38 protein-coding genes and 2 pseudogenes (1 of these 40 running past the window's edge) are annotated in these 57671 nt (G+C 72.6%); 17 read left to right on the top strand and 23 right to left on the bottom strand.

Features of this window, described 5'->3' with window-relative positions:
- Positions 1–849, top strand: an 849-nt coding sequence (locus ACIQUQ_RS33205) for a hypothetical protein (RefSeq protein WP_403983529.1), incomplete at its 5' end; no start/stop codon positions are given.
- Positions 850–1073: 224 nt separating this feature from the next.
- Here ACIQUQ_RS33205 and ACIQUQ_RS33210 read toward each other — a convergent pair.
- From ACIQUQ_RS33210 to ACIQUQ_RS33255, 10 genes and pseudogenes are all read right to left on the bottom strand, one after another.
- Positions 1074–1700: a DUF6247 family protein gene (locus ACIQUQ_RS33210; RefSeq protein ID WP_403983531.1), complete on the bottom strand. Its 627-nt coding sequence runs from the start codon at positions 1698–1700 to the stop codon at positions 1074–1076.
- A gap of 112 nt (positions 1701–1812) precedes the next feature.
- Positions 1813–2208, bottom strand: coding sequence for a DUF3592 domain-containing protein (locus ACIQUQ_RS33215; RefSeq protein ID WP_403983533.1), 396 nt, complete (start codon positions 2206–2208; stop codon positions 1813–1815).
- A 108-nt stretch (positions 2209–2316) separates the two neighbouring features.
- Positions 2317–2535, bottom strand: a complete 219-nt coding sequence (locus ACIQUQ_RS33220) for a hypothetical protein (protein WP_403983535.1) — start codon at positions 2533–2535, stop codon at positions 2317–2319.
- A 161-nt stretch (positions 2536–2696) separates the two neighbouring features.
- Positions 2697–2987: pseudogene (locus ACIQUQ_RS33225) on the bottom strand (transposase); the annotation flags it as partial.
- Between the two features lie 492 nt (positions 2988–3479).
- Complete coding sequence (locus tag ACIQUQ_RS33230) at positions 3480–3830, bottom strand: hypothetical protein (protein WP_403983537.1); 351 nt, start codon at positions 3828–3830, stop codon at positions 3480–3482.
- A gap of 29 nt (positions 3831–3859) precedes the next feature.
- Positions 3860–4111, bottom strand: coding sequence for a type II toxin-antitoxin system RelE/ParE family toxin (locus tag ACIQUQ_RS33235; protein ID WP_403983539.1), 252 nt, complete (start codon positions 4109–4111; stop codon positions 3860–3862).
- Entirely contained in the window at positions 4108–4323 is a 216-nt protein-coding gene (locus tag ACIQUQ_RS33240) for a type II toxin-antitoxin system prevent-host-death family antitoxin (protein WP_403983541.1), read from the bottom strand. Before ACIQUQ_RS33240 ends, ACIQUQ_RS33235 begins: the two co-directional genes overlap by 4 nt.
- 45 nt (positions 4324–4368) lie before the next feature.
- On the bottom strand, positions 4369–4908 hold the full coding sequence (locus tag ACIQUQ_RS33245; RefSeq protein ID WP_403983543.1) for a hypothetical protein: 540 nt from the start codon (positions 4906–4908) through the stop codon (positions 4369–4371).
- Between the two features lie 50 nt (positions 4909–4958).
- A complete protein-coding gene (locus ACIQUQ_RS33250) occupies positions 4959–5636 on the bottom strand; it encodes a response regulator (RefSeq protein ID WP_403983545.1) in 678 nt (225 codons plus the stop codon).
- The gene (locus tag ACIQUQ_RS33255; RefSeq protein WP_403983547.1) at positions 5633–6889 is read right to left on the bottom strand and encodes a sensor histidine kinase; all 1257 of its coding nucleotides are present in this window, start codon (positions 6887–6889) and stop codon (positions 5633–5635) included. The genes ACIQUQ_RS33250 and ACIQUQ_RS33255 overlap by 4 nt, the downstream gene beginning before the upstream one ends.
- A gap of 330 nt (positions 6890–7219) precedes the next feature.
- Between ACIQUQ_RS33255 and ACIQUQ_RS33260 the strand changes: the two genes are divergently transcribed.
- On the top strand, positions 7220–9463 hold the full coding sequence (locus ACIQUQ_RS33260) for an MMPL family transporter (protein WP_403983549.1): 2244 nt from the start codon (positions 7220–7222) through the stop codon (positions 9461–9463).
- A gap of 387 nt (positions 9464–9850) precedes the next feature.
- On the opposite strand, the gene ACIQUQ_RS33265 is transcribed toward ACIQUQ_RS33260, so the two are convergent.
- Positions 9851–10276, bottom strand: a complete 426-nt coding sequence (locus ACIQUQ_RS33265; protein WP_403983551.1) for a subtilase-type protease inhibitor — start codon at positions 10274–10276, stop codon at positions 9851–9853.
- A 466-nt stretch (positions 10277–10742) separates the two neighbouring features.
- Here ACIQUQ_RS33265 and lanKC point away from each other — a divergent pair, with 466 nt between their 5' ends.
- The 4 genes from lanKC (at position 10743) to ACIQUQ_RS33285 (ending at position 17313) form a co-directional block, all read left to right on the top strand.
- Positions 10743–13472 (top strand): class III lanthionine synthetase LanKC, encoded by a 2730-nt coding sequence (gene lanKC, locus ACIQUQ_RS33270; protein ID WP_403983553.1) that lies wholly within the window; start codon positions 10743–10745, stop codon positions 13470–13472.
- The gene (locus ACIQUQ_RS33275; RefSeq protein WP_403672069.1) at positions 13469–13606 is read left to right on the top strand and encodes a SapB/AmfS family lanthipeptide; all 138 of its coding nucleotides are present in this window, start codon (positions 13469–13471) and stop codon (positions 13604–13606) included. Before lanKC ends, ACIQUQ_RS33275 begins: the two co-directional genes overlap by 4 nt.
- Before the next feature lie 69 nt (positions 13607–13675).
- Positions 13676–15463 (top strand): ATP-binding cassette domain-containing protein, encoded by a 1788-nt coding sequence (locus ACIQUQ_RS33280; RefSeq protein WP_403983555.1) that lies wholly within the window; start codon positions 13676–13678, stop codon positions 15461–15463.
- Positions 15464–15498: 35 nt separating this feature from the next.
- Positions 15499–17313, top strand: coding sequence for an ATP-binding cassette domain-containing protein (locus ACIQUQ_RS33285; RefSeq protein WP_403983557.1), 1815 nt, complete (start codon positions 15499–15501; stop codon positions 17311–17313).
- A 28-nt stretch (positions 17314–17341) separates the two neighbouring features.
- On the opposite strand, the gene ACIQUQ_RS33290 is transcribed toward ACIQUQ_RS33285, so the two are convergent.
- Positions 17342–17968 (bottom strand): response regulator transcription factor, encoded by a 627-nt coding sequence (locus ACIQUQ_RS33290; RefSeq protein WP_403983559.1) that lies wholly within the window; start codon positions 17966–17968, stop codon positions 17342–17344.
- A 369-nt stretch (positions 17969–18337) separates the two neighbouring features.
- Here ACIQUQ_RS33290 and ACIQUQ_RS33295 point away from each other — a divergent pair, with 369 nt between their 5' ends.
- The 3 genes from ACIQUQ_RS33295 (at position 18338) to ACIQUQ_RS33305 (ending at position 30343) form a co-directional block, all read left to right on the top strand.
- The gene (locus tag ACIQUQ_RS33295) at positions 18338–18718 is read left to right on the top strand and encodes a hypothetical protein (protein WP_403983560.1); all 381 of its coding nucleotides are present in this window, start codon (positions 18338–18340) and stop codon (positions 18716–18718) included.
- 466 nt (positions 18719–19184) lie between these two features.
- On the top strand, positions 19185–29789 hold the full coding sequence (locus ACIQUQ_RS33300) for a LamG-like jellyroll fold domain-containing protein (protein WP_403983562.1): 10605 nt from the start codon (positions 19185–19187) through the stop codon (positions 29787–29789).
- Entirely contained in the window at positions 29786–30343 is a 558-nt protein-coding gene (locus ACIQUQ_RS33305; RefSeq protein WP_403983564.1) for an SMI1/KNR4 family protein, read from the top strand. The genes ACIQUQ_RS33300 and ACIQUQ_RS33305 overlap by 4 nt, the downstream gene beginning before the upstream one ends.
- Here ACIQUQ_RS33305 and ACIQUQ_RS33310 read toward each other — a convergent pair.
- The 6 genes and pseudogenes from ACIQUQ_RS33310 to ACIQUQ_RS33335 form a co-directional block, all read right to left on the bottom strand.
- Positions 30329–31333: a PQQ-binding-like beta-propeller repeat protein gene (locus ACIQUQ_RS33310; RefSeq protein ID WP_403983566.1), complete on the bottom strand. Its 1005-nt coding sequence runs from the start codon at positions 31331–31333 to the stop codon at positions 30329–30331. The two genes, ACIQUQ_RS33305 and ACIQUQ_RS33310, sit on opposite strands and share 15 nt — an antisense overlap.
- 110 nt (positions 31334–31443) lie before the next feature.
- Positions 31444–31737, bottom strand: a pseudogene (locus tag ACIQUQ_RS33315) (hypothetical protein); the annotation flags it as partial.
- 406 nt (positions 31738–32143) lie between these two features.
- Positions 32144–33724, bottom strand: coding sequence for a right-handed parallel beta-helix repeat-containing protein (locus ACIQUQ_RS33320; RefSeq protein WP_403983568.1), 1581 nt, complete (start codon positions 33722–33724; stop codon positions 32144–32146).
- A gap of 644 nt (positions 33725–34368) precedes the next feature.
- Positions 34369–34629 (bottom strand): hypothetical protein, encoded by a 261-nt coding sequence (locus ACIQUQ_RS33325; RefSeq protein ID WP_403983570.1) that lies wholly within the window; start codon positions 34627–34629, stop codon positions 34369–34371.
- Positions 34626–34937: a DUF6247 family protein gene (locus ACIQUQ_RS33330; protein ID WP_403983572.1), complete on the bottom strand. Its 312-nt coding sequence runs from the start codon at positions 34935–34937 to the stop codon at positions 34626–34628. Before ACIQUQ_RS33330 ends, ACIQUQ_RS33325 begins: the two co-directional genes overlap by 4 nt.
- Positions 34938–35090: 153 nt before the next feature.
- The gene (locus ACIQUQ_RS33335) at positions 35091–35540 is read right to left on the bottom strand and encodes an SRPBCC family protein (protein WP_403983574.1); all 450 of its coding nucleotides are present in this window, start codon (positions 35538–35540) and stop codon (positions 35091–35093) included.
- Positions 35541–35948: 408 nt separating this feature from the next.
- Between ACIQUQ_RS33335 and ACIQUQ_RS33340 the strand changes: the two genes are divergently transcribed.
- The 3 genes from ACIQUQ_RS33340 to ACIQUQ_RS33350 all read left to right on the top strand — a co-directional run bounded on the left by ACIQUQ_RS33340 (position 35949) and on the right by ACIQUQ_RS33350 (position 37888).
- The gene (locus ACIQUQ_RS33340; RefSeq protein ID WP_403983576.1) at positions 35949–36371 is read left to right on the top strand and encodes a hypothetical protein; all 423 of its coding nucleotides are present in this window, start codon (positions 35949–35951) and stop codon (positions 36369–36371) included.
- A gap of 9 nt (positions 36372–36380) precedes the next feature.
- Positions 36381–37127, top strand: coding sequence for a hypothetical protein (locus ACIQUQ_RS33345; protein ID WP_403983578.1), 747 nt, complete (start codon positions 36381–36383; stop codon positions 37125–37127).
- Between the two features lie 284 nt (positions 37128–37411).
- Entirely contained in the window at positions 37412–37888 is a 477-nt protein-coding gene (locus tag ACIQUQ_RS33350) for a hypothetical protein (RefSeq protein ID WP_403983580.1), read from the top strand.
- A gap of 278 nt (positions 37889–38166) precedes the next feature.
- Here the strand turns inward: ACIQUQ_RS33350 and ACIQUQ_RS33355 are convergent, their stop codons facing one another.
- Positions 38167–38682, bottom strand: coding sequence for a hypothetical protein (locus ACIQUQ_RS33355; protein ID WP_403983582.1), 516 nt, complete (start codon positions 38680–38682; stop codon positions 38167–38169).
- A complete protein-coding gene (locus ACIQUQ_RS33360; protein ID WP_403983584.1) occupies positions 38679–42686 on the bottom strand; it encodes a polymorphic toxin-type HINT domain-containing protein in 4008 nt (1335 codons plus the stop codon). The genes ACIQUQ_RS33355 and ACIQUQ_RS33360 overlap by 4 nt, the downstream gene beginning before the upstream one ends.
- A 507-nt stretch (positions 42687–43193) precedes the next feature.
- Between ACIQUQ_RS33360 and ACIQUQ_RS33365 the strand changes: the two genes are divergently transcribed.
- The 4 genes from ACIQUQ_RS33365 (at position 43194) to ACIQUQ_RS33380 (ending at position 50565) form a co-directional block, all read left to right on the top strand.
- Entirely contained in the window at positions 43194–45203 is a 2010-nt protein-coding gene (locus tag ACIQUQ_RS33365; protein WP_403983586.1) for an FG-GAP-like repeat-containing protein, read from the top strand.
- Positions 45204–45366: 163 nt separating this feature from the next.
- Positions 45367–46932: an FG-GAP-like repeat-containing protein gene (locus ACIQUQ_RS33370; RefSeq protein WP_403983588.1), complete on the top strand. Its 1566-nt coding sequence runs from the start codon at positions 45367–45369 to the stop codon at positions 46930–46932.
- Positions 46933–47120: 188 nt separating this feature from the next.
- The gene (locus ACIQUQ_RS33375; RefSeq protein WP_403983590.1) at positions 47121–48764 is read left to right on the top strand and encodes a phosphodiester glycosidase family protein; all 1644 of its coding nucleotides are present in this window, start codon (positions 47121–47123) and stop codon (positions 48762–48764) included.
- Positions 48765–48828: 64 nt separating this feature from the next.
- Entirely contained in the window at positions 48829–50565 is a 1737-nt protein-coding gene (locus tag ACIQUQ_RS33380; protein WP_403983592.1) for an FG-GAP-like repeat-containing protein, read from the top strand.
- A 103-nt stretch (positions 50566–50668) separates the two neighbouring features.
- Here ACIQUQ_RS33380 and ACIQUQ_RS33385 read toward each other — a convergent pair whose 3' ends face one another.
- Positions 50669–54892 carry a S8 family serine peptidase gene (locus tag ACIQUQ_RS33385; protein ID WP_403983594.1) on the bottom strand — a complete coding sequence of 1408 codons (4224 nt, stop codon included), beginning with the start codon at positions 54890–54892 and terminating at the stop codon, positions 50669–50671.
- Between the two features lie 90 nt (positions 54893–54982).
- Between ACIQUQ_RS33385 and ACIQUQ_RS33390 the strand changes: the two genes are divergently transcribed.
- Positions 54983–55936 carry a hypothetical protein gene (locus ACIQUQ_RS33390; RefSeq protein WP_403983596.1) on the top strand — a complete coding sequence of 318 codons (954 nt, stop codon included), beginning with the start codon at positions 54983–54985 and terminating at the stop codon, positions 55934–55936.
- 107 nt (positions 55937–56043) lie between these two features.
- On the opposite strand, the gene ACIQUQ_RS33395 is transcribed toward ACIQUQ_RS33390, so the two are convergent.
- Together ACIQUQ_RS33395 and ACIQUQ_RS33400 are read right to left on the bottom strand one after the other, a co-directional pair.
- Positions 56044–56604 carry an AAA family ATPase gene (locus tag ACIQUQ_RS33395; RefSeq protein ID WP_403983598.1) on the bottom strand — a complete coding sequence of 187 codons (561 nt, stop codon included), beginning with the start codon at positions 56602–56604 and terminating at the stop codon, positions 56044–56046.
- On the bottom strand, positions 56601–57671 hold the 3' portion of the coding sequence (locus tag ACIQUQ_RS33400; protein WP_403983600.1) for a diaminopimelate decarboxylase family protein. 285 nt of this gene lie beyond the right edge of the window; 1071 of the gene's 1356 nt are visible here — the last part of the coding sequence; its start codon lies beyond the right edge, outside the window; it ends in the stop codon at positions 56601–56603. The genes ACIQUQ_RS33395 and ACIQUQ_RS33400 overlap by 4 nt, the downstream gene beginning before the upstream one ends.

Here is a 57671-nt window from a genome sequence, read left to right on the forward strand (position 1 = left end):
GGCGGCCTCCCGCTGGCCCGCGTCGGCACGACGATCGCGCCGGACACCAGCGGCTGGTACGTCCGCCCCGACACCCTCGCCAGCCGTCACGGCGCCCAGCAGCTGACCGTCCGCCACGTCCACCACGGCACCTACCGCCCCGCCACCCCCACCCAGGGCAAGGCCCTCCGCGACCTCGCGGCCGAGCCCTTCACCAGCACGCGGTGGACCGTCGCGAACGGCCCCGTCACCGTCCTGACCGTCCAGGCCCCCACCGAGGACCCCCGCTTCGCCCGAACCACCGCCGAGCGGGACCAGCTCCTCGCCGAGCTGCGCGCCGCCGCGGCCGACACCCCCGCCCACGCCGCCTACCTCGACCAGCTCACCACCCACTACGAGACGACCGGCACCGACCACGGCGCCCCCGAGGGCGACACCATCGAAGGCCTGGACGGGTACTGGAGCTCGGTCCTGTGGTGCGAAGCCCGCACCATCTACACCCCCGCCCGCCGAGGGGTGACCGCCTACTCCGCGAACTACCGGCGCCTGCGGAACCTGAAGCACAACCCGGCGCTGACCGTACACACCCTCGCCGTGCCCCCGCAGATCACCGACCACATCCACGACACCGACGACCCCCACATCCGCGCCGCACTCACCACCGCCACCCGCAAGGGCCACACCACCTACCTCACCGCACCCCTGTGGCTCCACAAGGACATCCTCGACCTCACCGTGATCAAGGACGTCCACGTGCTCTGTCCAGCCCCATGGACCGCGCGGCCTCCGTCTGCGTGCTGTAGAAGCGCTGCACACGCCGAGCGGCAACGCTCCGCCGCCTGCGTAAGTCCGGCATGGTCTCCGTCTTGATGAAGTCCATGACCCGTCGCAGCCCCTCAACCTCGGCCGCCGCCACGTCCCTGGAGGCCTGCTGGTCGGCTGGGCTCTGGGAGGCCCACGCCGTCTCGGCGTAGTGGACCAGCCGTCCGAGCTGAAGAACGAGCGCGAGGTCACCCGGCAGGCCGGACTCGTCGAAGGTGTTCTCGTCCGGGTTCTTGCCGACCAGTAGAGCAGTTCGCAGGCGTCCTGCGGCGTCATGCTCTCCCACTCGGTGGGCTCGGCCGACTCGTTGCAGGCGTAGCGCCCAGCGCTCGTGCGCCACAGCCCAGCAGCGGGCTCCTGCCACGGGTAGAGGCAGGTCGCGGCCGAAAGGTCGAACGGACAGCCGGCCTGACGACGCGATGCGGACGTCCTCGCCGTCGAGGTAGACGGTGTCCCACTGGCCAAAGCCCCCCGGGTCGGCCGCCGCGGCATCGAGCAGGTCCCACACCGCCTCGACGGCGTGCTCGGGAAGTGCGGCAAGGACCTTCGCGGCCCGTGTCGAAAAGCGGACCGCGTACAGGGGCAGGCTCACCTGCGCCTGCCCCGTAGTTCGGCCACGTCCACGAAACCGGACTCGTCGCAGCCCTACGCCACGAACGCGTCGACCGCAGGGCGGAAGATAGGGGGGCCTGCCAGACCTGTACCACTTCGTAGAGGGCGGTCAGGGAGAACGACCGGCGCAACTCCTCCAGCGCTGCCGCCCACTGCTCCTCGAACGCCGGCACCCACCGCTGTGCACGCCGATCCGCCCGTAGCTGGGCGCGGAGTTCAGCTGGCGCGCCGGGTGCGGGTGCGTATGCCACGGCAGGTGCGGGCCTGTACCCGGGCTGCGCGCTCATCAGCCCCTCCTACGCCAGGGGCTCCCCCTACCGTGGAACCGGGAGGCAAGCACAGGCGCGCGCTTCTGCGGTGAATCGGGCCACCGTCGGGTCGGCCGGCGCTCCCGCGGTGTCAGTGGAGGTGCCACCACAGGCCGCCCGCGGCCGCCGGGAGGCAGAAGACCAGCAGGACGAGGCTGCCGAACACGCCGGTCCGGGGGTCCTCGCTGAAGTTCTCCGGATCGCGGGGGTCGTAGAACACGCTGATCGTGTCCGGGGGCGTGTACGCGTTGATGCGGGCATGCGACTCCCCCTGGACCGTGGCACCGCCCGGCGGCGTGAACCGGACGATCGGGTAGAAGTGCACGTCGCCGTCCCCGTCCTCGTGCTCCCGCACTCCGACGACCTCCGCGTCGATGGGGATCGCCCGCCGCTTGAAGCCGAGCTCAAACCGGGTCCACACCACCCCCGCCACACACCCGGCAACGCCGACGACGGTGACCAGCCACATCGCTATCAAATCCCCCACCGGGCCAGCGTAGAGGCAACGCCTCTACGCCTGTGAGCCGCGCAGCGGTGGAACCTTCCTCTGGTGGCCGGTCGGCCGTGCGGTCTGCGCTCAGGGACCTGCTGTGCGCTACGGGGTCGCCCGGTGGGAGGCGTAGCGGCCCCAGGCGTCGGTGAGGTTCTGCAACGTCGCCGGGGTGGCCCCGAGGTCCTCCAGCTGGCCGGTGAAGGTCTCCAGCCGGTCGGGGCCCTGGGGCCAGTGCGGATCAGCCGCCGCCGAGCGGGCGAGTTCGCCCAGTGCACCGCGCGCCGTCACGTGGCCCAGGAGCCGCGTCGTGAAGCCACCCATCGGGCCATCCCCATATCGCAAGATCAACCTCTCCGGGGCCACGGTGCGACCCCCTGGCACAACCGGTGACCGTTCCCGGCGGAAGGGGCCGGCCCGCCGGTGCCGTGGCGCACGATTCGGGACCGCGTCTTCCGCTCTGGTGTGCCATCGCGGCCGCCCCATTTGACGGCGGGCGGCGGAGCTTTCCGCACGCTGGCCGCATGCTGGTGGGCACGGATCGAGGTGGAACCAACCGAGACGTCCCAATCGATCCCACCGGCGGCATCGACTTGGGGCTACACCTGCTGGAGCAGCCGTTCCCAGGTTCCGTCGGCCGACCAGCGCCGGTCGCGCTCGTAGACGGTCTTCCATGGCCCGTAGCGTTCAGGCAGGACACGCCACGCACCCCGGTCCGCACCCGGTGCAGGATGCCGTTGATCACCTGTCCGGTGATCGCGCCACCGCCCGCAGCGGTCGTTGCCCGTCCCCGACCGGTCACGCAAGAGCCAACGAACCAGTGGGGGACATGGGTAAGGTCAGCATCTGCGATGCCACCACGCCAGCCCCGGGTCTTCCGTCGGCTCGTGATGCGTTCGCCCGAGGAGCACCGCGTCCAGGCGCTCGACCTGCACCCGAAGTTCGCCGGCGGCCCTTGGCGGAAGCATGAACAGAGCGTCTTGCAGCTTGTCCCGGGCCCAACCCTCGCCGCAGCAGGGGCAGGTGAACTCCGCCTCCCATTGCCTCCACCGGCGCCTCGTGCCGTGGACGCGCACGGACCACACGCGCAGCGCCACCGCCACGATGCCCGGAGACAATCGCTCCCGTTCGAGCACACGGACAGCGGCATTCGCCGCTCCAGACAGACCTGGGACATCGCGATACCGCACCCACGGTCTACCCCAGCCGCGGTCCCGCGGCCGAATCGAAGCTGGTGTTCTACGAGGCACGGCCCCTTCGGATGCAAGTCATGGACGGCATCCTCCCACAGCCCAAGATCGGCCGGACAGAACCCAAGTGGAGGGGGTGGCGGAAGACGCCGCCGTGGTCGACCGCGCGCTGATCTCGGCCACCAGCTCGGGCCGGACGAGACACACGTCCAGAACGTCGCGGCTGCCCCACGCCGAGGCGAACGTGACCCCCGTCCACGGATGCGACGGGCCGGCCGCGGCCAGCAGCCCGCCGACCTGCTGGGCGGCGTCCGGGCGCAGCGGGACCATGCGGCCCACCGCGCGCAGGACACCGTGGCCGTCGTAGCGGCCCAGGATCAGGAGCTGGAGGCGGGTGAAGGTGCCGGTGATCTGCTCGGCGAGGTGCATGCGGGGCCGATCGGACGCTTCGGAGTCCGTCAGCCGAGGCGGCCGACGTGGATGACCACGATGGTGACAGTGGCCTCGGTGATGTCGTACAGGACCCGGTAGCGGCCGACGTGCATCCGGCGCAGGTCCGGGGAGCCGTGCGGGATGGTGCCGTCGGGCCGGGGCTGGTCGGCGAGGAGGTCGACCGCGTCCATCTGCTGTCGCAGGCCGTCTGGGTCCTCCTTGAGGAAGTGGGCGGCCGCGTTGATGGCGGTCTCGTGCCAGACGATCGCGTAGGTCACCCGCGCTCAAGGCCGAGCCGGGCACGGACGTCCTCGTGCGGGACGGTCTCGGCCCCGCCAGCGGACTGCCGCTCCCGATAGAGCGCCAGCGCGAGCGCGTCCTCGAGGTCGGCGAGCTCTTGGGGGTTGATGAGCACGGCCGCGGGCTGGCCGTGGTCGGTGATGGTGATGCGCTCCCGGGTAACCGAAAAAGGGCGCCAGCCGCCCAGCAATGGTGCGGATGGCGCCCCAGAGATTCGGTTGCCCGAGTCGGCTGGTTACCGACTTTGGGAGTTCAGGCCGCCGGACTCTTTCGGCGCCCACACCGGTGCGGCTTCGGCTTCCGTTGCATCAGGCTCTGCCAGGCCCACGCGCCAGCCGTGTGCTGCTCCGCTGTCGTTGGTCGCCTGTACCTGAATTTCTTTGATCTGGGACGTGTCATGGAAGTACAGCACCACGACCTGACGCTCTGAGCCCTCGTCGTAGAAGTCGGCCGTGACCTTGCCTTGGGCCCCCTTACCGAAAAACCTGATCCAGTGGGAGGTGGTCTTTTCGGCATCGCTCTTGTCGGCGTCTTCGGAAGCAAGCGCCTCCAGTGCGGCAGCGTCCCCGTCAGCGATGGCCCAGACGACCTCTTGAGTCACTTGCAGCGACCCTGTAGACGGGTAGCCGACCACGGCCAGCGGTTGGTGGCTGCTGTAGTCACTCCGGTACCGCAGGGCATCCTCGCCATCGGAAGCGCAAGCCGTCAGCAGATTCACACCGATGCCGGCAGCGATCACCGCGCCGATTGCCCTCTTCCTCACGAAGCCCCCCAAGGTCGAATGCTGAAAACGTTGGAAATCGGGTGGCGTGACGACTGCGGGTTCTACGTGTCCCGTCGCGCCGTGACCAGGCCCGTCTCGTACGCGGCGATGACCGCCTGGGCCCGGTCACGGACCCGCAGCTTGGCGAAGAGGCCGGTGATGTGGTTCTTGACGGTGGAGGCGCTCACCCCGAGCCGGTCGGCTATCTGTGTGTTGTCCGAGCCGGCGGCGATCAGTCGCCACACCTCTCGCTCACGGGGTGTGAGTCCCTCGGCGCCGGCGGTCGGCGAAGGGGCCATCCGGAGGTCCGGGGCCGTGACGTGCCGGGAGATGAGCCGGGTCAGGAGCCTCGGGGCGAGGATCGCCTCGCCGTCGCGGACCACACGCAGGGCGGCGACGAGGTCTTCGGGCGAGATGTCCTTGGGCAGGAAGCCACAGGCCCCGGCCCTCAGGGCGCCCACGACGTGTTCGTCCATGTCGAAGGTGCTCAGGGCCAGGACCCGGCAGTCGGGCAGTTCGGCGGTGAGCCGCTCGGTGGCGGCGATGCCGTCCAGTACCGGCATGCGGATGTCCATCACGACCACGTCGGGCCGGTGCTCGTGGGCGAGGCGGACCGCCTCGGCACCGTCCGCGGCCTCGGCCACGACCTGGAAGCCGGGTTCGGGGGCGAGCATCAGGGCCAGGCCACGGCGGACGAGCGGCTGGTCGTCCGCGATGAGGACCCTCACGGCCGCGCTCACGCGTATGCCCCCTGGCGATCGGCGGGCAGGGGGAGTTGGGCCCGGACGGCGAACCCCCCGCCCTCCGGTCCGGCCCGCAGGGTGCCGCCATGGAGGGCGACGCGTTCCCGCATGCCCATGAGCCCGTAGCCCGAGCCGCGTGCGAGGGGACGGCCGGGACGCGGGCCGTCGTCGGTGACGGTGACCCGCACCTCGTCGACGGTGAAGGTGAGCCGCACGTCGACGTGCGCGCCGCCGCCCGCGTGCCTGCGGGCGTTGGTGAGGGCTTCCTGAACGATGCGAAAGACGGTGAGGGCCATGCCGGGCGGAACCGAACGCGGGTCGCCGTCGGTGGTGAGGGTGGTGGGGAGGCCCGCGCGGCGGCTGTCCCCGACGATTCGGTCGAGGTCGCCGATGCCGGGTTGCGGCGCAGTGGTCTCTCCCTCGTCGTTCTCGTCGCCGGCGCGCAGGACGTCGAGCAGGTGGCGCATCTCGCGCAGGGCGGTGCGACCGGATCCCTCAAGGGTGACGAGTGCCTCGCGGGCCGCCTCCGGGGAGCGGTCGAGGTTGGCCCGGGCGCCACCGGCGAGCAACTGCATCGTGGTCAGGTGATGGGCGACGATGTCGTGGAGTTCCCTCGCGATGCGGCGTCGTTCGTCGGAGACGGCCTGCTCGGCGAGCAGCCGACGCTGGGCCTCGGTGTTGCGCTGCCAGCGCCCGACCACGGCCGCGGCGCCGGCCACTAGCAGCGCTGACGCCGCGTTGGGGACAAAGTCCATCAGGGAGGGCGCGGGCAGTCCCGGGTGGATGAAGTGGAGCACGGCGACGCAGCCGGCGACGGCCGCGGCGCCGAGCGCGGCACGGTGGTGACGTACAGCGGTGTAGAGGGCGACGACGGTTGCGGCCCCGTAGTGGTGCCCCACCGAACTGGACCAGGTCAGCGCCACGTTCGCCGCGAGGACGCACGCGAGGACGCACAAGGGCGCGCGGCGGCGCGCCAGCAGGAACAAGGAGGCCGTGACCACGAGCAGGCATCCGGTCAGCGGCACGTGTCCGCGGTCCATCTGGCTGGTGACGGTGAAGCCCACCAGGTCGACGGCCGCGGCGCCGGCGGCGACGAGTCCGTCGTGCCGGCTCCACAGCCCCGTCCTTCCGCGCCGGTCCCCCGCCCCGCCGGGGAGCGTCCCGATGGTGTCGTCCGGCAGGCCGGCGCCGGACGTGCCCGCCCAGCCCCGTTCCCGGCCGGGGCGCGTTTCGTCCGCGCGCCGTCCCATCTCCGCCTCCTCGTGTGTTTCCGTGCTTCCTCTGACGCTGCCGTTGGCGCATCGATGACCTGCGGTTCGTCGGTCGAGTGTCCCATGGTGCCGGTGTGGCGGGGCCGTGGCGTCGGGAGCGAGAGGGAGGCGTGGCTGGGAGCAGGCTCCCAGCGGCGGGAGGCCGTGGGCCCGGGCTCCCAGGGGGGTTCTCGTTCCCGGCGCCGAGGTGCGTGCCCCGCGTGGCTGATGTGCTGGGAACGTGCCGGAGCGACCCGGCGCGGGGCGCTGCCCCGGACGTCCACGCTCTCGTGCCCCCCTTTACCCGTACCCCTTTCCCGGAGGACTCCCGTGATCCGTGCCCTGACCGGCTTTTCGACCCGCAGACCATGGCGGGTCATCATCGTGTGGGCGGTGCTCGGCGTCTTCGTGGCGCTCGTGGGCCAGGCTCTCGTCTTCCGCGTGACGCACACCGACAGCGCCGGTTTCCTTCCCCCGGAGTACGAGGCCGCCGGGGCGCTGCGGGTCGCGCGTGAGGAGTTCGGCGCGGAGCCCGACGCCGACGCGGTGACGGTGCTGGTGGCAAGGCGCGACGGCAGGCCGCTGGAGGACGCGGACAAGCGGCGCGTGGAGGGCGTGGCGCGCGAACTGAGCGCCACGCGCATGGAGATGCCGTGGACGGACCAGCAGATACGGGGACTCTCCGAGGACTACTCCCAGGTCCCCCGCGTGGCACTTGTGACGACCGCTCCGGACGGGTCGTTCGCTCTGCTCGGCGCCCGGCTGCGGGGCAACTCCACAGACCCCGGCATGCACTCCCTGTACCGGGTCTTCACCGACCGCGCCCAGCAGGAGTTCGGCGAGGCCGGGCTGCGCACGGGGTTCACCGGGGGCCTGGCGGACGTGGTGGACCGCGCCGAAGCGGAGGAGACGACGCAGACAGTGGTCGGGCTGCTGGTGGTCGGGCTGATCGTTCTGGTGAACGTGTTGGTGTTCCGCAGTGTCCTGGCCGCGTTCGTCCCGTTGTTCGCGGTGTCCGTGGTGGGGGGTGCCGCCGTCGGCGCGGTCGTGGGTGCGGCCCTCCTGACCGGTTTCGACCTCGACCCGGGCACCCCGAGCATGATCGGCACCGTGCTGATCGGCATCGGTGTCGACTACTTCCTCTTCCTGCTGTTCCGCTTCCGGGAGGAGTTGCGGCGGCGCCCGGAGGAAGACCACCGCGCGGTGGCGGCGGACGTGGCCGGGCGGGTGGGCACCGCGGTGACCTCGGCGGCGCTGACGATCGTGGCGGCCTTCGCGACGCTCGGTATGGCGACGTTCGGGCAGTTCCGGGTGCTCGGGCCGTCGGTGGCGGTGTCGGTTCTGGTGATGCTGGTGGCGAGTCTGACCCTGATGCCGGCGCTGCTGGCGGTGACCGGCCGGAAGATGTTCTGGCCGTCGCGGACCCTGTCGGAGACGGCTGGGCGGACCGGAGCAGCGGGGCGTACAGGAGAGTTGGTGGCACGCCGCCCGGTGCTGGTGCTCGTTGCGTCGGTGGCCCTCCTCGGCGCCCTGACGGCGGGTGTGGCGGGCGTCCGCATGGACTTCGGGGCCGGCGGCACCCCCCGCGACACGGCGGCCGCCGCGACGGCGCGGGAGATCGCCAGCGCCCTGCCGGCGGGAATGTCCGACCCGACGACGGTGTACGTCACCGCCGACGACGGCCGGGCCCTGGATCCTGCACAGCTGGGCGTCGTGCACCGGGCACTGTCGGAGGTGACCGGCGTGGGCAAGGTGGCCGCCCCCGTGTACGACGCCGACCGCACTGCCGCCAGGCTGGACGCCTACTTGACGATGGACACCCAGTCGCAGCGCGCCCGGGATCTCGTGGCGGGCCCGGTGCGCCAAGCCGTCCGGGAGGCGACGCCCGCCGGACTCACCGTGCACGTGGGCGGCACGGCGGCCGTGTTCGCCGATGTGGCGACGGCGGTCGACCGGGACCTGCGGACGGTGTTTCCAGTGGCGGCGGCGCTGATCGCCCTGATCCTCGTGGTGCTGTTGCGCAGCCTGGCAGCGCCGGTGATGCTGATGCTCGCGGTCGGGCTGTGCTTCGCGGCGACGTTCGGCGCCTCCGCGCTGGTGTTCCAGCACATCGGCGGCGAGGCGGGCGTGACCTTCGTCCTGCCGCTGGTGCTGTTCCTCTTCGTGGTGGCCCTGGGTACCGACTACAACATCCTGATCAGCGACCGCCTGCGTGAGGAGATGGCGCAAGAGGGGTCGGTCCGCGCCGCTGTGGCCCGCGCGGTCCGGCACACAGCGCCGGCCATCGCCACGGCCGGGGTCGTCCTCGCAGCCTCCTTCGGCAGCCTCGCGGTGAACGCGGACCCCTCCACCCGGCAGCTGGGCTTCGCCATGGCCCTGGGCATCCTCCTGTCCGCCTTCGTCGTGTCGCTCCTGCTGGTCCCGGCGGCCGCGGCACTGCTCGGCCGGGGAATGTGGTGGCCTGTGCGGACAGGACGAGCCCGGAGCGCCAACGCCGGCTCCGTCGACGGCGGAAGCGGGTCCGAGGCCTGCCAGGTCTCATCGGGCCGTCCTCCCGTCGACTGCGAGGTCTGACACACCCGTCAGGCCAGGCTGTCGCCACCACAGGCAGCGTCGTCACCGTGGCAGGTCGCACGCGGGCCCGGCCGGTCGGACACCATCCCGGCCGGGCCCCCCACGTACCCCCTTCGGATGCCCCGTCCGCAGAGGCGAGGGTCCACCGGTGCGTCGGGCGCCGCGGCGACGGGCAGCGCACTCGGGGACCTGGGCAGGTGTCGACGCGGCAGCTGTCGTACGCGCGGCCGTGGACACGCCCGTACGGCAGGCCTCGGCGCGCGTCTCACGCCGGGGCCTGCCGTACGCAGAGCAGGCGCGGGCCCGCAGGACCAAGGACTCCCTGCGCGAACAGACCAGCCGCCGGGGAGGCCGGCGCGGGGCCGCCGTGCCGGGAGCGGTCGTGCGTCAGAACGCGTAGAGCGGGTTGCCGTTCAGGGCCGCGGACATCGCGCAGCCGTTGGAGAACGTGTGCTTCCACGCGAGGCGGCTGCCGCGCCAGACGCCGTCGGCCGTGACGGTGACGGGGTCGTAGTACAGCGGGCAGGCCCGGTCCGAAGCCGGGGTGGACACGAGGCGGTTGAGCTCGCCGTCGGTGGCGTTGAGGGCGTCGCACGCCGCTCGGGGGTCGGGGTGCGTGCCCTCGGCCGTGTAGGCGCAGCTGAGGACGGTCGCCCGCAGGACGGTGCCCGTGCCCGCGTCGTCCCCCTCGGTGACAGTGAGGACCACGGCGGACGGGGCGTACAGGCTCGCGGGCGCCGCTTCGGCCGCGCCCGTGGCGCCGGCGAGGCAGAGGAGGGCGGCGGCGGAGACTGCGGCTAAGCGGGGGCGCATGACAACACTCGCTTTCGATTCGAAGGTGGAAGTCGTGCCACATCTTGCATGTGGCCGCGGACTTACGTCGAGCCTGACAGGTACGAAGGTGAGGCGCACATCGACGGTCGAATTACGGACAGGTGGCGCGGGTTCCGGATGAGCCCGGAGTCCGCACAGCTCCTGCCGGGTGCGGTCGCGGCCGGCTCGGCCGGGGGTGCGCCTCCCGGGCGTACCCGCGCTGGTGGCGGCGGGGTCCGGTGCACCGGAGGGCCCGCCAGGGTGACCGGATCGATGCGGTGGGCGCGTGGCCGGTGGGAGCGGGAGGGGCCGGAGGCGGAGGCCGCTCGCCGTGGCGGTGGCGGGCCGCCGGTTCCGAGCCCGCGCCCCTCGTGCGTTGTGCACGTCGAGCTGGTGACAAACACGACTGTCGTCGGGTCTTTGCGGCGTGACACCTTGGACCGCGTCACCGACCGAGGGAGCAGGAGTGAACAAGGGGCACGCGGCGTTCTGCGACGCCGACCGCTGGTTCTACGACGCGCCGTACCGGCGGGTCGGCGAGAGCTTCCCGGCCGCCCTGGCCCCCGTACCCGAGGGGTGGACCTCGCACCGCAGCGGCGACTGGCTCGCCCTGCGCCCCGTCGGCCTGAGCCTGCCCTCCCAGGGCTGGAAGATCCACGTCTCGGCCGGTCTGGACAACGCGGACGCGGTCCTCGGCAAGGTCCACGCCTACTGCGTGGAGCGGGGCATCGCCTTCAAGTTCGTGCCCAGCCGGTACCTGCTCCACCTGCGCAACGCCAAGTACGCGGACCGCGCGGCGAGCGGGAAGTTCCTCACCGTCTACCCCGCCGACCCGGACGCCTGCCGGCGCATCGCCGAAGACCTCGACGCCCTGCTGGCCGGCGAACCCGGCCCGTACATCCTCAGCGACCTGCGCTGGAACGACGGTCCGGTCCACCTGCGCTACGGCAGCTTCACCCTGCGGCACTGCTACGACGACGCCGGCGAGCTGGTCCCGGCGGTCGAGGCGCCTGACGGCCGCCTGGTGCCGGACGCACGGGTGCCGGTGTTCCAGCCGCCCGCCTGGGTCGAACTCCCCGACTTCCTGCGGCCCCACCTGGAGCGCCGCTCGGCCGTCACCCTGGAGGGCGTCCCGTACACCGTCGAGCGGGCCCTGCACTTCTCCAACGGCGGCGGGGTCTACGCGGGCCGTGACACGCGTACGGGCGAGCCGGTCGTCCTCAAGGAGGGCCGCCCGTTCGCCGGGCTCGCCGCCGACGGGGCGGACGCCGTGACGCGGCTGCACCGGGAGCGCCGGGCCCTGGAGCAGCTCGACGGGCTGGACTGCGTCCCCTCCGTGCGCGGCGCGTTCACCGTCGGCGACCACCACTTCCTCGCGCTCCAGTACCTCGACGGCCGTCCGCTCAACACGTACTTCGCCCGCCGTCATCCCCTGATCGAGGCCGATCCCGCCCCCGCCGAGCTCGCCGCGTACACCGACTGGGCCCTGAAGATCCATGCGCGGGTGACCGAGGCCGTCGAGGCCGTCCACTCCCGCGGCATCGTCTTCAACGACCTCCACCTCTTCAACATCATGGTCGCGGAGGACCCGGACACGGGCGAACCGTCCGTCGCCCTCCTCGACTTCGAGGCCGCCGCGCACGTCGACGAGGGCCTGCGCCAGACGGTCGCCAACCCGGCGTACGTGGCACCGCCCGACCGGCGTGGTTTCGCCGTCGACCGCTACGCCCTGGCCTGTCTCCGCCTCGCCCTGTTCCTGCCGCTGACGAGCCTGCTCGTGATGGACCGGGCGAAGGCGGCGCACCTCGCGGACGTCGCGGCGGAGCAGTTTCCCGTGGCCCGGTCCTTCCTCGACGAGGCCGTACGGGAGATCCTCGCCGACGCCGGGGCCGCGGGGGCAGGCGGGTCCGGCTCCGGGGCCGAAGGGGGGACCCGCACCGGAGCCGGACCCGTTGCAGGCCGATCCGGAGCCGGACCCGCGGCCGTTCCCGGTGGGGCGTCACCCGCCGCGGAGCGGCCCTACCTGCCGGCCGACCCGGGTGACTGGCCGGGCGCCCGCGCCTCCATGACCGCGGCCCTGCACGCCGCGGCCACCCCCGACCGCGAGGACCGGCTCCTGCCGGGGGACCCCGCGCAGTTCTCCACCGCCGGCGGCGGAGTCGCCTTCGGCCACGGAGCCGCCGGCGTCCTGTACGCGCTCGCCGAAACGGGCGCCGGGGCCTGGCCCGAAGGTGAGGAATGGCTGCTGGACCGGACGAAGGACCCGGCCTCCGGCACTCCGCTGGGCTTCTACGACGGCCTTGCCGGACTGGCGTGGACCCACGACCGGCTCGGCCACCGCGACCGCGCGACCGCCCTCGCGGAGCGCCTCCTCGACCAGCCGTGGCAGTCCGCCGGCCCAGACCTGCACAGCGGCCTCGCCGGCATCGGGCTCGCCCTGGACGCCCTCGGCACGGCCACCGGGGAGAGCGCCCTGCACAGCGCCGCCCTGCGCTGCGCCGACCTGGCGTCCGAGGCCGCCGCCGGGCTGAAGCGGGCGGGGCTGCTCTACGGCCACAGCGGCATCGCCCTGCTCCACCTGCGCCTCTACGAGCGCACGGGCGACCCCGAACTGCTCCGGCGCGCCGGCCACTTCCTGCACCGGGATCTGGACCGCTGCGTGACGAGCGCCTTCGGCACTCTCCAAGTGGACGAGGGCCGGCGGACCATGCCCTATCTCGGCGCCGGCAGCGTCGGCATCGGGATGGTGCTCGACGACTGGCTGGAGCACGCGGCGGACGACCGCTTCGAGGAGGCGCGGACCGCGATCGTCCGGGCCGCCCAGGCGACCTTCTACGCCCAGCCCGGCCTCTTCCGCGGAGCCGCCGGCATGATCCTCCACCTGTCCAGGACCACCACGCCCGGCCCCGGCACCGGGGCCGGCGACATCGCCCGGCAGATCGGGGCCCTGGCCCGCCACGCAGTGCCCTACCAGGGACGACTCGCCTTCCCTGGAGAGCAGATGATGCGCCTGTCCATGGACCTCTGCACCGGCACCGCCGGCGTGCTGCTCGACCTCGGCAGCGCCGCGACCGGCGGGCGGGCGCACCTGCCGTTCCTCCCGCCGCCGCGCTCCGCGGCGGCCCCAGAGCCGGTCCCCCACCGGGGGGCCGTAACCCATCGGAACACCCCAGCGAAAGAGAGGAATCAGTCATGACCCTTCTCGACCTGCAGTCGATGGAGACCCCCAAGGAAGAGACCACTGAGGCCGCGCACCTCACCGGCGGAGGCAGCCGCGCCAGCCTGCTCCTGTGCGGCGACAGCAGCCTGAGCATCACCACCTGTAACTGATCGGGTCCCTTCCGGGCCCGGGCGGCATGCCGCCCGGGCCCGCACCCCGTCCCGGAGGAACCGCCGCCCATGACCCCGACCGACGACCCCGGTGGGGCGGCGGCCGCCCGCAGTGCCGACCGGGCGCTGAGGGCGGCCGCGCGGCACAGCGCCGGCCGGACCGCCGCCGTGTTCGGCTGCTCGCTGGCCGCCGCCTGCGCCGCCCTCGCCGAACCCGCCGTCCTCGGCCACTGCCTCGACCTGCTCCTGCGCCGCGACCCGGCCGGCACCCGGTGGGCCCTGCTGTACGCGGCGTTGACCCTGGCGGAAGTACTGCTCGACGCCTCGACCACGCGGCTCACCGGCAGCGTCGACGCCCGCTCCGCCGCCTGGCTGCGCCGGCGCGGACTCACGGCCCTGCTGGGCACCGCGCCGCACCACGCGGAGCGCCACCCCGGGGAGGTGTCGGCGCGGTTCACGGCGCACGCCGCGGCCGCCGGAACCGTTCCGGCGGCCGCGGCGACGGCCGCGACGGCCCTGCTGCCGCCGATCGGCGGACTGGCGGCCCTGTTCCTCGTCGACGTCTGGACCGGCGTGGCCTTCCTGGTCGGACTCCCCCTGCTGGCCCTGCTGCTGCGGACGTTCGCGCGCGCGTCGGGGGCCAGCGTCGGCCGGTACCAGGAGGTGCAGCTCGCCATGGCCGGACGCCTCGCCGAGGCCCTGGCCGGCGCCCGCACCATCGCCGCGGCCGGCACCGCGGACCGGGAGGCCGCCCGGATCCTCGTACACCTGCCCGAATTGGGCCGCGAGGGACGGAAGATGTGGCGGATCTACGGCGCGGCCACCGCCCGTACCGGCACGCTGATGCCCCTCCTGCTGTACGTGGTCCTCGCGGTGGGCGGCCTCCGGCTCGCCGCCGGGGCGCTGGGCGTCGGCGGCCTGCTCGCCGCCGTCCGCTACGCGGGCCTCGCCGCCGGCGTCGGCGCCGTCACGGGCCGGCTGGCCGCGGTGGTGCGCGGCCGGGCCGCGGCCCACCGCACGGCGGCCCTCCTCGACCTGCCGGAGCTCCCGCAGGGCGACCGGCACCGGGCCCCCGCCGGCCCCGGGACCCTGGAACTGCGCGGGGTCCGCGTCGAGCGGGCGGGCAGGACCGTCTTGCACGACGTCGACCTGCGGATACCGGGCGGCTCCACCACCGCGGTGGTGGGCCGCTCGGGCTCTGGCAAGACCCTGCTGGCCGCCGTCGCCGGACGCCTGACGACCTGTGACGCGGGCCAAGTGCTGCTGGACGGCACCCCGCTCGAGGAACTCACCGAGGGAGCGCTGCGCCGGGAGGTGGGCCACGCCTTCGAGCGGCCGGCGCTGTTCGGGGACAGCGTCGGCGCGGCCATCGCGTTCGGCGCTCCGCCGGAGCCCGGCCCGGACGCCGTGCGGGCCGCCGCCCGGGCAGCCGGTGCCGACCCCTTCGTACGCCGCCTGCCGGACGGCTACCGGACGCCGCTCGCCGACGCCCCGATGTCCGGCGGGGAGCTGCAACGGCTGGGGCTGGCACGGGCGTTCTGCCACGCGGGCCGTCTGCTCGTGCTGGACGACGCCACCTCCAGCCTGGACACCGTCACCGCCCGCGAGGTGGAGCGGGCCCTGGTCCACGGGGTGCGCGCAGGAACGCGCCTCGTCGTCACCCACCGCGCCTCCGCGGCCGCCCGCGCCGACCTCGTCGTATGGCTCGAGGACGGCAGGGTGCGGGCGACCGGGACGCACGCCGGGCTGTGGCGGGACCCCGCCTACCGCGCGGTGTTCGGGGGCGGCGGGGCACCCGCCGCCGAGCGGGCCGAGGCGCCGGGCGGCGGGCCCGCGGCGCAGGAGACGGTGCGGTGAAGGGAGACCGGGCAGGTGGCGCGGGAGGCGCCGGGGTGAAGGGGTACGGCGCCGCCGGTGCGGTGGACGGGCACGGTGCCTGGGGGCGGGTCGGAGCCGAGGGGCGGCGCTTCCTGCGCAGGCGGGCCCGGACGCTGGGCACCCTCGCCCTGTGGTCCCTGCTGGATTCCGCCCACACCTTCCTCGGCGGCTACGCGGTGGCCCGCGCCCTCGACGACGGCTTCCTGGCCGCCCGGCCCGGAACGGGCCTGGGCTGGCTCGCCGTCGCCGGGGCCGGCGCCCTCCTGGGCGGGCGCGCCCTGCGGGGGGTGTTCGCGGGGCTCGCCGACCTCGTCGAACCGCTGCGGGACGGTCTGGTCCGCCGGGCCGTGCGCCAAGCGCTGGAGGGCGCCGCCGCCGATCCGGCGCGGGCCGCCCGTTCGGGGGCCGTCTCCCGCCTCACCCAGCAGACCGAGACGGCCCGCGACTCCTTCGCCGGGCTGGTCCTCGTCGCCCGTTCCTTCGTCTTCACCGCGGCGGGCGCGCTGGCCGGGATGGCCGCGCTCGCGCCGGTGCTGCTGCTGTTCGTCCTGCCGCCGCTGCTCGTGGGGACGGCCGGCTTCCTGGTCACCCTGCGCCCCATGGCGCGGGTGCAGCGGCGGGCACTGGACACCGACGAGGCCCTGGCCGCGCGGGCCGGCGAGCTCGCGGCGGGCCTGCGGGACGTGATCGCCTGTGGAGGCGGGGCCCAGGCGGGGAGCCGCCTGGAATCGCTGATCGCCGACCAGGAACGGCTGACCCGGCTGCTCGCCCGCTGGGCCGCCGTGCGCACGGTGGCCCTCGGGGTGGCCGGCCGGCTGCCCGTCGTCGTGCTGCTGCTGGCGGCGCCCTGGCTGCTCGGGCGCGGGCTGAGCGCGGGCGTGCTGGCCGCCGCCCTCACCTACCTGGTCCAGTCGCTGCTGCCGGCGCTCGACGCCCTCATGGGCGCGCTCGGCGCCGCGGGGACCCGGCTCCTGGTGGTGCTGGACCGCTTCTGCCCGCCCCGGCCGGCCTGGGGGCCGGAGCCCACCCCCCGTGCGGACCCGCCTCATCCGTCTCCCGGGACCGCGGGGGTGCGGGAGCTCCGTCCGGGACCGGTGGCCGGCGTCCCGGTTCCCGCGGCCGAGCTGCGCCGGGTGCGCTTCGCATACGGCCCCCACGCGCAGCCTGTGGTAGACGGCCTGGACCTGACCCTGCGCGAGGGGGAGCACCTCGCCGTCGTGGGGCCGAGCGGCATCGGCAAGTCCACCCTCGCCGCGCTCCTGGCCGGGATTCTGCCGCCCGACCGGGGCACCGTACTGCTGGCGGGTGCCCCGGCCGGCCGCCGCCCCGGCCGGGGCCCGGACCCGCGTCGGATTCTGCTGCCGCAGCAGGCCTACGTCTTCACCGGCTCCGTCCGGGAGAACCTCGGCCACCTGTCCCCGGAGCCGGTGCCCGACGAGCGGCTGGAACGCGCCCTGTGCGCCCTCGGCGTGGACGGCCTGGTGGGCCGGCTGGGAGGCCCGGACGCGCCGGTCGACCCGTCCCGGCTGTCCCAGGGCGAGCGCCAGCAGCTGGCCCTCGCGGCCGCGTACCTCTCCCCCGCGCCGCTCCTGCTGCTCGACGAGGCCTCCTGCCACCTCGATGCGCAGGCCGAGGAGCGCGCGGAACGGGCGCTCGCCCGACGCCCGGGAACCCTCGTCGTGGTGGCACACCGCATCTCCTCCGCCGCGCGGGCCGACCGGGTCCTCGTCCTCGACGGCACCCGCGCGGTCCACGGCACGCACGCCGACCTCCCGGCCCGCTCGCCCCTGTACCGCGACCTCGTGGGAGGGTGGGACGCACAGGGGTGAACGGACCGGTGCCCAGGGCCCGGACGCGTCAGACCCAGCCGGCCTGCCGGGAGATCCGGATCGCGTCTATCCGGTTGCGGGCGCCGGTCTTGCGCGTCACGGCGGCCATGTAGTTGCGCACCGTGCCGCTGGCGAGGTGCAGGGCGTGCGCGATCTCCGCGACGGAGTCCCCCTCGGCGGCCCGGGCCAGCACGCTCAGTTCGCGCGGGCTCAGCGGCACGTCGTCGGCCTCGAGGAGGGCCGACGCCAGGGAGGCGTCGACGAACCGCTCCCCGGCGGCGACCTTGCGCACCGCCCGGACCAGCCGGCCGGGCGACCCCTCCTTGTCCACGTAGCCGCGGGCCTCGGCCCGGACACCCCGCCGCAGGGAGCCGGGCGCCCCCGGCGTGGCCAGCACCAGCAGCGGGGGCGGCGGCTCGGGCAGCGGACCGGCGGAGCCGGTGGGGGTGCCGGTGGCGGTGCCGTCCGCGAGGGCGGCCGACGCGCCCGGACAGTCGAGGTCGACGACGGTCACGTCCGGTCGTAAGGACTCGCCCCGCCGTGCGCCGGTCCGCCAGCCGGCGCAGGTGACGTCGAAGCCGCCTTCGGACCTCAGCAGAGCGGCGAGGGCCGACCTCACGATGCTGACGCTGTGCAGGACGAGGACCTTGGTCATCCGGGCTCTCCTCAGGAGGCGATCACTGGGCACCAAGCGCGTGCCCAACTCCGACGCGGAAGAACGTCGTTGTCCGGCCATCCGGGTACCCGTGGCCGAACACCGCTCCCCGACGGGCCGCCCGCTGCGCCGCCACTCCCCACGCCACGCTCCGCAGCTGCGCCCGCGACGCCGCGGAACGCGCGCGGACACCTCGAAACGGTAGGGCTGATTCCGGTCGCATGGCGGCACAGCGGCTCCGGCTCACGGGGTTCGAGCCGGCGCGGGGCTGCTCCCCTGCGGCTGGCGGAGTCGATGTGGCGGGACTTCCGAAGGCACCCCGGATCGGCCACCATGAAGGTCCGTCGGCGCGGCGATCCAAGGGTGCGGATGAGCGAGGGTGGGAACGTTCCGGACGGGCAACGGAGCAGGCCGGAGCAGGTCGGACCCGCTCCGTGGCTGGCGCTGGCCTGTCTGGTCGGGCTGCTTCTGGCCTACGTCGTACTGACGAGCTTCACCGGCGAGCTGCGGGCGGCGCTGTGGGGCGAGCCCGGCACCGTGACCGAAGCCGACTGCCGGACCTACGACAACACCGCGGCCAATGCGGGAACGTCGACGTCCTGCTCGGGCACCTTCACCGCGGACGACGGCGGCTCGTCGTTCGACGTCCCCGTCGAGGGCGACATCGATTCGCCATCGGTCCGCGCATGGCTGGTGGACGGCGCATCCGGCACCGCGTACATCTCCGACCGGAAGCACCCCCGCCCATAAGCGGCTCGACTTCGCCGGTGCCGGCCATACCCGCGATGCGGCTCTGACGGCTGAGGTGTGGAACGGGCAAGCGCCTGCAAACACCAGCACGTCCTGGGAGGCGCAAGGGGAGGCCGAGATCACACACCTGGCACACCCGCGCAGCCGCCGGAACCGCGGTCTTCGACTCCATCGAAGGCTGGTACAGCACCCGCCGCGCGGGACCCTGCCGAGCAAGAGACATCAGTCACACAGACCCCACCTGACCTGCGAAATCGGGGGGAATCTGTCCCTCTTGGCGGCCTATGCGGTGACCCGTCGACGGAGGTGATCCGGCCGGAAGTTGTGTGTTTGCCGTGCGCCTGGATACCACTGACCCACTCTGATCGTCTAAGTGGGAGAACCCGTGCGCACTGCGCGACCACTCATATTGCTCATCGCATTCCTGTTGGCCGTTCTGACCGGAACGGAGCAGGCTGCACTGGCCGTGAGCAGCTGGACCGCCGCCAAGTCCGGCCCCGGTGAAAGACCCGGCCAAGGCTGGGGCTCGGCCGCCGGCCGGGGCCACCGGGCCCCGGCCGGCGCCACCGACGCCGACACCCCCGGAGGCCGCGGCCGCGCCCTGACCGCCCCCGGCGAACTGCCGGCCGACGGCGGTACGCCGCCACAGCGGCTCGCCCCGCCGCCCAAGCCCGCCCGCGTGCCTTTCACCAAGACGGCCGCACCGAAGAGGCTGCACCACAAGGGCTTCGACACCAAGGCCAGCACCGAGCTGCCGGAGAAGCGCACCGCGCGCGAACGGACCTTCCGCAACACGGACGGCACGTACACCACCCGCTTCTACAACGAGCCCGTGAATTTCCGCGGCCGGGACGGGAAGTGGGAGCAGATCGACACCCGTCTGGCCAAGCCCGCGGCCGAGCCCGCCGGCACCTCCTGGGAAGCCCGCTCCACCGAGGACAAGGTCCGCTTCGCCGCGTACGCCGACGCGCCCGCCCTCGTCCACCTCGGCGTCGGTGACACTGCCTCGATCGGCTACGCCATCGACGGCGCTGCCCCCTCCCGTGGCCGCGTCGAAGGCAGCGTCATCACCTACCCCGACGTCCGCCGCGCCACCGACGTCGAACTGATCGCCGGCAGCGACTCCGTCAAGGAGACGCTGGTCCTCAAGGACCGCACCGCGCCCACCGAATGGCGCTTCCCGCTGTCCCTCACCGGCCTGACCGCCAAGGCCGACGGCCACGGAGGCATCGCCTTCACCGACCGGACCGGCAAGCAGCAGGCCTCCATGCCGCCCGGCTGGATGGAGGACTCCGCCCGCGCGAAGAACTCCGACGAAGGCGTCATCTCCTCCGGCGTCACCTACCGGCTGGAGCGCGAGCGCGGCCGTCAGATCCTCGTCGTCAGCCTCGACGAGCAGTGGCTCGCCGACCCGGCCCGCGTCTACCCGGTGAAGGTCGATCCCTCGGCCACCGGCCTGGAGGCGGCCTCCGGCACCTACGTCGAGTCGCCCTACAACCAGAACTTCTCCACCGACACCAACCTCAAGGTCGGCACGTACGACGCGGGCGGCCACAAGGCGGCGTCCTTCCTGAAGTTCAACGGGCTGGACACCACCCTCAAGAACGCGTACGTGATCAACGCGAACCTGTCGCTGTACAACACCTGGTCCTACTCGTGCACGGCGCGCCCGGTGACCGTCCACGAGATCACGTCCAACTGGTCCGAGGGCAGCACCGCCGTCTACCCCGGCCCTGCCACCGGCGGCGCCCTCGGCTCGAAGTCCTTCGCCCACGCCTGGCGCCCCGAGGGCGCGGCCAACTGGTCCTGCGGGCCGGCCTGGGAGTCGATCCCGCTCGGTGCGTCCGGCCGCCAGCTCGTCGACGACTGGACCCACAGCCGCAAGCCGAACTACGGCCTGGCCGTGAAGGCCGCCACGAACGACTCGTACAGCTGGAAGAAGTTCGGTTCCGACAATTACCCGGGCGGCAAGCCGTCGCTCGACGTGACATGGTCCAGGTACGGGGCCGCCTACAGCCTGGGCGGGTTCGTCCAGCCGATGACGGCCACCACCGAAGGCACGTTCCGGATCACGGTCACCAACCAGGGCCAGCAGACCTGGGGCAAGACGAGCAACTTCAAGCTCCGCTACGACCTGTACGACGCCAACGGCAACATGGTCCCCGACTACTGGAGCAAGATCCGGTGGACCCCGATGCCGTACGACGTCCCGCCGGGCGGCACCGTCACCCTCGACGCCAAGATCGCACCGCTGGCCCCCGCGACGTACACGCTGGTGTGGACCATGGACGAGTACGGCGTCTCCAGCTTCGCCGCCGACGGCGTCCCGGGCGCGGGCGTGAAGTTCGACGCGGTCAACGCGCCGCCCTACCTCACCGACACCGCCCCGCCGAGCGGCACGGTCGTCGACACCCTCACCCCGACGCTGTGGGCCTCGGCCACTGACCGGGACAAGTACCCGAGCGCGCTGACGTACCAGTTCGAGGTGTGCGAGGTCGAGGGTCAGGACACCCGCAAGAACTGCCGCGGCAACAGCCACGCGGCCTCGCCGAGCTGGACCGTCCCGGCGGGCTGGCTGGCCTGGGCCAAGACCTACGCCTGGTACGCGTACGCCAACGACGGCAAGGACCAGTCGGCCCGAACCGCGCCCGCGCTGCTGAGCACACAGGTCCCGCAGCCGGTCATCACCTCGCAGTTGGGCGGCGCCGACAGCGGCCGCGCCTTCGGCGAGCGGTCCGGCAACTACGTCACCGCAGCCACCGACGCGGCCGTGCCCACCGCCGGACCCGAGCTGGCCGTCGCCCGCACCTACAACTCGCAGGACCCGCGCACCACGGGCGCCTTCGGGGCCGGCTGGGCCACCCGCTGGGACATGCGCGCCGTCGGCGAGCCCGACGGCAGCGTCGTCCTGACCCTGGCCGACGGCAACCAGGTCCGGTTCGGCCGCAACGCGGACGGCACCTTCAGCGCCCCGTCCGGCTCGATGGGCCTGCTCACCTCCGTCACCGGCGGGGGCTGGACGCTGCGCGACGCGAGTGCCGCCCTGTACACCTTCGACGCCTCCGGCCTCCTGACGAAGATCAAGGACGGGCACGGCCGCGAGCAGCAGCTCACCTATGCGAACGGCCGGCTCACCCGAGCGGCCGACGTCCTCTCCGGCCGGTCGCTGGCCTTCACCTGGAGCGGCGGACACGTCTCCTCGGTGTCCACGGACGCCGCCGGCCCCGGCGCACAGCCCCTCGTCTGGTCGTACACGTACGACAGCGACCGGCTGGCCAAGGTCTGCCCGCCCGCGTCCACCACGGCCTGCACGACCTACGCGTACACGGCTGGATCGCACTACCGCAGCCTCGTCCAGGACGCCGGCCCGATCGGCTACTGGCGGCTCAACGAGACGGAGGGCTCGGACGCGGCCAGCGAGGCTGTCTCGCGGACCGGCATGAACGCCGCCCGCTACCGCGACCTCGTACTCGGCGCGGCCGGCGCCCTGGCCGGCACCGGGAACCGGGCCGTGGACTTCAACGGAACCAGCTCGTCGGTGGAACTGCCGGAGGCCGCACTCGCCTCCTCCACGGTCCTTTCCGTCGAGCTGTGGTTCAAGACCGACAAGCCCAGCGGCGTGCTGGTCGGCTTCCAGGACGACCCGTTGGGCGGCACCCACCCGACCCACTACAACCCGGTCCTCGCCGTCGACTCGGCGGGCAAGCTCCGCGGCCGGCTGGAGACCTCCACCGGCTGGGCCGTCCCGATGACGTCCACCGCGACGGTCACCGACAACACCTGGCACCACGCCGTGCTCACCAGCACCGGCACCAGCCAGACCCTCTACCTCGACGGCACCGCGGTCGGCACCCAGACCGGCCCCGTCGACCACTCCATCAAGACCTTCGCCTACCTCGGCGCCGGCTTCTCCGACGCCGGCTGGGACGGCGCAGGCACGTGGAGCAACCGCTGGTTCAAGGGCTCCATGGACGAGGTGGCCATCTACCACCGCGCCCTGGACGCCGGGACGGTCAAGGCCCACCACGCGGCCCGCACCGGCTCGTCGAAGCTGTCCGGAACCACCCTGCCCTCCGGGCGCAGCGGCGGCACGGCCGTGTACGACGGTGACAGCGGGCGGGTCTCCGAAGTGACCGAGCAGAGCGGCGGCACCTGGAAGGTGTCGGCGCCGAGGTACGCGGCGGGCTCGCAGGCGTACGCCGACGCGGTGCGCGCCTCGGCTCCCGTCAACTACTGGCGGCTGGGCGACACCAGCGGCGCGTCCGCCGCAGACGAGGTGTCCGCGGGCGGCAACGGCTCGTACCGGGACGGCGTGACGCTCGGCTCCGTCGGTGCCTTCCTCGACGGCGACGACGGCGCGGTGACGCTCGACGGCTCCCAGGGCGTGGTCACCGTGCCGGGCGAGTCGCTGGCGGGCGCCACCTCGCTGTCCGCCGAGATGTGGTTCCGCACCGACAAGGCCGGGGGCGCGCTGCTCGGCATGCAGGCCGGCCCCGTCGAGGGCGGCAACCCGGGCATGTACAACCCGAGCCTCCTCATCGACTCCGATGGCCGGCTCCGCGGCCATCTCTGGGACGGCACGCGCGGCTGGCCCGTGATGGGCAGCCCGGCCAAGGTCAACGACAACGCCTGGCACCACGTCGTCATCACCGGCGGCCCGGCCGGGCAGAAGCTGTACCTTGACGGCGCCCAGGTGGGCTCGCGGACGGGCGCCGTGGCGCCCGAGACCCTGCAGTACGTGTTCCTCGGCGGCGGTTACTCCGGCCCCGACTGGGACGGCCAGACGCAGGGCGTGCGGTACTTCAAGGGCCAGCTCGACGAGGCCGCGTTCTACCGCAAGGAGCTCGACGCCCAGACCGTCGCCGACCGCTTCAAGACCCGCAGCAAGGCGCTGAGCGGCACGTCCGACCAGTACCGCGGCGTGGTGACAGCGGCGGGACCGGCTGGGTACTGGCGCCTGGACGAGACCGCCGGCAGCACGGTGAAGAGCCGAGTGGCGGCCTTCGACGGCACCGGCACCTACACGAAGGCGGCCCTCGGGGCCACCGGCGCGTTCGGCGCCGGCGACGGCTCGGCCGTCCAGTTCAACGGCGACGGGTACGCCGAGGTCCCGGCGGTGGGTGCGGCCGGCGCCGACGTCTCCGCCAGCCTGTGGTTCCGCACTGACAAGCCGGGCGTCATGCTCAGCGACCAGTCCGCGCCTGTCGCGGGCGCGGCCGACGCCTCGGGCAGCTGGACCCCGGTCCTGTACGTGGGCAGCGACGGCAAGCTGCACGGCGAGTACTACTCGCCGGGTGTGAACGCCTCGAACGCCTCGCCGGGCACGGTGACGGACAACCAGTGGCACCACGCCGCCATCACCGTCAAGGGCGGCACCCAGACGCTCTACCTCGACGGCACCCAGGTCGCGGCCAAGTCGGCCGCACCGGTCAGCCACCAGTCCAACAGCCGCACGTTCATGGGCGCCGGCTTTGCCAAGTTCTGGCCGGCGGCCCCGGCCAACGTCAGCCACTTCACCGGCGCGCTCGACGAAGTCGCGGTGTTCCGCAGCGCCCTCAGCGACGGCCAGGTGGCCACCCAGTACGCGGCCCGGACCTCGTCGGCCATCTCCTCGCTGACGGCGACGGTCACGGTCACCGACCCGGCGGGCGCAACGACCTCCAGCACCTTCGACGCGGTCCGCGGCCAGCGCCGTACCGCTACGACGGACGCCTCCGGCGGTCTGACGACGTACGCGTACGACGCGGGCGGCTTCCTGCACACCGTGACCGACCCCAACGGTCACGCGACGATCACCGGCCAGGACGAGCGCGGCAACACCGTCTCGACCACCACGTGCCGGGACGCGAACTCCTGCTGGACCTCGTTCGCCGAGTACCACCACAACCCCGCGGATCCGCTGGACCCGCGCAACGGCAAGCAGACCACGGTCCGCGACGCCCGCTCGGCCGGCGCCTCCGACGACCGCTACAAGACCGTCACCGGCTACACCGCACTCGGCCTGCCCGAGTCGACCACGCTGGCCGACGGCCGTACCTCCACCACCACCTACACGGCGGGCACCGAGCCCGCGGTCGGCGGCGGCACCGTCCCGGCCGGACTCGTCGCCACCCAGAAGTCCCCGGCCGGCGCCACCGTCTCGTACGGATACCTCGCCAACGGCGACCTGGCGCGCGCCACGTCCCCGTCCGGCCTGGTCACCACGTACACGTACGACGGGATCGGCCGGAAGCTCACCGAGACGCAGGTGTCCGCGCGCCATCCTCAAGGCGCGACCACCACGTACGTGTACGACCAGCAGTCCAAGGTGGTCTCCGAGACCGCTCCGGGGGTGAAGAACGAGCTGACGGGCGTCACGCACACCGCGCGGATCGTCCGCACCTTCGACGCGGACGGGTACCTGCTGACGGAGTCCACCGAGGACACCACCGGCGGCGACCCCACCCGGACGACGACGTACCGCTACGACGCCCGGGGCTTCAACGACCGCGTCACCGACGCGGCGGGGAACGCGACGTCGTACGGGCACGACGCGCTGGGCCGCGTCAACCGGGTCACCGATCCGGCCGGCACCACGCTGACGTACGCGTACACGCCCCGCGGACAGCTCGCCGAGACCGTCCTCAAGGACTGGACGGGCCACCCGTCGGGCGGGACCCGCGACCTCGTCCTGTCCTCGCAGGCGTACGATCCGGCAGGCCGGCTGGCCTCGGCCACCGACGCCATGGGCGCGACGACCGCCTACACGTACTACGACGACGACCGTGAGGCGACGGCGACGGCCAAGGCCGTCACCCAGTCCGACGGCAGCCGTCGCGACGTCCTCCTGGAGGCGAACACCTACGACGGCGCCGGCAACCTGATCCGCCGGACCGACCCGGGCGGCACGCCCACCGTGCACACCGTCGACGCCACCGGCCGCACCACGGCCAGCGTCTTCGACCCCGGTGGCCTGACCCGCACCGCGGCGTTCACCTACGACGCCGACGACCGGGTGACCCGGCGGACCCAGACCATCGACGCCACCCGGACCTTGACCGACACCACCGATTACGACCTCGCCGGCAACCCGGTCAAGGCCACCACTTCCGACGGGACCACGACCCGCACCGCCCACCAGACCTTCGACCAGCACGGCCAAGTGCTGACGTCGGTGACCCCGGGCGGCCACACCACCACCCACAGGTACGACGCGCTGGGGCGCCTGGTCGAGCAGACCTCGCCGCAGGTCCAGGCGGAGGAGAAGGGCCGGCCCGCCGCGCCCGTCACCCCCACCGTCGTCTTCGGCCGCAACACGTTCGGCGAGGTGACCGAGGAGCGCGACCCGCGCGGCAACGTCACCCGCACCGAAACGGACGTCCTCGGCCGCCCCGTGGCCGTCACCCTGCCCGCCTACACCCCGCCGGGCGGCAGCCCGGTCACGGCGGTCGCGCGCGCCGCGTACGACAGCCTCGGGCGCACCACGTCGGAGACCGACCCGCTGGGCCGGACCACCGCCTACACCTACGACCAGCTGGGCCGACTCACCACGGTGACCGATCCGGCCGCGGGCGGGAGCACGGGAGGGCTGACCGCGCCGGGCGCAGCCGCCCTCGACGGCTCCTCGCAGTCGCTCGGCGGCGGCGGAATCTCCGCCTTCACGTGGACCCCGACCGGCCTCCAGCTGTCGGCGACCGACGAGACGGGCGCCCGCAGTGAAGCGACCTACGACGAGCTCGGCCGCATGCTCACCCACACCACGGTCGAGCGCAGGCCCCTGCTCCAGAACCTGATCAGCCGGTTCACCTGGGACGACGCGGGCAACATGACCCGGTCCGCGACCCCGTCCGGGCGGACGACCCGCTTCCAGTTCAACACCGCCGGCGATCTCGTCGGCGTCACCGACCCGGCGGACGCGGTCACCACGTTCGCCTACGACGGCCTCGGCCGGGCCGTGGAGACGAAGGACCCCACCGGCCGCCGGACCACGACCGCATACGAGGTCGGCGGCCTGGCGACCGCGGTCACCGACTTCGGCACCGGCAGCACCGCGCTGCGCACCGTGACCTCGGAGTACGACGCCGACGGCAACCTCACGGCCTCCGTCGACGGCACCGGAGCCCGCACCACGTTCGACTACGACGCACTCGGCCGGATGACCCGCCAGGTCCTCCCGGTCAGCGCGACCAAGTCGATCACCACGACCTTCGGCTACGACGCCGAGGGCAACCGCACCCGGCTGACCGACGGCCGCGGCAAGACCACCTCCTACACCTTCAACACCTGGGGGCTGCCCGAGTCGACGGTCGAACCCGCCACCGCACAGGAACCGGACGAGAAGGACCGCACCTGGACGATCGCCTACGACGCCGCCGGCCAGGCGGTCACGGAACTGCTGCCCGGCAACGTCGTGCGGCGCCGCACGTATGACGGACTGGGCCGCCTGACCGACGAGACCGGCTCGGGCGCGGCCGCCGCCACCCGGCCCCGCTCCCTGGGCTACGACCTCGCCGGCCGTCTGACGAAGGCGGGCGGCGCCGGGGTCCTCTCGGAGAACACCTACTCCTACAACGACCGCGGGCAGCTGCTGCTCGCGGACGGACCGTCCGGGCGCTCCGAGTACGCATACGACGCGGACGGTCTGATGACCTCCCGGAAGGACGCCAACGGCACCACCGGCTTCACCTACGACGCCGCGGGCCGGGTCGGCACCATCGCCGACCCCCTCACCGGCACCCAGGTGTGGACCGACTACGACGCGGCCGGCCGACCCCAGCGGGAACGTTACGCCCGCGGCAGCGGCAGCCAGTTCGAGGTCAAGGCGCAGCGCGCCTACAGTTACGACGGCCTCGGCCGGCTCACCGGCGACTCCGCCACCCGTACCGCGGGCGGCGAGGTCCAGGGCCGTACGTACGCGTACGACCCGGCCGACCGGATGGTGCGCAAGACCACGACCGGCACGGCCGGAGCGGCCGACAACACGTACAGCTACGACCTGGCCGGACGCATGACCGGCTGGAACGACGGCACCACCGCCGTCCCCTACGAGTGGGACGACGCGGGCAACCTCACCCGCAGCGGCACCCGGACCGGCGTGTACGACGACCGCAACCGCCTGGTGAGCCTGGGCAGCGAGGCGTACGCCTACAGCGCCCGCGGCACCGTCACGAGCGTCACCGACACCACGGGAACCAAGCCCGTCCGCCAGATCACGTCCGACGCCTTCGAACGCACCGTCACCAACGGCGGCAGCACCTTCGGCTACGACAGCCTCGACCGCGTCATGACGCACAACGGCACCGCCTTCACCTACGACGGCGGCTCCAACGACCTGGTCACGGACGCCTCGACCGGATACACGCGGACCCCGGGCGGCACCATCGTGGCCACCGCGGCCGCCGGACAGGCTGGCAGCGCCCGCCTGGCCGTCACCGACCAGCACACCGACCTGGTCGCGGCGCTGTCGCCCGACGGCACCGCGGTCGCCGGCTCCCGGGCCTACGACCCGTTCGGCAAGACCACGGCGGCGGCGGGCACCAACCCGGACGTCGGCTATCAGTCCGGCTGGACGGACTCCGGCACCGGCGACGTCAACATGGCGGCCCGCTGGTACCAGCCGGGCACCGGCGGCTTCGGCAGCCGCGACACCTGGCAGCTCGACCCCTCCGGGTCGGCTCTGGAGGCCAACCGCTACGGGTACGCCGTCGGCGGCCCGCTCAACGCCACCGACCCCACCGGCCACCGGGCCGAAATGGGCGGAGGCGGAGGCGGACCCGCCGTGGGCGCGTACGCCGGCTATGCCGGTGGTGGCGGTGGTGGCGGCCGGTTCATGGGCAGCAGCCGGTCCAGCACGACGACCAGGACGGTCAGCTCCGGTGCCTCCGGACGGCCGTCGCCGCTGAGCAACCGCTCGCAGATCTCCGAGAAGAACTACCGTTCGGCGGCGCGGTCGTCGCGCCCGTCGGGGCGTCCGTCACCGCTGAGCAACCGCTCCATGGTCGACGAGAAGCGCATGCGCATGCGGCCGGCGAGCCGGCCGGGCGCCAAGCCGCCCACGCGGGTGGGCGGCAACCGGCCCGGCGGTAACGCGGGCAAGGGCCCGTCTGGGCGGGCGGGCACCGCGGGCCCCCGCGCCCAGACCGCCGGGCGCCCGCACTCGGCAGGCCGCCCCAACGGCGGCGTGAAGAGCGGCGGCACCCGTTCTGGCGGCACCACGTACACCGGCCGGAGCCCCGGCTCCAGCACCCAGCCACGGCCTCAGCAGCCGCAGAACCCCAACCGGGGTCCCCGGCCGGCGCCGGCGCCCAAGCACGTGCCGAAGGCCACGTGGAACCCCGGGGTCTCGCAGGCCCAGACGATGCAGCAGGCCGTCCAGGCCCGCTACGTCGGCGTCGACGGGAGCGGCGCGTTCGGGGGCGACCCGTGGGACTACGAGATCGAGTACGAGCCGGACCTGCTGGACTCGTACCTCGTCGAGAGCCGCGACCCCAGCCGCGGCGACTCGTCCGACGAGTACGACGGGGCCTGTGACGCGAGCGCCGGCAGCAACTACATGGGCAACATCCAGTACTTCCCGCGGGAGCGCTTCAAGCCGGGGAAGGACGGCTGCCGCGCCACCGGTGCGGTGGCTGTCTTCCACGGCCCCGAGGACACCGCCGAGGGCACCACCACGGTCAATCCCCATCCCAAGGCCCGCAAGGATGCCGAGACCGGTGCCGGGTGGCTGCCTCCGCCGAGCGGGTTCGACGAACTGCCCAGCGCGAAGTCCTGGCTCCGTGCACGAGGGCACCTGATCGCCCGGGAGATGGGCGGATCGGGAACGGACCTGCGAAACCTCATGCCTCTCCACCAGCACGCGAATTCGACGGTCATGAAGGGCATCGAAGGGAAGGTGGTCGCTCTGATCGCCCAAGGCGGCCAGACGGTCACGTACGAGGTGGAGCCCGTCTACAACGACCTGCTCCGTCGATCGGGCGTGCCCGCATACGTCCACATCAGAGTGAGTTCAACGAGCGGCCTGGACGTGGAGTGCTACGTGCTGAACGCCGCCAAGGCCAAGGGACCCAGGTGCAGCAGGAAGGACTGGGAATGACGGACAGGCGCCCCGGAGCACCCGGCGCACCCGTGCCGCCCGTGAACGACAGGCTGGCGGTGATCTTCGGTCCCCGGCGGCGGTTCCGGCCGGCGCCCCCGGAGTCCTGGCGGGCGATCGAGGGGTCCGTGGGCGTCACCCTGCCCACGGACTACAAGGAGTTCGTCGACGGCTACGGAGACGCCACGGTCTTCGGGCACCTCGGCATCCCCCACCCGGGAACCGAGAACGGGCTGGCGGACTTCATCGAGACCTTCGGCCCCGCCTTCCTCGGCTGGCAGGACCCGTGGGGCCGCACGCCCCCGGACCCCGAGCTGGCCCGGATGATCCCCTGGGCGCTCCACAACGGGAACGGCGACATCTGCCTGCTCGACCCCCCGGTGGGCGAGAGCGGCTGGTCAGTGGTCGTCGCCTACCGCCACTTCCCCGAGCTGTCGGTCTACCCCGGCACCGTCACCGACTTCCTGGAACTCCTCCACGAAGGCCGTGACCTCCCCCGGGAGTGGCCCCAACTCCCCGCCGCCTGGCAATCCGAGGAGTCATCCCTGATCTGACCCACCCGACCCGACGCCGGCCGTCCCTCCGACGGCCGGCGTCGGCGTTCCCGGCCCAGCCGTCTCGCGGTCCGCCAGCACGAGGGCCGGATCGATCTCGTGTCTCGGCGGACCGCTGCCCCAGCGAGCGCCGGCCCAGGGCCGTTGGACCGCGTGCTCATCGGTGGCCCTCTCGGGCGTAGTCAGGCAACGCTTCTCCGGTCGTCGGACGGCATAGGCGTAGCCGTCGCGGCCTGGGAAGTACACCAGCCCGTACTCCGCGGCGAGCTGGCCGGGGAGGGCCAGGGCGAAGCGGCGCTGCGTACCCCGCACTGCGTCGAACGTGTAGAACCACCCCCCGTGGGTTCGGACGCTCACGGTGCCGAACGTCGGTGCCGGATGCTGGTGTACCGCTCCTTGTGTGCGGTGTGCCCAGACGGGCGCGCCGGTCGTGGCGTTGATCGCGTGCAGAGCGCCCTCGTCGAGTTCCCTGCGGAAACTGACCGCGAAGACCATGCCCCCGGCTGCTGCCAACGTGGAGAAGACCTGTTTCGCAGTCGAATACGCCCAGCGCGGGACGCCGGTGTTCAGGTCGAAGGCGAGGACCTGCCCCTTCATCGTCCCGCAGTACACGGCGTCACCGACCGCGATGCTGCCGGCGAGGACGGTGCCTGCCCGGCGGCTCCAGCGGGTCTCTCCGGTGGCCGTATCCAGTGCGTACACCCTGGTGCGTCCGGCGAAGTACAGGGTTCGGCCGGCCACCGTAAGGGGCGTGTCCATCGATCCCAGGTCCGAACGCGTCCACAGGACCGAGCCGTCCGCGGCGTGCAGTGCCGTGACGTTCCCGGCCCCTCGGCCGGAGAAGACCCTGCCGTCCGCGACGGTGATTCCGAGCGTGTACTGCTCCTCGTGGGCACGGACCGACCAGCGTTTCGAGCCGGTAGCTGCGTCCAGGGCCCGTATCCGGCCCGACCGGTCGTCGAGGTAGACCGCATCCGCCCCCGCTGCCACCGTCGCCGTCCCCAGGAACCTGTCGGGACCGCCCTTGATTGCGGCGGTGGATCCGCAGGGGTCGGCGTCGTATCCGAAGGCGGTGCGTCGTCCAATACGGCAAGAGCCTGCATGAAGCGCGCGGCGTCCTCCGCGGTCCCTTTCACGATGACCAGACGTACCCCGCCATGCTCGACCACCAACCGCGTTCCGGCTCGCAATCGCGGCGGCAACGACGCCCGGAAGTAGCGGTAGCTCTGTACCAGCGTGGCAATCGAGAAGCCGGAAGAAACGCCCAGGGTCAGCCAGTCGACCGCTTCGCCTGACATGGACCCGGGGACGGGCGCGGGACGCACCCGCCGCACGGTCAGGTCCGTCCCCAGGCCTCGGTCCTGCACCAGCCAATCGTCGAAATCGGCGGTCAGCGATCCGCCTCAGCAATGTCCTCGCAGTCCACCCTGACCTGCACGGCCCACCCCCGAGTCCACTCGCGGCCCTTCTCGCCCTGTGACTAAGTAAAACCCGTTCGGGACATCCGTCACGGTCTCTTCGACGAGGCCAGGCGCACCGCGATTGCCTGGGCTGCCATGCCCGTTCGCCGACGCCCGGCACCTCGAACCCCGACCACGTCGCCGTCGACGCCCGGGTCGACGACGACGGCGAGCTGGTCCGGATCATCGTGACCGATCTCGGGCACCGCGCCCTGATCGACTTCGAATCCTTCGGCGGACCGTCCGGCGACGCGGCCGACCGGCCTCGATGGTCAGCTAGCCGGACAGATGAGGAAATCCGGGCCGCCGGGCCGCGCCTCCTGTGCCGCCCGGCGGGGTGTCACATGGCGTTGGCCGAGGCCAGGGTGCCGGTGGCCTTGTCGAGGAGCGCGGCGGCGCCGCCGCCCCAGCCGCGCAGGTCGTTCCCGGTGATCCAGGTGCCGACGCAGCCCGGGAGCGCGACGACGGCGGCTTCGGCGGGAACCAGGCCGTCCCCCTTGCGGACGACGTTGCCCTGGCAGGAGGCGTTCGCCGCGTTGCCGCCGAAACGGATGCCGTACGTGGACGGCGCCCCGGCCCGGTTGGCGCCGGTGATCTGGTTGTCCCGCAGGGAGATGTCGTCGGTACCCGCCGCGATGCCGTGACCGGCGGGGTTCAGGACGGTGTTGTGGGCGATCAGGACGCCCGGCGCCTCGGTGTCGACGCCGATGCCGTCGCCCTGGGTGTCGGTGACGGTGTTGCCGCTGATGACGGCGTGGGGGGCATAACGGACGTGGATGCCCTGGGAGTTGGCGCCCGGGCGTGCGGTCCCGGACACGGTGTTGCCGGAGATGGTGACTCCGTCGCTCTGGGCGACGTAGATGCCGGCCTCGCCCTTGACCGTACGGATCGTGTTGTCGGTGATGGTGATGCCGTTGTGCCGGTCACCGCCGCTCGAGACCACGATGGCGCCGCCGGTGGAGGTGTCGGTTCCGGTATTGCGGATGATGTTGCCGGTGATGGTGATGTCGTTGAGGGCGTTGCCGGCCGGAGAGCTGACCTGGATTCCGGTGACGCCGACGGACTCGATCGTGTTGGCGGCGATGACGGCCTGCTGCCAGTCGGTGGTGCGAACGCCGTACGCGGCGCTGCGCTCGATGTGGTTGCCGATGATCCGGATGTCGCGGTGGACCACGTTCCTGAGCCCGCCGTGGTCGCCGACGAGCGCGCCGAACGGGCGGCTGCCGTCGGCGCCCGCGCGCAGGGTGCAGCCGGTGACCAGGATGTCCTGGCAGGGCGTGTTGTCGTACGCCGGTGCCGGGAGGCTGACCGCCGAGATGGCGCCGGTGATCTGTACGGCCTCCCGGTTGGTGGCGGTGTCCGTGCCTTCGCCCGTGACGTGCAGGCCGTTGAAGAGGCAGTTGACGATGCGGGCGCGCCGTACCGCGTTGAGTTCGAGGGCATGGGCGGAGGGCGTGTCGAGCACCGTGCAGTCCTGGACCAGGATGCCGTCGGCGTGGGCGAAACCGATGGCGTCGCTCTGCTGCTTGTATGCGCTGCCGCGCATGTCCCAGGTGCCGCCGAGCAGGGCGATGTCCCCGGCGCCCTCGTATGCGGAGGCGGCAGTGACCGAGTCGAAATTCTTGACCAGCGCCCCGCAGTCCTTGGTGCGGAACACATGGGCGCCGTAAGCGGACACGGTCATGCGGGGGCCGAGGACGAGGCCCTTGGTGAGCGGGTACTTGCCCGGCGGGATCAGCAGGGTCGAGCCCTCGGGCACGGCGCGTGCGGCGGCGAGCGCGGCCTGGAAGGCCGCGGTGTCGTCGGTGGTTCCGTCGCCCTTCGCTCCGAAGGCCAGTACGTCGTAGACGCTGCGGCGGTCGTCGGCGGCCGCGACGGCCGGGCCGGCGGCCAGAACCTGGCCGGCGCCCAGAGCGCCCATGAATCCGCCCGCCGCCAGTATCACGCCACGCCTGTTCACTTGTGGTCCCCCGTCGGTACAGCCTGTTCAGCGGGCCGCTCTGGCCCGAAGGAGAGACTATCGCCCGGGGCACAAACAGCAGCTTGCCCGGCCCTGTGAGGTCGCAGATGCCGGCCGGGGGCCGGCGAGCACCGCCAGGATGAGGCCGTGGGCGGTGAGGTGGTCGACGAAAGCGGTTTGCTCAGCGGCGTCGCGGCCGAGGCGCTTCATCTCGTACACGGTTCCAGCTCCCAGAAGCCCGGCCCGCCACCCGCGAGACGCTCTACCAGGGCACGGCCCGGGTTGCCTCCGAGCGGGCCTCCGCGCACGCCGAGGCGACCACCAAGCCCTCGGCGAACCCGGGAAGACCTTCGGCACCCTCCGCGTCCTCGCCCAGTACGCCCCACAGGAAGCCACCAGCCTCAAAGTCCTCGCCATGACCACCGAGTGCTCACCTCGAACCCCGAGCTGCCCGGCCTGCGCCGCTTCGCCCAACGCACCGGCGCACCCCACCCCCATGTAGCGCGCCCTACGGATTCGGGCCTGAAGCCCGGCCGCTACGACGGTCACGGAGGTGCTGACCCAGACGCTTCCGGAGGCAACGTCAGGGCAGCAACTCGTATTGGTCAGCCGAGCCAGACGATGTCCAGGACCGACACGTGCCGCAGCGACCGGTTGATGAAGTAGACGACGGACAACCGGCCCGCGGGAGCGATACGGACGACCTCGCCTTCCGGGTCGGCGGTGTCCCACTGGCCGAAGCCCCACGGGTCAGCTGCCGCGGCGTCGAGCAGGTCCCACACCGTCTCCTCGGCGTGCTCGGGGAGGACGGCAAGGACCTTCGCGGCCCGTGTCGATAGGCGGACCGCGTACGGGGGCAGGCTCACCGGCGCCGGCCCCGCAGTTCGGCCATGCCCACGAAACCGGACTCGTCGCAGCCGGACGCCACGAACGCGTCGACCGCGGGAGCGGAAGCCAGGCGGGCCTGCCATACCTGCACCACCTCGTACAGAGCGGTCAGCGAGAACGACCGGCGCGACTCCTCCAACGCCGCCGTCCACTCCTCCTCGAACGCCGGCACCCACCGCTGCGCACGACGGTCCGCCCGCAGCTGGGCGAGGAGTTCAGCCGGCGCACCGGGTGCGGGGGCGTACGCCGCGGCGGGCGCGGGGGTGTACTCGGGCTGCGCGCTCATCGGCTCCTCCTGCGGCAGGTGCTCCTCCCACCGTAGAACGCAGAAGCCGAGCGCAGGCGCGTTTCTGCGGTGAAGCGCGCCATCCGGGTACGACCGGCGAGGACGCCCACGAATTCGGGCGTCCTCGCCTGGAGTGGTGCCGGACCGGCACGGTCAGACGCTGCCGCGCCAGGAACCCGTCTCGGTGCCGCGGTCCTCGATGAAGTGCTTGAACCGCTTCAGGTCGCCCTTGACCTGCCGGTCGACGAAGCCGAACTTGTCACCGATGGTCTCCGCCATCCCCTCCGGGTCGAAGTCCATCATCAGCGTCACTTCCGTGTGCGCGGGGTCGATCGGCCGGAAGGTGACCAGACCGGACTGCTCCGTGTCACCGCCCACCGTCACCCAGGCGACCTTCGTGTCCGGGATCTGCGCGGTGATCTCCGCGTCGAACTCCCGCTCCACGCCCGCGACCTTCGTCACCCAGTGCGTCAGCGTGTCCGTCCGCTGCTCGATCCGTTCCACGCCCTCCATGAACTGCGGGAACGACTCGAACTGCGTCCACTGGTTGTAGGCCGTCGTCACCGGCACATCAACCTCGATCGATTCCTTGACCTGCGACATCAGCAAGGCTCCTTCCGATTCCGGGTCGCCGCCGGCCGGCGCCGGCGGCCAGGACATCCGTGCCCTGCCGCCGCGCCTGCCCCAACCCACCCCAGCCGACACCACCCAACCGGGGGCCAGTGCCCTGGCGTGTCCGCGGCAACCAGCCCACCGGACGAGCACCCCGGCCGCGGACCGGCTACAGACCGGGGGCGGAGAGCGCCGGCCTCGTAGCCCGGAGACATGCCGGGTCGCGACAGACCGGCTCAATCTCAGGACGCTCACCAAGGCAGGCGGCGACAATGGCTGCCTCACGGTCCGGCAGCAGATCCACTGGCCTGCCGGTGACATCAGCGCGACTTCTGCGTCTGGAAGAGCTCCTGTCCCTGGCTGGACGCGTCGACGCAGCTTCTGCTGGGCGCCCTGCGCGTGGCGGGACCCGAGAGCGGTTGCCGGACGTGGTGGCCCGCGTCGCAGTCACCGCAGACCGTCGGCGGCACCGCCCGGCACCGGGTCCAGGAGACCGCGGTGCACACCTACGACGCCCAGCTCGCCGGGGGCTCCCCGCAGCCGCTGCCGGTCGAGCCGGCACTGGACGGTGTGGAGGAGTTCCTGTTCACCGTCTGCGCAACGCCGAGTGCCTCGCCGCACAAGTCCACGGCTTGCTTCGGCTGCAACCTCGCTGCCCTGGACGACTGCTCGGCGGAGGGTTCGGTGCGGCGCCTCCGTTCACTTCGGAGGGGCAGCACTCAGACTCCGCAAGGGCGCGTCTCGTCTTCTTCGAGGTGCTTCCAGCGATCTTCATGGACCGCGGTGTCGACGTCCTATTGCGGTGGTGAGAGAGCTGGTTAGGCTGACCGGATGACAGCTGATCGCTTGGTCGACCCGCACCCGTCCGCTGCAGCCAAGTACCCCCGCATTCTCGCCCTCGCCTGCGCGGCCGGGATGGCCCTTGCCGGGAGCGCCTGTTCCTCGTCCGGGAGTTCCGGCGGGGCCGCCTCGGGTGGTGAGAGGCTGTCCTACGAGCGGGTCGCTTCGACGGCGAAGCAGCTGACGGGTACGTCGGCCTGCCCGTTCGGCCTCGACCCGGCCGCGGCGCTGAAGGCAGCCGGTGCCGAACGGACCGTCACCCCGGCGGCGGCCGGCGGCCACCCCGCGGCTGAAGGAATCGTCAACCAGGGCCGGCCGGCTGAGGCCTGGCCCAGCGGGCAGCCCGCGCCGTCCGGATTCCCGTCCAACCCAGCCATCCCGCCGAACGCGTCCGTCGTCTGCAAGTTCACGGCTTCGAAAGCCCCGGTGGAGATCGACCTCGTGGCGACGTCCGAGAACGGGGTGGCGGTGAACCTGGCGCTGCCGCAGATCGCCTACCTCGGCACCCTCCGCGCCGCCGAGGTGATGGCGTTCTCCAAGGACAAGCCCGGGATCGGCCAGACCAGGGTCACCCCGGGCCGGGGCACGGTCGCCGTCGCACGGGTGGCGGTGGCGGGCAAGGGCGACTTGGCGCTCGTGGTCTCCCAGGGATGGCCCGTCACCAAGGCGGACCCGGCCCTGGCCGGCGAGTCGCTCAGGAAGGTCACCGAGGCACTCGCTGCCCAGCTGCGGCCGTAGGCGGCGCCGGCGGGCGACCCGCCGCGCACTGCTCGCCGGGCGGCGTACAGGACCAGGCCTCCGGCCGGGCTCGGGGGGTGACGTTTCCCTTCCACGAAGCGCAGGCGCTCCTGGAGTCGGTCCGCTTGCCGCGGCCTGCTGCCCGATCGAGTCCGGCCGGGCGGCAGGAACCGGTCCCGGTCCGATGAGGGTGCCGCTCGGTGCGCCGGCAGGGTGCGGTGTCGCCGCGCTTTTGAGTATCCGTACTCAGGACTCTCCGGGCAGGGGCTGGGAACCTCGGGTTCATGATCAAGTTCTACGGGGTTCTGGCCGGCAGCGCGATAGCCGGTGCGGTCACGGGCTGGACGGCGCGAGCCCTGTGGCTGTGGGCGATGGCCGAGGAGCAGCGCGACTGCGCGGACGCAGTCTCGCTGTGCCTCTCCCTCTACCCGTTCGCGGGGATGGGGCTGTGGATCGTGCTGGGTGTGCCCATGCTGCTGCTGGCCCTGTGGGCACTACGGGTGAGGCCGTTGAAGGCAGCGGCCATGGGGGCGTTCGCCCTGCAGTGGTTCCTCATCGCGGTTCTCGCCGGGATGTCCCGCCAGGAGCTTCCCGCCTCCGCTGCCCTGACGATCGGGGTGCTGGCCGCAGGGCCCGTCCTGGTCGTGCTGTGTACAGACCCGGCACGGCGCAGGGCGGGACTGACCGCAGTGGCCATCCTGGTGGGGGTGTGCCTCTTCCTGGTCTGGCTCACCGTCCACGTCAATTGGCAGAACCTCTGACACCCGGCCCCAGCGCTGCGCAGAGGGACCGCAGCTGACCCGGCCGGGAACCCGGGCAGCCCACGTGCGGGGCGGGAGGGCCTCTCGGCCGCCTGCGCGAGTCGGCTCCACCGGCGGCCGGACCTCGACATCCGGTGCGTCCGACTGCACAGGGGTCGTCATCTGCGCATCAGCAAGATCGGGAGCGCCGTCGTGGCCGTGACGCCGGCCGGTGGGGGCCGACGGGCCGTCAACGTGCGGGCGGCTCGCCCGGACGGGGCCGGGCGAGCCGCTTTGTCTCACAGGCTGTTCGTGGTGGCCGACTGCAGCACGGTGCAGGGGGAGGTCCACGACGGCAGCTCGTGGTGAACTTCATCGAGGTGCCGTCCGGGATAGCTTGGCGGCGCCTCCGGGATCCCGTGGGCTTCCAGCAGATGAAATTCTGCACTCTCTCCCCCGACGGAACAGTCTCCGTCAGGGAAGAACCGCAGGTTCAGCAGCCATCCACGATCAGCGATCAGAGACGGCTGACTCGAGATGACCGAGAACGCCATCAGGCTCCGCCCCTGCGGGAGCCCGTTCCAGGACAGGGAGCGCAGCCCCCGGACGATGATGACCGCGGCGTTTCCCAAGGGGTAGAACGATGCCGTCCGCATGTCGAAGAGCAGTGCTGCCCGGTTGGCCGTCGGACAGAACCGTGCGTCCAGGAGCTGGGCGTCCTGCAGGGCGTCCGGCTCCTTCAGCGGGTCCCACTCCACAGGGTTCAGCGCCCGATCATGTTCCCGGGACGTGAAGAGGTTTTCAATCAGGCTCATCGAATTTCAATATGCCAGTAGGGATCGGACTTGGTGAGGGTCTTCCCGGTGAACGGGTTGATTATCTGACCCCCTTCGTTGAAATAGCTTATGTATCCGTTGGGGTACTGGTGCGGCCCGCTGGTCACCGGGTCCATCACGCGCACATAGCTGACGCTCCGATGGAAACCGTTGGCCTTGGCTTCGGCCTTCTTGATCTCATAGAACCAGCCCTTCAGGCTGTCGGCCGTCGCAAGCGCCTTGCGGCCCTTGGGGAGCCACAGCTTCTCACCCTGGGGCCCGACGACGTCAGCGATCAGGCACCGCGTGTTGTGGACCAGTACCGGGGTACTGCCCGCCAGCACGAAGTACGTGTGGAGATCGTTGACCGTCAGGTTGTAGGCGGGCTGGAGGCCCTTCCAGTGGGTGACCTTGCCGATCTGGACCGTGGTGCCCACCGGCGTGCGCAGGGCGTCGCCGACCGCGAGATCCACGGCGTCGATCCAGCGCTTGCGGTTCTCCACCCAGTAGGGATGGTGATCGGTAGAGGTCAGAGCCGTCGTGGGCGTGTCGCCGCGCAGCTCTATGTCGGTGAAGTCACGGTCGTCGGGGGTGTAGATGGTGTCCTCGACGCGCCGGGGGCCGGTGATCCCGGTCTCGGGGTCCGCCGCCTGGACCAGATCGCCGATGCGCACGAGCTCGATCGGCTTCGAGGAGCCGTCACCCATCAGGACACGGGTACCCGCAGGGAAGCTGTTCTTCCCACAATCGGGGGTCTTGCGCCAGAGCTTGGCGAGTTGGTCGAAGACGTCCTTCGCCTTGGGGCCGTACTTCTCTCCCCACTTGCCGAACTTGATGCCGGCGGCACCCCATCCCGCGATGGGAATGGCCGATGCGCAGGAGAGCCCCGCGTCCGTCCACATGCCTTCGCGGCCGGTGGGGGTGAAGTAGTCGACCGTCCCCTCCACCCCATAGATCACACAGTTCGCCCCGTCGGCAATCTCTCCCCAACCCGGGACGAGACCGATGAGGTCGAGTTTGATGTGCAGGTAGTCGAGCTGGGTGTCGAAAGAGACACCCATGCACATGCCCTTGGTGAAGCAGTTCCAGTGGGCGAGGCCCTTCATGCCCGTCTGGAACAGGTCCCCCCACTTCTTCTTGCTCTCGGCACGCAGGCGCTCCTGCTGCTCCTTGAAGTACTGCTCGATCATGTACCGCTCGACCGTCGCCTCGTACCGGCCCTGGGCGTCCTGCGCGCTCATGCCGGCGTTCACCGCGGACTGGCGCGCTTCGCTCGCAGCTTGGTATGCGCTGGCGGCGTAGTCGGCCGCGGCCACGGCGCTGGCCCTGGCCGAGGTGGCGGAGCTGTCGGCCTGCTGCGCGCTGGCAGCTGCCTGGGCTTCGGCGTCGCGGGCACGGGCCGCTGAGGCCGCGGCAGCGGAGGCTGAGGCTGCGGCGCTGTCGGCGGACTTCTTGGCGTCGTCCGCGTAACCGGCCGCCTTGACGGCGTAGTCGTCGGCCTTGGCGGCGTAGCCGGCCGCCTCGTTGGCGGAACCCTGGGCGTTCGCGGCGGCCTTGGCCGCGTCGTAGGCGTCCTGGAACGCCTTGGACGATACGGCGCCGGCCTCGGCGATGATGCCCTGGATCTGTGCGATGTGCGCGGCGTTGAGCTGGTCGCGGCGCCTGGCACGGTCCTGGCCGGACTCGATGAAGGTGCGCAGTTCCGTCTCGGGGCTGGCAAGTGCGGCTTCGGCGGCAGCCTTGACCTCGGGCGTCCCGCCTTCGGCGAGACGTGCGGCCTCGACTCGGTCGTCCTCGAGACGAGCCTGGTGCTGGCCGACGAGGACGAATTCCGTCAGCGTCTTGGGGTCCGAGGACTCCAGGGCCGCCTTGGCCGCCTCCTTGACCCCGGTGCCGCCGGCTTCGGCGATCCGGGCGACCTCGATGCGGTTGTCGGGGGCTGCGGCCTGGTACTGGCCGGCGGTCAGGAAGCCGTGGACCTGGGCTGCGTCGCCCTTGAGGGCGTTGGCGGCGGCGGTGCGCACCTCCTCGTGCGGCGATTCCTGTGAGAGCTGGTTGACCTGTTCGCGGTCATCTTGCTCCGCAGCCTTCTTCCAGCCCGTGGTGACGTACTCGACCACCGCCGTGTCGTCGCCGGTGAGGGCTGCTTCGGCGGCGCTCCTGCTCCAGGGGCCGCGGGTCTGCATGACCGTCAGGGCCATCTTGCGCCCGGTGGCGGCGATCGTCGCCGATGCCGTGCCGGGCTGGGCAGCCTGCCGGGCGAGGGTGTCCACGTCGGCGTCGAGCTTGACGGCTTCCTGCTCCAGGCGGACGACCTCCGCCTTGGCGGTGTCGTACTTGGCCTTGCTGTCGCGGGCGTGGTTCACCAGGGTCTTCGTGCGGGCCGCGATCTCCTCGGCCTCGTTCGCACGAGCAGCGGCCTGGACTTCCTGGGCCTTCTTCACCGCGGCGTCCGCGGCCTGTGCCGACTTCAGCGCCTCGTCAGCGTTGGCCTTGGCCTGGGTCGCGGCCTTCTGGGCGTCGTTCGCGTAGTCGGCAGCGTGCCGGGCCGCTTCCGCTGCCTTGCGGGCGTGCCCCGCGGCGGAGCGCGCCGCGGCGCTGGCTTCGCGCGCCTGGGTGGCGGCGGCTGCGGCATGGGACTGCGCCGCGGCGGCGGAGCGCCTGGCCTCGGCGGCGTGGCGGCGGGCCGATGCTGCGGCCGCTTCGGCCTCGTCGGCGTTGACGCCGGCCTTCTCGGCCCATGCGCCCGACTGCTCCGCGCTGCCCGCGGCGGAGGTCATGTCGGCAATCGCGTCGAGCGACGCCTGCAGCGCAGCGTTAGCCGCCGCGAGTGTCTTCTGCAGAGCGTCGGCGGAGTCGGCGATCCTCTCGGCCTGCTCGGCGGCCTTGTCCGCATCGGCGGCGAGCTTCTCGTTGACCTTGCCGGAGGCAGCAGCGTTCCAGGCCTGGGTCGCGGCCTGGGATGCGTAGAGGGCGGCGGTCGACGCGTTGTGGGCGGCGATCGCGGCGGTCTGGGCCGCGGCGTTGGCGGCACGGGCCGAGGCGATGGCCGCCTGCGCGGCGGACGCGGCGCGGCGGGCGGACTCAGCGGCGCGGCGGGACGCGTCCTTGGCCTTGATCGCGTCGTTCTGGGCAGCCTGCGTCTCCGCAGCGGCCTTGGCAGACTCCTCCTTGGCCAGGCGGGCTGCGTCCTTGGCCTTCTCGGCCTGCTCCAGCGCGCTCTTCTTCGCCTTCTCCGCTGCCGCTCCGGCCTCGGCCGTCTGCTTGGCGAGGTCGGTGATGCTGGCGTGTTCCCGGTCCTGTGCACGGGCGATGAACTGGCCGTACGTCAGGAAGTCGCGGACGTCCTCGATCGAGCCCTTGAGAGCGGCGGCGGCAGCGCGCTTGGTCGCGGGCCCCCCTACGGCTTCGAGCTGGGACACCCGCACGCGGGCGTCGTCGTCGCGCTGTCGGTACTGGCCCTCGGCCATGAAGGCGCGGATGTCGTCGATCGACCCACGCATCGCCATGTCCCCGGCCTCACGGACCCCGGGACCGCCGGCCTCGGTGATCATGGCGGCCTGGACCCGCTCGTCCTCGGCCAGAGGGGCCTTCCAGCCTTCCTGCATGAAGGCCGCGAGCTCGGCCGGCGTGCCGTCGAGCGCCTGCTGGGCGGCTTCCCGCAGGCCGGGGCCCGCGTCGGTGACGAGCTTGAGCGCCGCCTCCCGGAGATCCAGGTCCTCGGCGATCTTCTGACCGGTCTCCAGGTAGGCGCGGATCTGCTCGTCCGTGCCCGACAGGGCCTGGCCGGCTGCCGACTTGACGGCAGGGCCGCCGGCCTTCCACTGCTGGAGCACCTGCTGACGTGGAGTCAGCGAACCGGAGACGGGGTCATCGGCAATTGCCGGGCCGGCGGATACGAGTCCGGCCAGCAGGGCCAGTGGGAGCAGGCTGCGCGCGGCCTTGAATGCCGTCGCGGTTCCCCTCCCCCAGCCTCTGCGGGGCCCAACCAGGTTGTGACGCACTGAAACGTTCCCCCTGTGGTGGCGTTTGGTGTCGTGTTGCGCACGCGGTCAGGCCGGAACCCCTCCTGGGTCGGTCGGGAGGGGGCCGGTCGCGTCGTTGCGTCCTGCCTGCGTACACGGTGGGCCCCGCCGGCCTCCATGATTCGGCTTCCCCAGGCCGGAAGACGGCGGTTCCCGCTCCGGACCAGGTGTCACGGCCCGGAGCAATCTTGTTGATCCAGACCCTAGATCATCTCGGTCGGGCGATGGTTGCACCGGTCGCCCGAATGTTTATCTCACCGTTATGTGCGGCCTGAGGGGGCGTCACTTCCGCCGGCCCCCGAGAGACCCGCTTCGGCGCCTGGGCTTGCCACCACGGCCACCCGAGGTGCGGAAGTGGGTTACTGTTCCTCCCGGCCCCCCAGGCGATCTTCGGCCGTCCGCACTGTCGCGGCGCGGTCGCTTCTGTTCAACTCACCCTCACGGCTTCTCCGTTGAGGGTTCGCCCTGGAAGGCATGACTCACCTCGTGCGTACTCGCAGATGGCTGCCTGCAGCCACCCTGACCGCCGCCCTCGCCACCACCGTCTGGGCACCGCCGGCATCGGCCGACACGGGCGAGCCGGCCAATGCCGGCGCGGCGTTCACGGTCGAAGACGGCGCCTACCCCTTCCGCTCGGACGTTCACGCCCTCACGGGTGCGGACCTGATCGCGGGCGACGGCAACATCTCACTCACTTCTTGCTCCGCCCCGTACCAGATCATGGTCTGGGCGCGGAACCTCACGACCAGTGACTCCAGGATCTGCTTCAAGGCCGCCGACACCGGCTACCTCGCAGTCAACATCCCCCGCGCGTTCCGCATCGAGACCGAGGGCCGTGACCTGAGCGCCCAGGTCACGATCAACGGCGAAACGTCCAGCCTGACCGTTCCGAAGGACACCTCCAAGGGCTTCGGCGAGTCCAGTCCGACGGATCCGCAGCGGGCCACCCTCCTCGAGATGCGGGTGACCGGCTCGGCGAACGCACCGGCCCAGCCGTCGGGGGACCAGACGTACGCGTTCACCGGCAAACTGACCATCGGCGACCACAAGCGCTTCTGCACCGCCACGCTGGTGGATCCGCGGTGGGTGCTCGCAGCGAAGAGCTGCTTCGCCGACAACCCCGCCGAGAACAACACCGTCGCGGCCGGGGCCCCGAAGGACAAGACCACCGTCACCGTCGGCCGCACCGACCTGGCGACGTCCGGCGGTCACACCACCCAGATCGTCGAGCTCGTGCCACGGGACGACCGGGACCTCGTGATGGCCCGCCTGGACAAGCCCGCTTTCGGCGTCACTCCCGCCGCAGTATCCGCCACCGCACCCACCGCGGGTCAGGAACTGACCGTGGCCGGCTTCGGCCGCACCCCGGCCGAGTGGGCCCCCACCAAGGTGCACACCGCCGCCTTCACGGTCGGCACCGTCGCGGCGACGGGCTTCGACCTCGCTTCGAAGACGCCGGAGAACGCGACCGTCTGCAAGGGCGACGCCGGCGCTCCCGCCGTGCGGACCGAGAACGGCAAGCCGGCGGTCGTCGCCATCGGCAGCCGCTCCTGGCAGGGCACCTGCCTCGACAGCGCCGACACGAAGACCGGCGCCTACGACACCCGCGTCGACGACCTCGCTCCGTGGATCGGCTCGCTGACCTCGCGCCGGTCCGCGGCGGTCAACGAGGCCGGTGCCAACGGGCGCATCCGCTGGGCCGACTTCGACGGCGACCGCAAGCCCGACTACTTCAACATCGCCGACAACGGCTCGGTCTCCGTCTGGCTCAACCGCGGCGGCAACCCCGCCGGGGCCAACGGCTGGCAGGGCCTGGGCCAGGTGGCCACCGGGCTGACCAACGACCGCAACCGGGTCCGCTTCGCGGACTTCGACGGTGACGGCAAGGCCGACTACTTCCTCATCAACACCGACGGCTCGGTCGAGGTCTACCTCAACCAGGGCGGCGACCCCGCCGGAGCCAACGGCTGGAAGCACATCGGCAAGGTCGCCACCGGCGTCACCAACGACGCGAGCAAGGTCCGCTTCGCGGACTGGGACGGCGACGGCCGCTCCGACTACCTGGCCTTCACCGACACCGGCGCCGTGTCCGTCTACCTCAACCGCGGTGGCGACCAGTCCGGCAACGGCTGGCCCGCCGTCGGCAAGGTCGCTTCCGGTGTGACCGGCGATCGCGCCCGCATCCGCTTCGCCGACATCGACGGTGACGGCAAGACCGACTACCTCCACGTCAAGCCCGACGGCAAGGTCGACCTGTACGTCAACCGCGGCGGCGACGTCGTCCCGAACACCGGCTGGCAGGTCGTCGGACAGATCGCCACCGGCGTCACCACCGACCACACCAGGGTGCAGTTCGCCGACTTCAACGCCGACACCCACGCCGACTACATCGTCGCCGGCAACGGCAACAGCGCCTCCGTCTGGCTCTGGAACGGCGGCGACCCGGCCGGCGGCAACGGCTGGACCGGCATCGGCGTCGTCGCCAGCGGCACCTGAGCCACCACGACCACGCTCGATCGAGCCCCGCGGCTCCCTCCAACCGGCCGTTCCCGTCCTGCCGTGTGGCAGGACGGGAACGGCCGTCCCCTTGTCTCCTCGGTCCCGGCCGTGTCCTCCTCCTGCCGGGCTCCGGGGCCGATGACCCAGAAAGCCCACCTCCATGACGAAACACAGCACCGCCCTGGCCTCCGCCGCCCTTCTCCTCGGTGCCACCGCCCTGCTCGGTCTGGCCGCCACACCCGCCACCGCCGCCGCGCAGCCCGCCCCTCCCCTGCTGCGGATCATGCCACTGGGTGACTCCATCACCGCCGGCGAAGGCAGCTCCGGCCACGCCGGCTACCGCGCCCCGCTGTGGGACCGGATCACCGCCCACGGCGGCTACACCCCCGACTTCGTCGGGTCCGGCTCCTTCGGCAACACCCCGGACCCCGACAACGAAGGCCACAGCGGCTACACCATCCAGGGCATCCGCGACGGCATCGACCGCTGGCAGAACGCCGCGGCACCCGATGTCGTCCTGCTGCACCTCGGTATCAACGACCTCAACTCCCACAACGCCGACCCGGCCACCGCCTCGGGCGACCTGGCCGCGCTCATCGACCGCATCCAGACGAACCAGCCCGGTGTGACGGTCATCGTCCAGGGCCTGCTGGTCGACACCCGGGGGCAGTTCGAGCGTACGAACGCCTTCAACGCGGACCTGCGCGCCGCCGTGGACGTACGCGCCGCCGCCGGCCGGCACGTACGGTATGCCGAGTCCCCGCGCCTCGACGTCGCCACGGAGCTGCCGGACGGGCTGCACCCCAACGACGCCGGGTACCGCAAGATGGCCGCCGCCTACCACGAGGGCCTGCAGGCGGCCGAGGCCGACGGCTGGACGCGGCCCACCCCTGCCCCGCGGGCAGGCACCGAGTCCGGCGGCACCGGCCGCGTCCGCTGGGCCGACTTCGACGGCGACGGACGTACGGACCAGCTCACGATCGCCGATTCCGGAGAAGTCCGGGCCCGCCTCAACCGCGGCGGGGAGGGTGCCGGCACCTGGCAGGACGCCGGCCGCGTCGCCACTGGCGTCACCACCGACCGTACGCGCGTCCGGTTGGCCGACTTCGACGGCGACGGGCGCGCCGACTACCTCCACATCGCGCCGGACGGCGGCGTCACCGTCCACCTCAACCGCGGCGGCGACATCAGCGGCCCGAACGGGTGGGAGTTCATCGGCAAGGTCGCCTGGGGGACCACCACCGACCACCAGCAGGTCCGCTTCGCCGACTTCGACGGCGACGGGCGCACCGACTACTGGACCATCGCCGGCACCGGAGCCGTCAACGTGCACCTCAACCGCGGCGGTGACCCGGCCGGGGCGGGCGGCTGGGTCGGCCTGGGACGCATCGCGACGGGCACCACCACCGACCGCACCCGGGTCCGACTGGCCGACCTCGACGGCGACGGCCGGGCCGACTACTGGACCGTGAACACCGACGGCAGTCTGACGACCTATCTGAACCGTGGCGGCGACGGCCACGGCGGCTGGCGGCACGCCGGCCGCACGGCCTCAGGCCTCACCACCGACCCCGCTCGCGTCGAGCTCGTCGACGTCACCGCCGACAGCCACGCCGACTACCTCCTCCGTCAGCCCGACGGAGGAACCACTGTCTACGCCTTCAACGGCGGCGATCCCGACCTGGGCGGCTGGACCCGCCTCGGCACCATCCCCCCGGGCTCATGACCTGGGGACCGGAGCGCTCCGCCGCACGGAAATCGTTCACCGTGCGGCGGGGCTTCGCCGAGGAGCGGGCGGCCGGCAGCGCAGGCCCGCATTCGACTTCGTACTTTGCCCTGCCCCCGTCAGGGGCTGCACCGGCGTCCCCGCCCCCGGCGGCCGCCGTGCTCGCCCGAGCTCTTTCGAGGAGTGTCTTGTCCAGATTCCGTCGCGGCCTCGCCGCGGCCGTCGCGCTGACGTCTCTGGCCGTGCTGCCGCCCGGCGCATCGGCTGTCGCCGAAGACTCGGGCGGCACCGCGCTGCACCTGCCGATGGACCTCGCCGAGGTCCAGACCCTGGCACCCGGAGTCACCTATCAGCGGTTCCACCAGGGCAAGGCCTTGGACGACAGGTGGTCGGTCGAGCTGCAGATTCCGTACGACGGCGGCACGAGCTGGCGGGTCGGCAACAGCAAGTGGGCGCAGGAACTCGTCGGGAAGCTGGCCGGCGACGGGTTCGCGGGCCTCGTCGAATCCCGGGACGTGCCCGTCCTGACGGGCGGCGGCGGCACGTTGTCCGAGCACGCGGTGCGCGTGGGGCGGTTCCTCCCCGACAACCAGGCCGGCGCGGACCGGCTCAAGGGCTGGCTGGAGACCGCCGGATACCCCGGGCGCACCATCTACACGGCCCAGGACGGCTCCTCGACGACCGGCCCGTGGCAGGTCCAGGTCGTCAAGGTGGACCCCACCGCGGCCGTCGCCTTCAAGGCCGTGCACGGGCAGGATCTCGGTACGACGCAGACGGTGCGCGACATGGCCAGGGCCGCGGGCGCCCTGGTCGCGGTCAACGGGTCCGAGTTCGACATCAAGTCGACCGGCAACCCCGACCACTCCGGCTACGACGGTGATCCCGAGGGCCTGTACGTCCAGGGCAACAGCATCCTCAGCGAGGCCAACAACGGCCGCACTGCCCTGCTCCTGGAGGGCGCAGGAGCCCGCGTCCGTGTCGACGAGATCACCTCCAGGACCCAGGTGACCGCACCCGACGGGCAGGTCCGACCGGTCGACGGCATCAACCGCGTGCCGGGCAGGATCCGCGGCTGTGGAGGGATCGGCGAGGACCACCGCCTCGACGGCAAGGGCGCGAACCCCGAGACGAGGCCGTGGCGGGGGGCCATGTGCGTCGACGACAACGAAGTCGTGATCTTCCGTCCCGAGTGGGGAGCGGAGACCCCGAAGCCGCGGCCGGAGGTCAGCGACAGCATCGAGATCGTCATGAACAGCAGCTGGACCGTCACCGAGAAGCGCGCGGCCGGAGGCCCCATCCCCGCCGGCGGCAGGATCCTGCAGGGCATCGGCACCGGTGCCGCCTGGCTCCGTGAACACGCCGCCGTCGGCCAGACGTTCAAGTCCTCCACCACCATCACCGACTCCCAGGGCAAGCCGGTGACCAGCTCGACCCTTTCCGCCGTCGCCGGTGGCGGCCCCGCCCTGGTCCGCAACGGCGAGGTCATGATCAACACGGTGGCCAACGGCATGCACAACCCCGTGTACGGCACCCCGACCTCAGCGGTCGTCGAGCGGCACCCCCGCACCCTCGCAGGAGTCACCGCCGCCGGCGAACTCCTCCTGGTCACCGTCGACGGACGCGACCCCGGCACCAGCGTCGGCGTCACCCTCCGGGAAGCCGCCGAGGTCATGAAGTGGCTCGGCGCCAAGGACGCCCTCAGCCTGGGCGTCGGCGGCGACACCACCCTCGTCGCCAACGACACCCTCTACAACCGCCCCATGGACAGCTGGACCGCGAGCGGCTCCACCGAGCGCAAGGTCGGCAACGCCGTCGTCGTCGTGAAGAGGTAGGCGGCGACGCACCGGGGCCTGCGCCCTGCCTTTGCATCTGATCTTTTCTATGAGAGTGGGGAACGTGAACAGGAGAAGGACCTTCGGCACGTGGATGGCCACCGGGCTCGTCGCGGCCGCGGGAGTGCTGGTGACCGGGTCGGTGACGCCGGCCTCGTCCGCGGGTGCGCCCGAAGGGACGCCGCCGGTGCGTACGATCTCGTACAACGCGTGTGGCGCCTACGCGGCGAAGTGCCAGAGCGAGCTGACCCCGGCCGCCTGGACCGAGGGACTGCAGGGGCACGTCACCGACTGGGACGCCGATGTGGTGATGCTCCAGGAGATGTGCAAGGGCCAGTACGACCGGCTGCAGCAGGTCCTGCCCGGATACACGGGCGTGTGGACCAGCACCCAGACCGCTGACGGCTGCGCCAAGTGGGGTGAGGACAAGAGCTTCGGCCAGGCGCTCCTGGTGAAGGCTCCGCGCAGCGAAGTCACCGGGATGTCCGCGGAGCTCACGCCTGCGGGCTTCACCGACGAGAAGCGCTCGGTGGTCTGCGCCAGGGCACCGCTGGACGGGCGTACCGTCCTGGCCTGCGGCACGCACCTGCGGCGTGACGACGCCGCGCAGAACGACACCCCGGCGCTGATGGAGCGGATCGAGGCGTGGTCGAACGGGCTGCCGGTGATTCTGGCCGGTGACTTCAACGCCCGTCCCTCGTACGCGCACATGGACCCGGTCTACGCGGGCCGGCCCGGGACGGTGTCCCTGGCCGAGGCCGACGGCACGGACCAGCAGTACTTCACGGCCGCCTGCAAGACGGCCGGGGCCACGGAGTGCCGCTCCGGCGCGCCGACCCTGGTCGACAGCGAGACGGGCACCAAGTACGTCTCGAAGTTCGACTTCACCTTCTTCACCCGTCAGGACTTCCGGGACCTGCGCAGCGAGACCGTGGAGACCGGGCTGACGAAGGTGAAGGACCACCTTCTGGTCCGTTCCGCCGCGGCGTTCCAGGAGCGGGCGGCGGTACCCGGGGACCTCACCGGCGACGGCGTCCGGGATCTGCTCGCGGTGCAGGACGACGGTTCCCTGCGCCTTTACCCGGGCCTCGGGAACGGGCGCTTCGCCGCCCACCAGGTGATCGGCGCGGGCGGGTTCGCCGGTGCCGATGTGAGCCACCGCGGTGACTGGACCGGCGACGGCCGAGAGGACGTCATCGCACGGATCGGCGACGAGCTGTGGGTCTACCCGAACACCGGGTACGGCCGCCTCGGCGAGCGCGTCCCGATGCGCGACCGTCCGACGGGGTGGGCCCACGCCACCGTCCTCGCCGTCGGGGACGTCGACGGGGACGGGCAGCCCGACCTGGTGGGCCGCAGCACCAACGGCCTCTACCTGCACCGCGGCACGGTCGGCAGGAACCCGGCTCTGCCCCGCGGCGTCGTCGTCCTGGGTGGTGCGGAGTGGTCGGCCGCCGGTCTGCCCGAGATCCTTGCCCCCGGTGATGTGAACGGCGACGGCCGTGCAGACCTGTGGGCCCGTGCCACCGACGGACAACTGCGCCAGTACCTCTCCAACGGCGCCCAGACCCTCGCCGCACCCGGCCCGATCGGGTCCGCTCCCCCGGCCGCCCACCCGCTCGCCGGCACCGTCGGGGACGCCAACGGCGACGGCCGCGCCGACCTGCTGCTCACCACCGCGCCGCAGGGCACCAACACCGGGAATCTGACGTTCCTCCCGGGCGACGCGGCGGGTACCGCATTCGGTACGGCCGTCACGATCGGCGAAGGCGGCTGGCGCTGGATCCAGTCCATGCGCTGACCCACCTTCACCGTGGCACCGGCCCCGTGGGCGACCGGGTGCGCGCGTGGTCTGCGGGAGGTCCTCCCGCAGACCACGCGCACGCTCGCGATCCCCGGGTGGGTCAGCGGCGGAGCTTCAGGCGGTGCACTCCGCCGTCGACCGTGCCGACGTAGAGCGTACGGCCGTCGCGGGCGGCGGCCAGCCTGGTTGTGTCGGTGTTCTGCAGGCCGCTTGAGATGTTCTGCCACGTGAGGCCGTCGTCGGTGCTGCGCAGGACGCCGCGGCCGCCCTGGACCAGGCCGGACGCTCGCGAGCCGGCGGTGGCGGCGTAGAGCGCTCCGCCGACCCTCAGCAGGTCCGAGACGTGGACCGCGAGCGGGCCGGTGTCGGCGGTGCGGAACGTCCTGCCGCCGTCGTCGCTGACCCGGACGGAGGAACCGCCGACGACCAGGCGCCGGCCGTCCACCGCGATCGCGGAGACGGGGCCCTCGGCGACCTTGGTCTTGGTGACGCCGCCGTCGTCCGAGCGGTACAGGCCCGAGGCGTTGCCGAGCCACAGGCGCCGCGGGTCGCGCGGGTCACCGGCCATGGCGTCGAAGGACCGCTCGTGGAAGAGGTTCTTCCACGTCGTGCCGCCGTCGGTGGTCGTGAACAGCCCGTCGCCGAGGATGCTCCGGAAGCCGACGGACACCCGGTCGGGGTCGGCGGGGTGGATCAGGATCGAGGTCGGTACCTCCGACGAGGTGCCCTTGACCTGCCAGGTGCGGCCGGCGTCGGCGCTGCGGGAGACCTCGAAGAGGCCCGTCGCGGTGCGGCGGATCTGCCACACCACCTTGGTGTCCCGGGGCGAGACGGCGATGTGCGAGGTGTGGCGGCCGGTCATGCCCTCGGCACCGGACTTGCCCCACTCGGGGCCGGCGACGGGGATCGAGGTGCGGTAGGTGCCGCTGACCGTTCCGGCGAGCAGCTGGTCGCCGGAGGCCGCGAGGGCGTGGGTGGTCAGGCCCTGGACGCCGATCCTGCGGTAGCCGGTCCCGTCGGCCGTGCCGCGGTACAGGCCGTCCTGTTCGCTGGAGACGGTCACCGAGCCGTCGGCCCAGCGGTCGTAGTCCATCGCGATGGCGGCCTTCGAGGGGGCGGCCAGCGGCTTCCAGGTCCTGCCGTGGTCGCGGCTCACCTGCCCGGCGCCGAAGAGCGCGCGCAGGTACAGGTCGCCGCCGGAGGCGGAGAGTCCGTTGCCGCCGTCCGGCAGGGGCAGCAGGGTGGACCAGGTGCGGCCCTTGTCGTAGGAGCCGCGGACGCCCGTACCGGGGACGTAGGCCGCCACAACGGTGGAGTCGGCCGCCATGCCACGGATGGTGTTCACCGGCTCGTCGAGGACGAGGTGCGCCGTGGCGGGGTCGCCCTTGCCGACGCCGTCGATCCGCCAGACGCCGTCGAAGGTCGCCAGGTACAGGGTGTCGCCGACGAGGGTGGCCTCGCGGACGTCACCGGTGACGCCGGTGGGGTACGTCGCCCAGCGCTCGCCCGCGTCCGTGCTGACCAGCAGCGTGCCGTCGACGATCGCGGCGAGGGTGCGGGTCCTCTCGTCCGCCGTGAACGCGTCGATGTGCGCGTCGGGCACGTCGAGCTTGCGCCAGGTGCGGCCGTTGTCGTCGGTGCGCAGGACCGTGCCGCGGCGGGTGGGGTCGGCGGCGGTGTTCACGGCGTACCACCAGCGGTCGGGGCGGCGGGCGTCGACCACGACCGCTCCGGTGCCGTTGCCGTCGGCGATCGGCAGACGGCCCACCTGGCGCCAGGTGGCGCCGCCGTCGGTGGTCAGCCAGGGGGCGGCCTTGCGGAACTGGGTCACGACGGCCTGCTTCGGGCGTGCGGGCGACAGCGCGAGGTGGCCGGCCTCGCTGTGGGGGCCGACCGGCTCCCAGCGGTTGCGGCGGCTGTCGGCGGGGGTGACCTCGAACGCGCCGGCTCCGGTGATCCGCCGGCCGTCGGTGGTCGTGGCCCGCACGGCCAGCCGGTAGGCGCCGGCCGCCTTCCCGGTCACGTCGGCCTGGTAGTAGCCGGCGCCGTTCATGGTGGTGGGCAGCACGAAGGGCTTGCCGTGCGGCGGGGTGACCGTGATCTGCGGCGGTGCGCCGAGGGCGCTCGGGGCGGCGACGTGCACGGTGGAGCGGCCGTCGCTCGGGTCGGGGGACGCCTGGACGGCCAGGTGCCGGACGACGAGCAGGTACGGCACCCGCAGGGCCGGGCCGCGGTCGGGGGTGGCCGTGATCCGGCCGCTGATCTCGGTGTCGGTGGCCGGGCGGGCGGCGCGCAGGGTGACCCTGACGGTCGCGGACGCCCCGGCGGGGAGGGTGACCCGCGGCGGGGACACGGTGGTGGGGCCGGTGCTGGTGAGGGTGACGGTCAGCGGCTTCCTGCCCGGGTTGGCCAGACGTACCTTCGCGGTGCCGCCGACGGTCCGCTGCGCCAGGTCGGCGAGGCCGAACGACACGGCGGCCGGAGAGGCGCTGAGGGCGGCCGATGCCGCGGCGGCCACGTCGAGCCGCCCGTTGCCCTGGGCGGTGGGGCCGGTGCCGGCGAGCGGCTTCGCGGTGCCGACCAGGGCGGACCTGATCCCGGCGGGGTCCTGGTCCGGGCGCAGTTGGCGCAGCAGGGCGGCGGCTCCGGCGACGTGCGGGCTCGCCATCGAGGTGCCCGACATGCGGTAGACACCGGGCCCGTACATCGACGTGGGGATGGCGGAGCGGATCTCCACGCCGGGTGCGACCAGGTCGGGCTTGAGGCCGAAGCCGGTGCCGGGGCCGCGCGAGGAGAACGAGGCGATCCGGTCGGTGGCGTCGGTGCCGCGCAGGGTGACGGACACCTTCCCGGCGGCCAGTTCACGGCTCAGCTGGGCGTACTGGGTGGTGTCGATGCCCATGACGACCAGGCGGTCCATGCGCAGCGAGTCGCCGGAGGCCGCGGTCCGGTCGAAGTCGGGGCGGGCGGGGGTCGCCCGGGCCCCGACGGTTCCGGGGGTGGCGGCGAGTACGGGTCCGGAGCCGGCGGGGAGGCCGCCGAGCACGGCGAGCGCGCCGCGCTTCTCCGCTTCGCGGGCCCAGTCGATGTCGTACTGGCTCAGGACGTCCGTGACGGGCGGGACGAGGATGTCGGCGCGCAGGATCTTGCCGCGTACGTCACCGACCCGCTTCCAGTCCTCGGCGGTGCCGGCGCCGACGTCCACGAGCGGTGCGGTGACCGGTTTCCGGGGCGGGTTCGCGGACAGGATGCCGCGGTAGGTCTGGATCAGTTCGGGTTCCTTGCCCGCCAGGTACGCGCTGGGGGTCCGGATGCCGCTGGTGGAGGCGCCGACGGCGATGACGCCGTCGGCGGAGGCCGGGGTGCTGACCGTGCCGCTGCCGGGCCCTGCGTTGCCCGCCGCGGCGACGACGACCACTCCGGCGCGTACGGCGGCGGTCGCCGCGCGGCCCAGGGGGTCCGTGCCGTCACCGGGGCCGCCGAGGCTCAGGTTGACGACGTCGGCCGGGTGGGGGTTGGCCGGGTCGGCCGCCGCCTCGATGCCGGCGATGATGTCGGAGGTGTAGCCGCTGCCGTCGGCGCCGGTGACCTTGTAGGCCAGCAGGCGCGCGTCGGGCGCCATGCCGGTGACGCCGCCCTTCCCGGCCGCCTTGCCCGCGATGATGCCCGCGACGTGCGTGCCGTGGCCGTTGTCGTCCATCGGGTCGGCGTCGTCGTTGGCGAAGTCGAAGCCGCCGACGACCTTGTGGCCCTTGCCGAAGCCTGCGCCCAGGTCGGGGTGGCCGTGGTCCACGCCGCTGTCGATGACCGCCACCACGGTGCCCTTGCCGGTGGCCTGCACCCCGGCCGGGTCCTTGCGCTGCCACACCTCGGGGGCGCCGGTCAGCGCCACGCTGGTGTCCGTCTGGACCTGCATGCGGGTGTCGGGCCGGACGGCGGTGACGCCCGGCAGGGCGGCCAGACGCGCCGTCTCGGAGGCGGGCACCGTCATCGCCACGGCGTTGACGAGGAGGCCGAGTTTGCGGGGTGCGGCGGGGTGCAGTCCGGCTTTCCGTACCGCCTGGACGAAGGCGTCCTGCCGTGCCACCAGGGCCCGCCGGGCGTCGCCGACGGCGCCGTCGGTGCGGGCGGCCGCGGAGGTGAGCGAGCCGCCCGGTGCGGCCGCGACGGCGGCCTCCCCGGACAGCTCGACGATGACCCGCTGGTTCGGGTCGGGTGACGTCGCGGTCGCGGTGCCGGGTATCGCGGTCAGCGTCCCGGCGAGCGCGACGGTGGTGACCGCAACGGCCGCCAGGCGTCGGATACTTCGTGGGTTCTTGGCCATGGGGAAAGTCCTAACGTCGAAGTCACTCTCCGTACAACGGATCTTGGAGGCCTCTTGCTGCCGCTGGCACAAGTGGGCCAGGATCCGCATATGACGCACGAGCTCACCGCGGCAGGCATCGATCCGTTCGACGAGAGCGTCTACCGGGCGGTGTTGACCCGCCGCACGGCGGTCCCGAGCGAGCTCGCCGCCGACCTCGGCTGCTCACCTCTCCGCGCCCTCAGGGCGCTGGACCGGCTGCACGACCACGGTCTGGTGGGGCGGCTCGCGGGGGTCCGCCGCCGGTACGCGGCGATCGAGCCGACGGCTGCGGTCGAGTCCCTGGTGCGGACCAGGGCGGCGGAGCTGGACCGGGTGCGTTCGGCGGCGGGCGAGCTGTCCCGCCTCTTCGCGGCGGCCCAGGCCGGCACCGCCGGGGAGGACCAGGTGGAGATCGCCACCGGCCGCGAGGCGCTCGGCCGCTGGTTCGTCCGCCTCCAGCAGGAGGCGCGCGAGGACGTCATGACGCTCGACCGGCCCCCGTACGCGCTGACCACCGCCAACCCGGTGGAGAGCACGGCGCTGGGGCGCGGGGTGCGCTATCGCGCCGTGTACGCCCCCGAGGCGCTGGAGTGGCCGGGGGTCCTGGAGGACATCCGCGGACTCGTGCGCCGCGGCGAGCAGGCCCGGGTGATGCCGGGCCTGCGGATCAAACTGGCCATCGCGGACCGCCGGATGGCGCTGATGCCGTTGTCCCTGGACCTCGACGGCGTGCGGGCCGCGGTCATCCGCCCCTCCACGCTGCTGGACGCCCTCACCGACTACTGGGACCTGTGCTGGAAGCAGGCCCTGCCGCTCGACGCCCCCGCCGAGGACCCGCTCGGTGAGGAGGACCGCCTGATGCTCACCCTGCTGGTCAGCGGCCTCAAGGACGAGGCCATAGCCCGCCAGCTCGGCTGGTCGGTCCGCACCATGCGCCGGCGCATGAGCCGCCTCCACGAACTCCTGGGCGCGGTGAACCGCTTCCAGGCCGGTGTCATCGCGACCCGCCGCGGCTGGATCTGACCCGCCGCCGGACCGGGGGCGGCCCCGTGGGGCCGGCTCCCAGCCGCCGGCCGGCGGCGGTGGCTCCGGCGGGCACGCTGTGCGACCCGGCGGCACGGACGCCGTCGTCACAGGTGGTCCGCCAGCTCGCGTGCCACGTCCTCGGGCCGCCTGCCGGCGGTCCAGACGTGGGTCCCGAACTCCGGGCCGGTCAGTGTCTCCAGGCAGCGCGACAGCTGGCGGCCCTCCCAGCTCAGCTCGCCCCATTCGTCCGGGGGTTCCCGCCGTTCGGCCATGCGCCGCCGCAGGCGGTCCCGGATGGTCGCCGGGTCGGCGAGCAGGGTGAAGTGGCGCACGTCCAGACCGCCGCGGCGCAGGCCGCCGACGAGCTGCTCGAACACCGGCAGCCGGGACACCGTCATCGGGACGACCACGGGCCGGCCGTAGGTACGGGCGCACCGCTCGACCAGCAGGCGGGTCAGGGGCGCCCAGAGCGGCTCCAGTTCGAACTCCTCCTGCCTGAGCCCGGTCGGCAGCCGCCGCCAGATCAGGTGCCCGACGTCCTCCGGGTCCACCACCAGGGCACCGGGCAGCAGTGCCGCCAGGTGGCGCGTGACGGTGGTCTTGCCGCAGCCGAACGGCCCGTTCACCCAGACCACCGGGGCGCCCCCGGCCCCGGCGGGGCTCACGGCAGGATCTCGTAGCCGTAGAGGGCCCGGTACATCGCGCTCTGCGCCTCGTCGTCGAAGACCGTGCGCACCGGTCCGTCCCCGTCACTGAAGAGGTAGCGGGGCAGCCGGAAGGCCCACAGCTGGGTGAACACGGTGGAGTACGCACCACAGTTGAGGAGGAGCAGTGTCCGGTTGTCCGGCGTGTCCGGCAGCGTCGCGCTCCGGCAGACCAGGGCCGGGGCGCAGGTCGAGTCGCCGACGTCGAACGTGGCCCAGGGCGCGTCCGGGGCGGGCAGCACGGTCGGCAGGGGGTGGTAGGTGACCTCGGCCATGTCGATCAGCACGTTCGAGCCGATCTCGGTGATCAGGTACCGGTGGTCGCCGTTGCGCTTCTCGGCGGTCACCCGGGTCAGGCCCACGGCCGCGTCGGCGGTGAGGAAGCGGCCCGGTTCGATGTGCAGGACGAACGGGTAGCCGATGCGGTCCAGTTCCTCCTTCGCGACGGCGGCGAAGTCCTCGGGTCCCAGGCCGGAGCGGCGCAGGAGGAAGCGGGTCTCCAGGCCGCCGCCGATGTCGACGATCTCGAAGCGCAGGCCCAGTTCGCGGTCGACGGCCCGGGCGACGTCCGCGACGCCGGCGAGGATCGCGCGGTACTTGGCGGGCTGGGAGCAGTGCGTGACCTGGTGGGCGTGCAGGGCGACGACGTCGACCTCGGGGGCGTCGAGGGCGGCGCGCGCCAGCCGCAGGAAGTCCCCGCCCTCCCAGTCGACGCCGAGCTTGGAGGAGGGGGTGATGTAGATGCCCTCGTGGTCGACGGGGGGCGTCACCCGCAGTCCGACGCGGGCCCGGACGCCGTGGCGGCGGCAGGCGGCGGTGAGGGTGGCCAGGTCCTCCAGGCAGTCGAGGACGGTCAGTCCGACGCCGGCGGCGACGGTGGCGTCGGCGTACTCGGGGCTGCGGCCGACGCCGTTGCTGACGATGTCGGCGGGGGCGAAGCCGGTCTGGAGGGCGATCTGGAGCTCCAGCGCGCTCATCACCTCGGCGCCGGCGCCGGCCTCGCTCAGGACGGCGAGGCACTCCTTGAC

Source organism: Streptomyces sp. NPDC101118, from assembly GCF_044759445.1.
GTDB lineage: Bacteria > Actinomycetota > Actinomycetes > Streptomycetales > Streptomycetaceae > Streptomyces.

What these genes read in the sequence shown, in the direction of transcription:
- ACIQUQ_RS33290 (WP_403983559.1), bottom strand. Translation starts at nt 17,968, where the DNA reads ATGACCAAGGTCCTCGTCCTGCACAGCGTCAGCATCGTGAGGTCGGCC.
- ACIQUQ_RS33275 (WP_403672069.1), top strand. Translation starts at nt 13,469, where the DNA reads ATGACCCTTCTCGACCTGCAGTCGATGGAGACCCCCAAGGAAGAGACC.
- ACIQUQ_RS33305 (WP_403983564.1), top strand. Translation starts at nt 29,786, where the DNA reads ATGACGGACAGGCGCCCCGGAGCACCCGGCGCACCCGTGCCGCCCGTG.
- ACIQUQ_RS33220 (WP_403983535.1), bottom strand. Translation starts at nt 2,535, where the DNA reads ATGGGTGGCTTCACGACGCGGCTCCTGGGCCACGTGACGGCGCGCGGT.
- ACIQUQ_RS33330 (WP_403983572.1), bottom strand. Translation starts at nt 34,937, where the DNA reads ATGAGCGCGCAGCCCGAGTACACCCCCGCGCCCGCCGCGGCGTACGCC.
- ACIQUQ_RS33255 (WP_403983547.1), bottom strand. Translation starts at nt 6,889, where the DNA reads ATGGGACGGCGCGCGGACGAAACGCGCCCCGGCCGGGAACGGGGCTGG.
- ACIQUQ_RS33295 (WP_403983560.1), top strand. Translation starts at nt 18,338, where the DNA reads ATGAGCGAGGGTGGGAACGTTCCGGACGGGCAACGGAGCAGGCCGGAG.
- ACIQUQ_RS33370 (WP_403983588.1), top strand. Translation starts at nt 45,367, where the DNA reads ATGACGAAACACAGCACCGCCCTGGCCTCCGCCGCCCTTCTCCTCGGT.
- ACIQUQ_RS33320 (WP_403983568.1), bottom strand. Translation starts at nt 33,724, where the DNA reads ATGGGCGCTCTGGGCGCCGGCCAGGTTCTGGCCGCCGGCCCGGCCGTC.
- ACIQUQ_RS33265 (WP_403983551.1), bottom strand. Translation starts at nt 10,276, where the DNA reads ATGCGCCCCCGCTTAGCCGCAGTCTCCGCCGCCGCCCTCCTCTGCCTC.
- ACIQUQ_RS33230 (WP_403983537.1), bottom strand. Translation starts at nt 3,830, where the DNA reads ATGCACCTCGCCGAGCAGATCACCGGCACCTTCACCCGCCTCCAGCTC.
- ACIQUQ_RS33350 (WP_403983580.1), top strand. Translation starts at nt 37,412, where the DNA reads ATGATCAAGTTCTACGGGGTTCTGGCCGGCAGCGCGATAGCCGGTGCG.
- ACIQUQ_RS33280 (WP_403983555.1), top strand. Translation starts at nt 13,676, where the DNA reads ATGACCCCGACCGACGACCCCGGTGGGGCGGCGGCCGCCCGCAGTGCC.
- ACIQUQ_RS33345 (WP_403983578.1), top strand. Translation starts at nt 36,381, where the DNA reads ATGACAGCTGATCGCTTGGTCGACCCGCACCCGTCCGCTGCAGCCAAG.
- ACIQUQ_RS33210 (WP_403983531.1), bottom strand. Translation starts at nt 1,700, where the DNA reads ATGAGCGCGCAGCCCGGGTACAGGCCCGCACCTGCCGTGGCATACGCA.
- ACIQUQ_RS33385 (WP_403983594.1), bottom strand. Translation starts at nt 54,892, where the DNA reads ATGGCCAAGAACCCACGAAGTATCCGACGCCTGGCGGCCGTTGCGGTC.
- ACIQUQ_RS33335 (WP_403983574.1), bottom strand. Translation starts at nt 35,540, where the DNA reads ATGTCGCAGGTCAAGGAATCGATCGAGGTTGATGTGCCGGTGACGACG.
- ACIQUQ_RS33355 (WP_403983582.1), bottom strand. Translation starts at nt 38,682, where the DNA reads ATGAGCCTGATTGAAAACCTCTTCACGTCCCGGGAACATGATCGGGCG.
- ACIQUQ_RS33390 (WP_403983596.1), top strand. Translation starts at nt 54,983, where the DNA reads ATGACGCACGAGCTCACCGCGGCAGGCATCGATCCGTTCGACGAGAGC.